Source organism: Erwinia persicina (assembly GCF_019844095.1).
GTDB lineage: Bacteria > Pseudomonadota > Gammaproteobacteria > Enterobacterales > Enterobacteriaceae > Erwinia > Erwinia persicina.
On the sequence record NZ_CP082141.1, the window covers coordinates 4,367,616 to 4,425,286 of the forward strand.

The following is a 57,671-nucleotide window of genomic DNA, read 5'->3' on the forward strand; positions in this document are numbered from 1 at the left end:
TGCCCCTTTCTGTTAATTCTGCGGTCGTAACGAAATCTCCCCGCCTACCCAGGATTTTCTCACGCCACCCTGTTCCAGAATTAACCCGCCCTGTGGGTCTATTCCCCTGGCAATGCCGGTGATCTCTCGATCGCCAATCAACAGTTTCACCGGACGGTCGATAAAGTTGTCTAACCGCGCCCATCGTTCAATAAAGGGCGCCAGACCATCCTGTTCAAACTGCGCAAGTGCCGTTCTCATCTTATTCACGATCAGGGCTGAAAGCGCGTTGCGATCAACCGTTACATCAGCCTCCTGGAGGTTAATCCAGCCCTGATTGATCACCTCGGCTCCTGTGGCACGCATCGCAAGATTTATTCCTGCCCCGATCACGATCTGCGCAGCATCACCGGCTTTCCCGGTCAGTTCAACGAGAATGCCTGCAAGTTTTCGATCATCAAGATAGATGTCGTTTGGCCATTTCACTCTGATCCCGGGGGCACCCTGCGCCTGAAGTGCCTCAGCCAGGACGATGCCGATCACCAGACTGAGCCCCATGGCAGCAGCAGGACCCTGCTCGAGACGCCAGTACATCGAAAGATAGAGGTTTGCACCAAAGGGGGAAAACCACTGACGCCCACGTCTTCCGCGCCCTGCCTGCTGATACTCCGCAACGCAGGCATCCCCTGACTGCAGACTGTCCATGCGATCGAGCAAATACTGATTCGTGGAGTCAATAACCGGGATAACCGCCAGCCTTCCTGCCTCCAGCCGTGCATTAATAGCCTCTTCATTCAGCAACTGCATAGGTGAAGCGAGGCTGTATCCTTTCCCGGTCACAGTAAAAACATCGATTCCCCATTCTTTCAACGTCTGAACATGCTTATTAATCGCTGCCCTGCTCATTCCCAGATGCTCACCCAGATGTTCACCTGAATGAAATTCACCATCTGCCAGAATACTGACCAGTTTCAGAGGTACGGTGTTATCTTTCATGCAATCACCTCAACGGCGTCAGTTTCACCCTGCGCCGCAATAAAGCGCACTTCCGGCTCCAGCCAGACCGTAAATTTCTCTGCTACGCGCTGGCGAACGATACGGGCGAGCTCCACAATATCCTGCCCGCTGGCATTCTCTGCGTTAATCAGCACCAGAGCCTGCTGCTGGTGAACCGCTGCACCACCATGACGGAAGCCTTTCAAAGAGCATTGATCGATTAACCAGCCAGCGGCCAGCTTCACTTCACCCTTTTCCTGTGGGTAGTGAGGAATATCAGGGTAACGCGCCTTGAGATAGGCAGCAGTTTCAGCGCTGACCAGCGGGTTTTTGAAGAAGCTCCCCGCATTTCCCGTCACTTCGGGATCAGGGAGTTTACTGCGGCGCATCGCGCAGACCGCATCGAACACCTGTCGGGGAGTGACCGTTAACGGATCCAGGTTTTTCAGGTCGCCGTAGCTGAGGACTGGCGTCCAGTTTTTTTGCAGATACAGGCCTACTGCGACTATCGCATAACCCTCACGATAGTGATGCTTGAAGATACTGTCCCGATAGCCAAACTGGCATTCTGCGGCCGTCAGGCGCTGGACGGTGCCATCGCAAAGGCGGACAACGTCGACATAGTGACACACCTGTTCCAGTTCAACGCCATAGGCACCTATATTTTGAATGGGTGCCGAACCTGTGCATCCCGGGATTAAAGCAAGATTTTCCAGCCCTGCCAGATTCTGTTCCAGCAGCGTTTCAACCAGCTGATGCCAGTTTTCTCCCGCCCCTACATGTACCAGCCAGGCATCTTCCGCCTCTTCAACGCTGATACCTTTAATGCGATTAATGATCACCTGCCCTGCAAAATCCTCGAGAAACAGCACGTTACTGCCTTCACCCAGCAATAATACGGGCTCTTTCTGGCGAGCACTTTCCTGCCAGCACTGGCAAAGATCCTCTATGGTTTTCACCACGCTAATGTGGCGTGCTCGGGCGTCGAGACTGAAGGTATTCCAGGATTTTAACGATTCTTGCTGGCGGGACATAATACGGCCTTCACAGAGTAAACTGTCAGCTAGTGTACCCGATTAGCCGCAGTGCGTTGAGGGTTTTCTGGGCGAAGCTCGCGACCTGAATCGGCGCTGAAACGCCAAAAACTGCTGATTTCACACTGAGTTTAAATTGTAACAACACGCATCGGATGGACGGGCGGTCTTTCGGAAGGACTTTAAGTCAGGAGGGAGAGATCGATGGGGAATTATCCCCGCTAAACGCAAAAAACCCCGGCCTTTCGGTCGGGGTTATTGCTTTATTTGATGCCTGGCAGTTCCCTACTCTCGCATGGGGAGACCCCACACTACCATCGGCGCTACGGCGTTTCACTTCTGAGTTCGGCATGGGGTCAGGTGGGACCACCGCGCTAAAGCCGCCAGGCAAATTCTTTGTGCTCTGTCCTGTGTCTTTTGTGCTCTGACGGCGTTGCCTGCGCTCGTAAGCTCAGTCACATACTTCTGTATGCTCCTTCTCTCACTTCACTGGCCGCCTTGTCACAGCGCAAAATCCTTCGGACTCAATTCCGGGAACAGGCTGAAAATTGTTTTGCGTCTCTCGAACGCCACGCCAGAACGCTTCTGGCGTTGTAAGGTTAAGCCTCACGGGTCATTAGTACCGGTTAGCTCAACGCATCGCTGCGCTTACACACCCGGCCTATCAACGTCGTAGTCTTCAACGTCCCTTCAGGGGGCTCAGGGCCCCAGGGAGAATTCATCTCGAGGCAAGTTTCGCGCTTAGATGCTTTCAGCGCTTATCTTTTCCGCACTTAGCTACCGGGCAATGCCATTGGCATGACAACCCGAACACCAGCGGTGCGTTCACTCCGGTCCTCTCGTACTAGGAGCAACCCCTCTCAATTCTCCAGCGCCCACGGCAGATAGGGACCGAACTGTCTCACGACGTTCTAAACCCAGCTCGCGTACCACTTTAAACGGCGAACAGCCGTACCCTTGGGACCTACTTCAGCCCCAGGATGTGATGAGCCGACATCGAGGTGCCAAACACCGCCGTCGATATGAACTCTTGGGCGGTATCAGCCTGTTATCCCCGGAGTACCTTTTATCCGTTGAGCGATGGCCCTTCCATTCAGAACCACCGGATCACTATGACCTGCTTTCGCACCTGCTCGAGCCGTCACTCTCGCAGTCAAGCTAGCTTATGCCATTGCACTAACCTCACGATGTCCGACCGTGATTAGCTAACCTTCGTGCTCCTCCGTTACTCTTTAGGAGGAGACCGCCCCAGTCAAACTACCCACCAGACACTGTCCCCACGCCGGATTACGGCGCCAGGTTAGAACATCAAACGTTAAAGGGTGGTATTTCAAGGTTGGCTCCACGCAGACTGGCGTCCACGCTTCAAAGCCTCCCACCTATCCTACACATCAAGGCTCAATGTTCAGTGTCAAGCTGTAGTAAAGGTTCACGGGGTCTTTCCGTCTTGCCGCGGGTACACTGCATCTTCACAGCGAGTTCAATTTCACTGAGTCTCGGGTGGAGACAGCCTGGCCATCATTACGCCATTCGTGCAGGTCGGAACTTACCCGACAAGGAATTTCGCTACCTTAGGACCGTTATAGTTACGGCCGCCGTTTACCGGGGCTTCGATCAAGAGCTTCTCCTTGCGGATAACCCCATCAATTAACCTTCCGGCACCGGGCAGGCGTCACACCGTATACGTCCACTTTCGTGTTTGCACAGTGCTGTGTTTTTAATAAACAGTTGCAGCCAGCTGGTATCTTCGACTGCCTTCAGCTCCGTCCGCGAGGGACTTCACCTGGTGGCAGCGTGCCTTCTCCCGAAGTTACGGCACCATTTTGCCTAGTTCCTTCACCCGAGTTCTCTCAAGCGCCTTGGTATTCTCTACCTGACCACCTGTGTCGGTTTGGGGTACGATTCGATGTTACCTGATGCTTAGAGGCTTTTCCTGGAAGCAGGGCATTTGTTACTTCAGCACCGTAGTGCCTCGTCATCACGCCTCAGCCTTATAGAGTTCCGGATTTGCCTGGAACTCAAGCCTACACGCTTAAACCGGGACAACCGTCGCCCGGCTAACATAGCCTTCTCCGTCCCCCTTCGCAGTAACACCGAGTACAGGAATATTAACCTGTTTCCCATCGACTACGCCTTTCGGCCTCGCCTTAGGGGTCGACTCACCCTGCCCCGATTAACGTTGGACAGGAACCCTTGGTCTTCCGGCGAGCGGGCTTTTCACCCGCTTTATCGTTACTTATGTCAGCATTCGCACTTCTGATACCTCCAGCAGACCTCACAGTCCACCTTCGACGGCTTACAGAACGCTCCCCTACCCAACAACACTTACGTATCGCTGCCGCAGCTTCGGTGCATGGTTTAGCCCCGTTACATCTTCCGCGCAGGCCGACTCGACCAGTGAGCTATTACGCTTTCTTTAAATGATGGCTGCTTCTAAGCCAACATCCTGGCTGTCTGTGCCTTCCCACATCGTTTCCCACTTAACCATGACTTTGGGACCTTAGCTGGCGGTCTGGGTTGTTTCCCTCTTCACGACGGACGTTAGCACCCGCCGTGTGTCTCCCGTGATAACATTCTTCGGTATTCGCAGTTTGCATCGGGTTGGTAAGCCGGGATGGCCCCCTAGCCGAAACAGTGCTCTACCCCCGAAGATGAGTTCACGAGGCGCTACCTAAATAGCTTTCGGGGAGAACCAGCTATCTCCCGGTTTGATTGGCCTTTCACCCCCAGCCACAAGTCATCCGCTAATTTTTCAACATTAGTCGGTTCGGTCCTCCAGTTAGTGTTACCCAACCTTCAACCTGCCCATGGCTAGATCACCGGGTTTCGGGTCTATACCCTGCAACTTAACGCCCAGTTAAGACTCGGTTTCCCTTCGGCTCCCCTATACGGTTAACCTTGCTACAGAATATAAGTCGCTGACCCATTATACAAAAGGTACGCAGTCACCTAACAAGTAGGCTCCCACTGCTTGTACGTACACGGTTTCAGGTTCTGTTTCACTCCCCTCGCCGGGGTTCTTTTCGCCTTTCCCTCACGGTACTGGTTCACTATCGGTCAGTCAGGAGTATTTAGCCTTGGAGGATGGTCCCCCCATATTCAGACAGGATGTCACGTGTCCCGCCCTACTCATCGAACTCACAGCAAGTGCATTTTTGTGTACGGGAGTATCACCCTGTACCCTGCGACTTTCCAGACGCTTCCACTAATGCACAAACTGATTCAGGTTCTGGGCTGTTCCCCGTTCGCTCGCCGCTACTGGGGGAATCTCGGTTGATTTCTTTTCCTCGGGGTACTTAGATGTTTCAGTTCCCCCGGTTCGCCTCATGCCACTATGTATTCATGACATGATAGTGTGACGTATCACACTGGGTTTCCCCATTCGGGTATCGTCGGTTATTGCGGTTCATATCACCTTACCGACGCTTATCGCAGATTAGCACGCCCTTCATCGCCTCTGACTGCCTAGGCATCCACCGTGTACGCTTAGTCGCTTAACCTCACAACCCACAAGCGTCCCATACGGAACACGTGTTGTCGTTGCGAGCATTTGAGAGACTCGAACATATCGTAGATTTCATTCTTATTACGGAGAATGAAAACGACATGTCGTTTCAATTTTCAGCTTGTTCCGGATTGTTAAAGAGCATAATACTTCGCAGCATACTGTTAGCCAGTACACTCTGAAGTATTTTATTAGAAAAACAGTATGGTGGAGCTAAGCGGGATCGAACCGCTGACCTCCTGCGTGCAAGGCAGGCGCTCTCCCAGCTGAGCTATAGCCCCATACAGTCTTACAGAAACCTTTTACTACCACTCGAGAGGAGTCACATTTTTCTTTATAACTGAAAAATGCATTTTCTTTTCAGGCAAGGCATGCGGGAGGGAAGTTTACTTTGGTAAACGACCGAGCGCATAACGCAGCATGAGAAGAAAATTGGTAGGCCTGAGTGGACTTGAACCACCGACCTCACCCTTATCAGGGGTGCGCTCTAACCACCTGAGCTACAAGCCTGTAGAGGTTTTTCTGCTCGTTACTTTTTTATCAGACAATCTGTGTGGACACTACGCGGGAAGGTATCTTCAGGTAAGGAGGTGATCCAACCGCAGGTTCCCCTACGGTTACCTTGTTACGACTTCACCCCAGTCATGAATCACAAAGTGGTAAGCGCCCTCCCGAAGGTTAAGCTACCTACTTCTTTTGCAACCCACTCCCATGGTGTGACGGGCGGTGTGTACAAGGCCCGGGAACGTATTCACCGTAGCATTCTGATCTACGATTACTAGCGATTCCGACTTCACGGAGTCGAGTTGCAGACTCCGATCCGGACTACGACGCACTTTATGAGGTCCGCTTGCTCTCGCGAGGTCGCTTCTCTTTGTATGCGCCATTGTAGCACGTGTGTAGCCCTGGCCGTAAGGGCCATGATGACTTGACGTCATCCCCACCTTCCTCCGGTTTATCACCGGCAGTCTCCTTTGAGTTCCCACCATTACGTGCTGGCAACAAAGGATAAGGGTTGCGCTCGTTGCGGGACTTAACCCAACATTTCACAACACGAGCTGACGACAGCCATGCAGCACCTGTCTCACGGTTCCCGAAGGCACTAAGGCATCTCTGCCGAATTCCGTGGATGTCAAGGCCAGGTAAGGTTCTTCGCGTTGCATCGAATTAAACCACATGCTCCACCGCTTGTGCGGGCCCCCGTCAATTCATTTGAGTTTTAACCTTGCGGCCGTACTCCCCAGGCGGTCGACTTAACGCGTTAGCTCCGGAAGCCACGCCTCAAGGGCACAACCTCCAAGTCGACATCGTTTACGGCGTGGACTACCAGGGTATCTAATCCTGTTTGCTCCCCACGCTTTCGCACCTGAGCGTCAGTCTTTGTCCAGGGGGCCGCCTTCGCCACCGGTATTCCTCCAGATCTCTACGCATTTCACCGCTACACCTGGAATTCTACCCCCCTCTACAAGACTCTAGCCTGCCAGTTTCGAATGCAGTTCCCAGGTTGAGCCCGGGGATTTCACATCCGACTTGACAGACCGCCTGCGTGCGCTTTACGCCCAGTAATTCCGATTAACGCTTGCACCCTCCGTATTACCGCGGCTGCTGGCACGGAGTTAGCCGGTGCTTCTTCTGCGGGTAACGTCAATCGACGAAGTTATTAACTTCATCGCCTTCCTCCCCACTGAAAGTACTTTACAACCCGAAGGCCTTCTTCATACACGCGGCATGGCTGCATCAGGCTTGCGCCCATTGTGCAATATTCCCCACTGCTGCCTCCCGTAGGAGTCTGGACCGTGTCTCAGTTCCAGTGTGGCTGGTCATCCTCTCAGACCAGCTAGGGATCGTCGCCTAGGTGAGCCATTACCCCACCTACTAGCTAATCCCATCTGGGCACATCCGATGGTGTGAGGCCCGAAGGTCCCCCACTTTGGTCCGAAGACGTTATGCGGTATTAGCTACCGTTTCCAGTAGTTATCCCCCTCCATCGGGCAGTTTCCCAGACATTACTCACCCGTCCGCCACTCGTCACCCGAGAGCAAGCTCTCTGTGCTACCGTTCGACTTGCATGTGTTAGGCCTGCCGCCAGCGTTCAATCTGAGCCATGATCAAACTCTTCAATTAAAAGTTCGATTTGCTGCAACAAGTGCAGCGATGCTCAAGTGTAAAACGTCATAATGAATTTCATTATGTGTTCACTCTTAAGACTTGATATTTTTTGTCACCCGGAGGTGACTGATATCAATCCTGCGAGTGCCCACACAGATTGTCTGATAAATTGTTAAAGAGCGTTGCGAACAGTGCCGGAGCTTCCTGCCGCGAGGTGGCGTATATTACGCTTTCCTCCTTCGGAGTCAACTTCTTTTTGAGAAGTTTTTCCGGCGGTTCAGATACTTCCTGAACCTCCTGAGCCGCTGACCTGTAAGCCGTTGTGCCGTCTCAGTGGTTGCGCATTATAGGGAGTTCTGGACGGGTGACAAGGGTTTATTGCAAAAAAATGACTGAGCGCGTTATTTTTCAGCGAAGCGTCTTTTTTTACGACAACTTGCCTGGTAAATCAGCAAATTCATGGGCAAAACGGGTCACCTGCTGCCAGTCTGTGTACTCCACTTCTTTACTGGTGTCCGTCTCACCCTTTGTCATGCGCATAATCAGTTTGATCATGAATTTGTCAAAGAAACCATAACGAGGATAGCGCAGCGCACCGGCGAATACGGCGCAGCAGTCAGGCTCCCAGGGAGACTGCAAAAGAAACTTACGCGTATACGCATTGGTCTGCGGCGTACGCTTCTCAGGTTTACGTGCGGTCAGGTTAACAGAGTAGAAGCCACTGACGCGCTGCTGCAACGCCGTAAGGTGTGTTTTGACAAATTTCGCTACCACTGGCTGAAAGTGCCCATAACGAATAGAGGCACCGATGAGCACCCGATCGTACTGTGACCAGTCAATCTCCTTAACCAGCTGGATATCGAATACATCGCACACCCGCGTCTCCTTCAGCTGGTTAGCGATATAGAACGCAATTTCACGGGTCTGGCCATCACGGCTGGAAAAAAGGATTAACGCTTTCATTGTTCTACTCTCACTCATTCACGCCAGAAAGTTGGCGTGAACAGAACTAATAAGGTGAAGACTTCTAGACGCCCGAACAGCATCGTCAAAATCAGTATCCATTTGGCAGTATCATTCATTGACGTAAAGTTGTCTGCGACCACCCCAAGTCCCGGCCCGAGATTGTTGAGCGTTGCTGCGACTGCTGCAAAAGCGGAGAAGTCGTCCACCCCAGTGGCGATAATCGCCAGCATACTGAGAATAAACACCAGCGCATAGGCGGAAAAGAATCCCCATACCGCTTCAAGAATACGTTCGGGCAAAGCACGGTTGCCCAACTTGATCGTGTAAACCGCATTGGGATGCACCAGTCTCTTCAGCTCACGCGACCCCTGCTTAAATAACAGCAGAATGCGGATGACCTTCAAGCCACCACCGGTTGACCCCGCACAGCCGCCAATAAACGCCGAGCAAAGCAATAATACCGGCAGGAAGAGAGGCCAGCGGGCAATACTGTCCGTCGTAAATCCTGCTGTCGAGGCCATCGAGACCACCTGGAAGAAGGCCTGATTAAGCGTTTCCATTCCAGTCTTATAAACATTATGGAACCACAAAACCAGCGTACAGATGATCACCAGGGTAATCTGTACGCCAATAAACATGCGAAACTCAGGATCACGCCAGTAGACACGCAGACTGCGTCCACTCAGTAGTGAAAAGTGCAGGCCGTAATTACAGCCGGAAATCAGCAGGAAAATCGCGATAATGGTATTGATCGTCGGACTGTTGAAATAGCCAATGCTGGCGTCATGGGTGGAAAAACCGCCAATCGCGATAGTCGAGAAACTATGGCCAATCGCATCAAACATCGGCATTCCTGCCATCCATAGCGCAAGCGCACAAGCGACGGTCAGCAATACATAGATTAACCACAGCGTTTTCGCTGTTTCCGCAATGCGTGGCCGCATCTTATTATCTTTAAGCGGTCCGGGCATTTCAGCACGGTATAGCTGCATCCCGCCGACGCCAAGAATCGGTAAAATCGCTACTGCGAGCACGATGATCCCCATGCCCCCGAGCCATTGCAGCATCTGACGGTAAAACAAAATCGCCTTTGGCAATGAGTCCAGCCCTACCAGCGTGGTCGCTCCGGTCGTTGTCAGGCCAGAGAAGGACTCAAAGAACGCATCCGTAATGGACAAGTTAGGCTGCTCAGCAAAGATAAATGGCATCGCCCCAACGCTGCCCAGCACCGTCCAGAACAAGACGACAATCAGAAAACCTTCCCTTGGCTTCAGTTCACTTTTCTTCTTACGATTCGGCCACCACAACAAGGTGCCGATCATCAGTGCCATGAAAAACGTCTGAGTGAATGCACGCCCTGCCCCATCGCGGTAAATCAATGCCACCAGCCCGGGCACGATCATGGTGCCTGAGAACAAGATGACCAGTAAACCCACTATGCGGGTGATGGCGCGAAAATGCATTCTGCCGTTCCTTTCCTGACATGAAGTGTTATTTGAGCGAGGCTAATTGCAAAGTGCCCCGGCTAAAGTCTGACAGATTTTGTCTGAACCCGGCCACCTGCGCATGAGGTAAAGCAAGGTGAAGCGTTATATTCTGCAAAAAATCCGTATTGAGTACCTGGCCGTCGAAACGGGCCACCATGCGTTCAATATCCCCTAACTGAGCATAATCACAAACGAGACTGAAATGCAGCATAGGAACTTTAATCTTGCGGGGGAGTAAACGCAGCGCCTGCTGCACCCCACCCCCGTAAGCTTTGACCAGCCCGCCGGTACCCAGTTGGATACCCCCATAATAGCGCACGACAACCGCCGTTATTTCGCCAATGTTGTTACCCATCAGCTGCGCCAGCATCGGTTTACCGGCCGTACCCGAAGGTTCACCGTCGTCAGAGAACCCAAGCTGCTGAGAATCATCCGGGGCTCCAGCGACGAAAGCCCAGCAGTGATGCCGGGCTGTGGGGTGCTGTTGTTTCATCTGCTGAACGAAGCCCCGCGCCGCCTCCACGCCCTCGGTATGTGTAAGCAGCGTAATAAAACGACTTTTTTTAATCTCTTCGGTGAAGCTGAAGAGTTCAGCAGGAATATCGTAAGCGTCCATCAGGCCAGATGCAGATCGCGTGTCATATTTTCCACACCATTGGTCTGTATCACCACATTATCTTCAATTCGAATCCCGCCGTAAGGCTTCAGTGCATCAATTTTCGCCCAGTCAAAGTGCTGGCTGAACTTACCAGAACGCCAGGGTGCCAGCAAAGAGTCGATGAAATAGATGCCCGGTTCAATGGTCAGCACCATGCCCGGCTCTAACATCCGGGTACAGCGCAGATACGGATACTGCGTGGGAGCAGCCAGATGGGTTCCCCGATCATCCTGCATAAAGCCTGCGACATCGTGAACCTGAAGCCCCAACGGATGGCCGAGCCCGTGTGGCATAAACGGCCCGGTCAGATCCTCTTTGATCATCGCTTCCGCACTCATTCCCTGCACCAGCTGATGCTTCAGCAGCAGGCTGGCAATACGATAGTGCATCTGCTGATGATACTCGGTATAGCGGACACCCGCTTTCAGGGTGGCGATTAACGCCAGCTCTTCGGCGTTCATATCGTGGATAAGCTGCGCATATTCACTTTTATCACTGGCCGCATAGGTACGGGTCAGGTCGGCAGCATAGCCATTGTATTCAGCGCCCGCATCAATCAGGAAGCTACGGCGCTGCTCGGGAGGCTGTTGGTCAAGCCGGGTGTAGTGCAACACCGCCGCATGTTCATTAAGGGCAACGATATTACCGTAGGGGACATCCGTATCCCGGTGGCCGGTGGCACTGAGATAAGCAACATTAATATCGAACTCGCTCATCCCGGACAGAAAGGCTTCCTTCGCGGCACGGTGGCCAGTTACGGCCGTCTTCTGCGCCTGACGCATACAGTAAAGTTCATAACCGGTTTTATAAGCGCGATGGTAATGCAGGAAGTCGATCACGCCCTGCGGGTTAATCGCTTCGGCCTTTAGCCCAAGCTGAGTCGCTCGCGCAGGAACCGGGCCGATATACGCAACGTTTTGCCGCTGCGCTGGGAGCTGCTGTGCAATATCATCGGCGTTTTTCAGTGGGATAATGTCGATTTCACCGGTCCAGAAGCTGTGTGGCAACGGCTCGACGTTATGCCAGTAATCAACCGGTGAATAGAACCAGAGCTTAGGTTTATTCACGCCGTCGATCCACAGCCAGCAGTTCGGAACCTGAGTCACCGGCACCCAGGCTTTAAACTGCGGGTTTACCTTAAACGGGTAAGTGTGATCGTCGAGAAATACCGTCAGTAATTCCCCGGAATGAATCAGCATGGCATCAAGATTGTGCCGGGCCAGCACCTGCTGTGCTCGCTGCTGTAACGTATTCACATGCTGCTGATAAAGCGTAACCAGTGACTCCATTATCCTGCCTCCGATATCACGAAATTGTCGGCATCTTACCACAGCCAGCAGGGGTATGCCGTTTTGCCGCAGTTGTGATCTCGTTTGCAAATCGACAACGTATAGTTTGCAAATAATTAACACGGATTCCACACTCACGATCATCTGGTACGACCAGATCCCCTTTATCGCGGCTCAGGAGACAGACATGCTCTACCAAGGCGAAACCCTTTCCCTCGACTGGCTGGAAGACGGCATTGCCGAGCTGGTATTTGACGCGCCCGGTTCGGTGAACAAGCTGGATACAAAGACGGTGGCCAGCCTCGGTGAAGCCCTCTCCGTGCTGGAACAGCAGCACGGGCTGCGCGGTGTACTGCTCAGTTCACGTAAGCCCGCCTTTATCGTCGGGGCCGATATTACCGAGTTTCTTTCGCTGTTTACCGCCACTGAGGAAAAGCTGACCCAGTGGCTGACCTATGCCAACAGCATCTTCAACCGCCTGGAAGACCTGCCTGTTCCCACCGTTTCTGCCATCAGCGGCTATGCGCTGGGTGGCGGCTGCGAATGCGTACTGGCAACCGATTTTCGTATTGCGACCCCGGATGCCCGCATTGGTCTGCCAGAGACGAAACTCGGCATTATGCCGGGCTTTGGCGGCTCGGTTCGTCTGCCCCGTCTGTTGGGCGCTGACAGCGCACTGGAAATTATCGCTGCCGGTAAGGATATCGATGGCTCTGAGGCGTTGAAAGTTGGGCTGGTCGATGCCGTGGTGGTGGCAGATAAGCTGCAGGCGGCGGCACTATCCGTTTTGAAAGAGGCCATTTCAGGCAAGCAACCGTGGCGCGAGCGCCGCCAGCCTAAGCTGGAACCGTTAAAACTGAGCAAGATTGAAGCGGCCATGAGCTTCACGACAGCCACGGCGATGGTGATGCAGACCGCAGGAAAACACTATCCTGCCCCCGTTACCGCGGTCAAAACCATTGAAGCCGCTGCCCGTCTGGGCCGCGACGAAGCCCTGAAACTGGAAACGGCAGCCTTCGTGCCACTGGCCCGTTCCAGTGTGGCACGGGCGCTTGTGGGTATTTTCCTTAACGATCAGGCCGTCAAAGCCAGCGCAAAAAAACTCACTCGCGATGTGGAAACACCGAAACGGGCCGCCGTGTTGGGTGCCGGTATCATGGGGGGCGGTATCGCCTACCAGTCAGCCTGGAAAGGCGTGCCGGTTATCCTGAAAGACATCAGTGAGCAATCACTGGCACTGGGAATGGGTGAGGCCGCTAAACTGCTTAACAGGCAGCTGACGCGCGGCAGGATTGACGGAATGAAGCTGGCCAGCGTGATTGGCACTATCCAACCCACCCTGCATTACGCTGGCTTTGACCGTGTCGATGTGGTGGTCGAAGCGGTGGTGGAAAATCCACAGATTAAAGCCGCCGTGCTGGCGGAAGCGGAAAGCCACATCCGCCCGGATGCAATCCTGGCCTCGAATACCTCAACCATTCCCATTACCCAGTTAGCGAAGGCATTAACTCGTCCGGAAAATTTCTGCGGGATGCACTTCTTTAACCCCGTGCCGCGTATGCCGCTGGTTGAGGTGATCCGTGGAGAGAAAACCGCCGGCTCCACCATTGCCAAAGTGGTGGCCTGGGCCAGCAAAATGGGGAAAACGCCTATAGTGGTCAACGACTGCCCGGGATTCTTTGTCAATCGCGTGCTGTTCCCCTACTTCGCCGGCTTCAGTCTGCTGCTGCGCGACGGGGCGGACTTCCGTCAGATTGATAAAGTGATGGAAAAGCAGTTTGGCTGGCCAATGGGCCCTTCCTGGCTGCTGGACGTCGTGGGTATTGATACTGCGCATCATGCTCAGCAAGTGATGGCAGAAGGTTACCCAGATCGTATGCAGAAAGCGTACCGTGATGCTGTCGACGTGCTGTTTGACGCTAAACGTTTCGGCCAGAAAAATCAGCAGGGTTTCTGGCGCTGGGAAACCGATGCCAAAGGCAAGGCGAAAAAAGTCGCCGATGCGGAGACCGACCGCCTGCTGGAAGGCGTCTGCCAGCCCAAACGTATCTTCAGTGACGAGGAAATTATCGCCCGTATGATGGTCCCGATGATTAACGAAGTGGTTCGCTGCCTGGAGGAAGAAGTGATCGCCAGTCCGGCAGAGGCCGATATGGCGCTGGTCTATGGACTGGGTTTCCCGCCGTTCCATGGCGGAGCATTCCGCTATCTCGATACGCTCGGGAGCGCGGCATTTGTCGCCATGACCGAACCTTTTACCTCTCTTGGTGCGCTTTATCAGGTACCGGACACGTTACGCGAAAAAGCAGCACAGGGGGGAAGCTGGTATCCCCTGGCAGCACCGCTCGACGATTTATCTCTGAAAACGGCGTGAGGAATAAAAAATGGAAAAAGTTGTCATCGTTGATGCCATCCGTACGCCGATGGGACGATCAAAAGGCGGCGCGTTTCGCCATGTACGGGCGGAAGATCTCTCTGCCCATTTGATGCGCAGCCTGCTGAGCCGTAACCCGGCACTGAATGCCGCAGCCCTGGATGATATTTATTGGGGTTGTGTACAGCAAACGCTGGAGCAGGGCTTCAATATTGCCCGTAACGCCGCACTGCTGGCAGAAATCCCCCACAGCGTGCCTGCCACCACGGTCAACCGCCTGTGCGGCTCGTCGATGCAGGCACTGCACGACGCTGCCCGTGCGATTATGGTGGGTGATGCCCGTTCCTGCCTGATTGGTGGCGTTGAGCATATGGGACACGTCCCGATGAACCACGGCGTGGACTTTCATCCCGGTCTGAGCCGCAGCGTGGCGAAGGCCGCGGGTATGATGGGCCTGACGGCTGAAATGCTGGCGAAAATTCACGGTATCAGTCGGGAAATGCAGGATCAGTTTGCAGCACGCTCGCATCAGCGGGCCTGGGCTGCGACGGAAGCCGGGCATTTTGCCCGCGAGATCGTGCCGGTTTCAGGCCACGATGCTGACGGCGTGTTGAAACGTTATGACACCGATGAGGTAATCCGTCCGGATACGACGGTCGAGAGCCTGGCAGCACTGCGTCCGGCCTTTGATCCGGTCAGGGGGACCGTGACCGCAGGGACAAGTTCTGCCCTGTCCGACGGTGCCGCAGCGATGCTGGTGATGAGTGAGTCACTGGCGCAGGAGCTGGGCCTGAAGCCCCGCGCACGCATTCGTGCCATGGCCGTCGTGGGCTGCGATCCCTCCATTATGGGATATGGACCGGTTCCGGCTTCACAGCTTGCATTAAAACGTGCCGGTCTGACTGTCAGCGATATCGGTATTTTTGAACTGAATGAAGCTTTTGCCGCGCAGACCCTGCCGTGCATTAAAGATCTGGGGCTGATGGAGAAACTTGACGAGAAGGTCAATCTGAATGGGGGGGCGATAGCGCTCGGTCATCCATTAGGATGTTCAGGGGCACGTATCAGTACCACCCTGCTGAATCTGATGGAAAGAAAGGATGCTCAGTTCGGTCTGGCGACTATGTGTATCGGGCTGGGACAGGGGATCGCCACCGTATTTGAACGGGTTTAATACGTTGATCTGGAAGTATTATTGCAAGTGCTTACCGCCTGTCAGGGGCGGTTTTTTTTTGCTGACGAGAAATGCAGGGGCAGCGGGACTGCCCCTGACGGTCAGATAAAGGCAAACGCATCGCCAAACATGCGGGCTTCCTGCGCACCCCGTTCAGCACAAAAGCGCTCACGGGCAATTTTTGCCATCTCGAAACGACCCGCAATATAGATATCGTGATCGGCCAGAGATCCATAATCCTGCATTACGGCGGTCAGAACCGTACCGTTACGACCGGTGAATCCCTCTTCAGGCTGTTCAACGACCGGAATAACACTCAGATTAGGATGTTTAATCGCCAGCGCGTTCAGCTCTTCCAGATCGTACAGATGCTTCAACTCACGCCCGCCCCAGTAGATCGCAATATGCCGATCGGGCTGCTGCGACAGTGCGGTCAGCAGAATCGAGCGCGCGTAGGAAAAGCCGGTGCCGCCAGCAATCAGAACCAGCGGGCGGTCGTTCTCTTCACGCAGCCAGGCATCACCGTGAGGAATATCGACGGTGATCTCGCGCTGCTGCTGAATACGTTCCATCACCGCCATGGCATAGAGGTTCAGTTCAGAGGCCCCGATGTGCAGCTCAATGATATCTTTTTCCATGGGCGTTGAAGCCAGAGAGAACGGACGCTTGTCACGCTCATCCATCACGACCATCAAATATTGACCCGCTTTAAAGCTGAAATCAGCTTCCGGGATCAGTCTTACGCGGTATACGGTATCGGTAATCGCCTCTACTGAGGTCACTTTACAGCTTAAGGTTGTCATGCGTTCCCTCTGTCGGGTCGTCATTATCATTTGACCACCTGCGCGTCAGCGCGCGGGTGTATCACTCAAGATGCCTAACTCATCCCAAATCGCATCAATGCGTGCGGTAACGGCAGGATCCTTACGGATCGGCGTACCCCACTCGCGCTGGGTTTCACCCGGCCATTTATTGGTGGCATCAAGCCCCATTTTTGAACCAAGGCCAGACACCGGCGATGCAAAATCCAGGTAATCAATCGGCGTATTTTCAATCAGCACCGTATCACGTGCCGGATCCATTCGCGTGGTGATCGCCCAGATAACATCGTTCCAGTCGCGTGCATTAATGTCATCATCGCAAACGATAACAAATTTGGTGTACATAAACTGTCGCAGGAACGACCAGACACCCATCATGACGCGTTTAGCGTGCCCGGCATACTGTTTCTTGATGGTCACAACCGCAAGCCGGTAGGAGCATCCTTCCGGTGGCAGATAGAAATCCACGATTTCCGGGAACTGCTTTTGCAGGATCGGCACAAAGACTTCATTCAGCGCGACGCCCAGGACAGCAGGCTCATCCGGTGGACGTCCGGTGAAGGTCGAGTGATAAATCGCATCACGGCGCTGGGTAATATGCGTGATGGTAAACACCGGAAAGCTGTCCACTTCATTATAGTAGCCGGTGTGGTCACCGTAGGGTCCTTCAGGGGCCATTTCACCGGGTTCAATATACCCTTCCAGCACGATTTCCGCGCTGGCGGGCACTTCCAGGTCGTTGGAAACACACTTCACCACTTCCGTTTTAGTCCCGCGCAGCAGACCGGCGAAAGCATATTCAGACAGCGTATCGGGTACCGGTGTCACTGCCGCCAGAATGGTCGCCGGGTCAGCCCCCAGAGCCACAGAGACGGGGAAACGCTCTCCGGGGTGCTGCTGGCACCACTCCTGGAAATCCAGCGCACCGCCACGATGGGAAAGCCAGCGCATGATTAACTTGTTTTTGCCAATCACCTGCTGACGGTAGATCCCCAGGTTCTGTCGTTCTTTCAGCGGTCCACGGGTGACGGTCAGTCCCCAGGTCACCAGGGGGGCGGCATCATCTGGCCAGCATTTCATGACCGGGATGCGGCTCAAATCAACGTCATCACCCTGCCAGATTTGCTCCTGACAGGGGGCACTGCGCAGCCGTTTCGTCGGCATGTTCAGCACCTGCTTCCACTGCGGCATTTTATCGAAGAAGTCGCGGAAACCACGCGGAGGCTCAGGCTCTTTAAGGAATGCCAGCAGACGGCCCACGTCACGCAGTGCTTTAACATCCTCCTGGCCCATCCCCATCGCAACGCGGTCCGGTGTACCAAAGAGATTACACAGAACCGGCATGCTGTAACCTTTTGGGTTCTCAAACAGCAAGGCAGGGCCGCCGGCTCGCAGCGTGCGGTCGGCAATTTCGGTCATTTCCAGATCGGGATCGATCTCTTGTTTGATGCGTTTTAATTCCCCACGCTGTTCAAGCAGAGAAAGGAAGTCGCGTAAGTCGTGGTATTTCATGACTTTCCATCAGTACGGTCAGTGAGATGGCCATTATAGTGCCGATCTCTGCCAGGGGGGTAGTTTTGTTACCAGGTTTAAGCCACAGTAAAACAATCTGCCTGCTGCCAGACAGCGCAGCCGGTGGATCTCAGCCATCAGAGCCGCCGGTTGCTATGACGCAGATTAGGAAGCACTATTTATTCGTATGAAAAGGTTATTACCCGATCCGATAATTACTGCTAATTTGAAGTTATCCCGACAGCGGCCAGATGAATAAGGCGGCAGGTGAAAACGGACGGATACCACCAATCTCGCTATATCTATCTTAGCGATTTTGATATCCTTATCGGCCAGATAATTGGAAAGCGAAGTTATGGAATCCTGGTATTTACTTTACTGCAAACGAGGTCAGCTGCTACGGGCAAAGGAGCATCTTGAGCGCCAGGCCGTGCACTGCCTGAGCCCGATGATTGCTTTAGAGAAAACCGTGCGTGGCAAACGTACCCGGGTGGATGAGCCGTTATTCCCTAATTATCTGTTCATTGAATTCGACCCTGAATCTATTCATACCACGACAATTAGTGCAACGCGTGGCGTCAGCCATTTTGTCCGCTTCGGTAATCAACCCGCCACTGTGCCTTTAGATGTGATTACCGCCCTGCAGAATGATCCCATTAAAGTCGTTACCGATACTGAACTGCCGCAGCCGGGTGATGCCGTGATTATTACGGAAGGGGCGTTTGAAGGACTGAAAGCGATATTTACCGAGCCCGATGGTGAAGCACGATCAATGCTGCTGCTGAATCTGCTCAATAAGCAGGTGGTTCGCAGCGTAGGTAACCGCCAGTTCCAGAAGCTGTAAGCTGTAACGGGAAGCGATCAGGGAGCAATCATGCCCCCTCTGACCTGCTTAAAGGCGAAACAGTTTTCGCGCATTTAATGCCGTTTGTTCTGCCAGTTCGCCGGCATCCTCCCCACGCAACAGCGCCACCTGCTGTACAATATGCGGTAAAAAGCAGGGTTCATTGCGACGTGAAGCCGGGCGTGGATGCATATCTCTTGGCAGCAACCACGGCGCATCGGTTTCCAGCAGCAGCCGCTCTGCCGGAATTAACGGCATCAGCTCCCGTAAGGCCTGTCCCCGCCGCTCATCACATACCCAGCCGGTAATGCCAATGGATAATCCCATTGCCAGACAGGCCTCCAGCTCCTCGCGTGTTCCGGTAAAACAGTGCAGTACAGAGGCAGGCAACTGAGGCAGCCAGGGCGCCAGGATGGCGATAAACCGTTCATGGGCTTCGCGACAGTGCAGGAACACCGGCAGCGACAGCTCGGCCGCCAGGGCCAACTGGGCATTAAAGGCATATTCCTGCTGCTCTGGCGCAGAGAAATTGCGGTTGAAATCGAGTCCACACTCACCGATGGCGACAACCCGATCGTTTTCAGCCAGCCGGCGCAGCGTGGCGGCAGTTTCCCCCGACCACTCGCTGGCATGATGAGGATGAACACCCGCCGTTGACCAGCAATAATCCGGGTGCTGCTGCGCAAGACTGCGGGCCTGCTGACTTTCCAGCGCATTCGTGCCCGTAATTAACATGCCGGTGACACCCGCCTCGCGCGCACGTTTAACCACCTTCTCACGATCTTTTGCGAACTGCGTGCTGGTCAGGTTTACACCAATATCAAACATAGTCTCTTCCATACAGTAACCGCCCTGACGGGCGGTTAATCAATTCAAACTGTTTTGCCGTGGCAGCCGTTCGCGCAACGTTACTCTGATTCTGCGTCCTGCTCTGCATCTTCATCGCGGCGGTTTTTGCCCACGTAGAAACGGGAAACAAACACTCCCACCTCAAACAGGCAATACATCGGAATGGCCAACAGCGTCTGGGAAAAGATATCCGGCGGTGTCAGCAACATGCCAACCACAAAGGCCCCTACCAGCACATACGGGCGTTTCTCACGCAGATCTTCCGGGGTGGTGACCCCCGTCCAGCACAACAGTACGATAGCAATCGGTACTTCAAACGACACGCCAAACGCCATAAATAACGTCATCACAAAATCGAGATAGTTATTAATGTCGGTGGCAATCTGTACCCCCTGTGGCGCCGTCTTGGAAAAGAAACTAAACGCCAGCGGGAAGACAATAAAGTAGGCGAAAGCCATCCCCAGGTAGAATAGGAATGAACTGGAAAACAGCAGTGGCATAACCAGCTTGCGCTCATGACGATACAGCGCAGGGGCGACAAAGGCCCAGACCTGGTAAAGAATGACTGGCACTGACAGGAACAGTGAAACAATGATCGTCAGCTTAATCGGCGTAAAGAACGGAGAGGCCACATCCGTGGCAATCATGCTGGCACCGGCAGGTAACTGTTTGATCAGTGGGGCCGAGACAAGCTGGTAAATATCGTTAGAGAAATACACCAGACACAAAAAAATGGCCAGAACAGCGATGATGCTGTTCAGCAGGCGCTTACGTAGCTCAATCAGATGACTGATAAGCGGTTGGGTATCATCAACAGCCATGTTTATCGTTCATCGCTTGGTTGTCCAGGGGGTACGGATGCACGCGGAGCGGTGGACGCTGGCGGCTCCTGAGGTTCCGGCGGAGGTGTAGAGGCAGACTGGGTGACCGTTACCGGCGCCTGTGCAGGTGCACTGGCCTGGTGGTCCGCCGCCGCAGGGGTCACACCATCGTGCGATTCCTGCGGATCTTTCACTAACGGATTATGGATAGTGTGCGCTTCATCATCGGCTTTTTCATTTTCGCCCAGGTAAGAGCGTTTCATTGAATCGGCCGTCTGCTTCAATTCCTCTACCGAGGCTTTAAGCTCAGGAGAAAGGCTGTCTTTGCTGGCCTGTTCAATTTTCTTCAGGCCATCCTGCAGCTCCTGAATCTTCAGCTCCTGAGCCAGTTCATTCTGAACGCTGGTTGCCAGGGAACGCAGTGCGCGGATCCAGCCCATCACCGTTCTGACTGCGACGGGTAAACGCTGCGGGCCCAGCACCACCAGGCCAATAACGAAGACCAGTACCAGTTCACTAAAGCCTATGTCGAACACGGTTTATACCTTGTCGTTCTTGACGTCTTCTTTCTTTGCTTCTGTATGCTGTTGATCAGCCAGTTTGGCATTAAAGTCAGCATCGTTAGCGTTCGCTTTGTCTTTCTCTTTGTCGTCTTCATCACTCATCGCTTTTTTAAAGCCTTTGATGGACGAACCGAGATCAGACCCCAGGGAACGGAGCTTTTTGGTGCCGAACAGCAGTACAACGAGTACGGCGATGATTAACAAGTGTGGAAGTGTAATGCCACCCATTATTACCTCTGATATCAATAATTGATGCGAGTTTCGAGTATATAACAGCTTATGTCTTGCTGACGATGCACAAACCACACCCCCCGCGCAATAAGCTGCCTATTTACCTTTCATGACAATCAGTTTGTTCTGCGCCAGCCAACCAACCAGGCAACAACGCCTGCGGCCATCAGTCCGGCAGAGAACACGTCCCATTCAGGACGCGACAGCAGGATTGCCGTCCCACTGAGCAACAATGTTGCGCCGACACCGAAGAGATAACGTGACTGATGCTGCTTAGCCCGCTCCCCTTTCAGATCGTTCGCCAGCCGGTCAACGCTGTGTCGCAAATGCTTGTGCTGACGCAGGCTGTCATAAAACAGCTCAGGCAGCTCAGGCAATTTTTCCGCCCAGAATGGCGCTTTTTCTTTCAGTGCCCGCACAATGGCAGGGATACCGACCTGATCTTTAATCCAGTCTTCAAGGAACGGTTTTGCCGTCTTCCACAAATCCAGCTGTGGATAGAGCTGGCGACCGACGCCCTCAACATACAGCAGCGTTTTTTGCAGCAAAACCAGCTGAGGCTGAACTTCCATATTAAAGCGACGTGCCGTATTGAACAGGTTGAGCAGCACATGCCCGAACGAAATCTCGGCCAGCGGTTTCTCAAAAATAGGTTCACACACGGTGCGTATTGCGAACTCGAAATCCTCCACATTGGTATCCGGCGGCACCCAGCCCGAATCAACGTGAAGCTCGGCGACTTTGCGGTAGTCGCGATTAAAGAAGGCAATGAAGTTTTCAGCCAGGTAGCGTTTATCTTCTTTGTTCAGTGACCCGACAATGCCGCAGTCGATGCCAATATATTGCGGATCTTCCGGGTGTTCATAGCTGACAAAAATGTTACCCGGGTGCATATCCGCATGGAAGAAGCTGTCACGGAACACCTGGGTAAAGAACACCTGCACACCGCGTTCAGCCAGCAGCTTCATATTGACACCGTGCTGTTCCAGCGTCACCACATCGGAAATGGGAATGCCGTAAATACGCTCCATCACCATCATGTTTTCCGTGCAGTAGTCGGAATACACTTCCGGCACGTAGAGCATGCGGCTGCTGTCAAAGTTACGTCGGAGCTGAATCGCATTCGCCGCTTCACGCAGCAGGTTCAGTTCATCAAGCAGTGTCTTTTCGTAATCCGCGACCACTTCCCGTGGGCGCAGACGTCGCCCGTCAGGCAGCAAACGCGGCACCCAGCGTGCCAGCCGATAAATCAGCCGCATATCCGCTTTTATCACCGGTAAAATGTCAGGGCGAATCACTTTGATCACCACTTCACGACCGTTTTCTTTCAGCGTGGCGGTATGAACCTGAGCGATAGAAGCGGAGGCCAGCGGGACGATATTAAAATCGTCGAACTGAGTTTCAATCGGCGCACCCAGTGACTGTTCGATCAGTTTAAGGGCTTTTTTACCGTCAAATGGCGCAACACGATCCTGCAACATGGCCAGTTGATCGGCGATCAGCGGCGGGAAAAGATCGCGCCGGGTCGACATCATCTGGCCAAACTTGATCCACACCGGCCCCAATTGCTCAAGCGCCAGGCGTAAACGCTCACCCAACGGCCTGTCTTTATGACGATTTGGCATCCAGAACAGGCATTTACGGCCGAACCGCAATGGCAGAGTGAGGCGTATTTTCGGGATCAGTTCATCCAGGCCATAGCTGAGGAAAACCCGAATAATCAGATAAAGACGGCGCAGTTCACCAAAGGTCATTTGGCCTCCAGCTGGTTAAGGCGAGCGTCCAGCGCATCCAGTGAACGCGACACGGCGTCCACTTCTTCAGCAAACCAGGCCAGTTCAAGCGAGCCCGGGGCCACACGCCACTCTTCGGTCAGCGTTTGCGACAGGTAGCTCTGTTTGCGCTGCACATCGCGGCGTACGGCATTAAAGCCGCGACGGGCAAACTGAGTGATGCCCTGAGCAGCGATATCACCGAGCCAGGGAGCAAGATACTCGGCAGGGTCGAGTTCCGCCAGGTCAAGAAGCGCGGAAAATTGCTGCACGACCTGGAGATCGCCGTCGACATCAAGCTCACCGCTGCGGATCAGCGAGGTCAGTTGCTGGCGGTCACGCAGTTTTGATAGCGTCGATAAGCGTGTTTTCACCGTACAGTCGGGCGTATCACCCCACTCACCTATCACATCAACCTGGTGTTCACTGAAAATAAAAATCAGGGGCTGCTTCAGCTCAGCCAGCAAAATGGCCAGGCTGCGCCCATTGAGACGTTGACGCGCCGCCTTAAGGCCACGATCGCGGTAGAGCAGATGATTAAGCGCGGTCTCCAGACTGGCAGTTAATAGCGGCGTTAATGTCATGCGTTTCCCTGCTTAAAACTTGAATCCGCGGTGCAAGGCAACGATGCCGCCCGTCAGATTGTGATACGTCGTATTTTCAAAGCCCACATCCATCATCATTTGCTTCAGGGTTTCCTGATCGGGATGCATACGGATGGATTCAGCCAGATAGCGATAGCTGCCGGCGTCTTTTGCTACCATCTCACCAATGCGCGGCAAAATGTGGAAGGAGTAAGCATCATAGGCTTTGCTTAATGGTTCGAACTGCGGCTTAGAGAACTCCAGTACCAGCAGACGGCCGCCTGGCTTAAGTACGCGGAACATCGAGGCCAGCGCTTTCTCTTTTTCAGTGACGTTACGCAGGCCAAAAGCAATGGTGATGCAGTCAAAGTAGTTATCAGGGAATGGCAGAGCTTCCGCATTCGCCTGAACATAATTCACATTACCGATAATGCCTTTGTTACGTAGTTTATCGCGGCCCACCTTCAGCATTGAACTGTTAATATCCGCCAGTACCACTTCACCGGTTTCGCCCACCAGACGCGAAAACTTGGCGGTTAGATCGCCCGTGCCACCCGCCAGGTCCAGAACGCGCTGCCCGCGGCGTACGCCGCTGGAATCAATGGTGAAACGCTTCCAGATGCGGTGAATACCGAATGACATCAGGTCATTCATCAGATCATATTTAGCCGCAACGGAATGGAAAACATCAGCCACCATATCGGCCTTTTCGTCTTTCGCGACCGTGCGATAGCCAAAGTGGGTAGTGTCCTTTGATTCATCTGCCATTTGTTTTGCCTGCTCTACAATCAAATATTAGCCAAGTGTACCAGAGTCACGAAGACCAGGCACTTGCCACACGTTTATTCATTGACGCGGCGAGTAAGTGCCTCCGGCGTCACCCCCGCCTCGTCAGCAGGCGGCGCGTCGTCGTCATCTTCCTCGTCATCAGCTTCAGGCAGCGCCTGCCCGACCAGCCGGGGATTGATCGGCCGTTTCACTTCAACGCCCATCTGACGGAACCCTTCGGTCTGGGCAATCAAATTCCCACGCCCTTCCGACAATTTTTTCATTGCCTGACGATAGCTATCCTGAGCCTTATCAAGGTTCTGACCGATAGCACTCATATCATCGACAAACAGACGCATTTTGTCATACAGTCTTGCGGCGCGATCGGCAATGCGCTGGGCATGGCGGCTCTGATGTTCATAACGCCACAGATTATTAATCGTGCGAAGCGCCACCAGCAGCGTGGTCGGGCTTACCAGCATGATATTCAGATTCAACGCCTCATTGATCAGCTCCGGCTGCCGATCGATGGCCAGCAGAAACGCCGGTTCAACCGGGATAAACATCAACACATAATCCAGTGAACGTAAACCGGGTAATTGTTGGTAATCTTTTCGACTCAGCAACCGTAGGTGCCCGCGTATTGCGGCAATATGCTCGCTAATGGCCAGTTCTCGTGCGGCGTCGTCCTCGCCGTTAAAATAGCGTTCGTAGGCGACCAGCGTCATTTTTGCATCGATCACCACATCCTTGCCCTGGGGCAGCCGCACAATCACATCCGGCTGCATCCGTCCTTTCTGTTCCAGCTGAATATTCACCTGGGTTTCATACTCATGGCCTTCCCGCAGCCCGGACGCTTCCAGTACCCGGCTGAGGATCACCTCCCCCCAGTTCCCCTGGGTTTTGTTATCCCCTTTCAGCGCTTTCGTCAGGTTTATCGCTTCCTGTGCCATCTGAGCATTGAGCTGTTGCAGGTTACGAATTTCATGCGCGAGGGTATGCCGCTCACGCGCCTCCTGACCAAAACCTTCCTGCACCTGGCGGCGGAAACCCTCCAGCTGTTCACGCAGCGGCGTGATCAGGCCGTGCAGGCTTTGCCGGTTTTGTTCATCCACCCGACGGCCGCTGTTTTCAAAGATACGGTTCGCCAGGTTTTCGAATTGCGCATTCAAACGCTGTTCGCTGTTAACTAACAGACGCTGCTTTTCTTCGGCTGCCATCCGCGTCTCTTCCAGCCGGATAGTGACTTCCCGCAGTTCGGCTTCCTGAGACGCATTAATTTCCAGCTGATTTCGCAACTCCCGGGTCAGTTGCTCCGCTTCCCCACGCCAGTGATCGAGCTGATGCAGCTTCTCGCCGGCTGCAGCAAGCGAACCGTGCAGCTGACGCAGCTCCTGTTCATTCTGTTTCTGCGTGTGGAGGTGAGCATCCAGTAACTGCTGCTGGCGCTGAAGCCCGGACTGAGCCTGTTCTGCCGCCTGCTGCTGCAGGCGACGTTCCGTTTCGGCCTTCGCCAGCTGTTGCTGGCTGCGGATCCCGGCGATCAGCCAGCCGGCCAGTAACCCGACCAGGCCAATCCCCGCACCGTAAATGATTGATGCATCCACCCTTCTTCTCCTGCTGAAACCCTGACAGGGGAAAAATAGAGGCGCACTGTATGAATGTCCAGATAAAAAGCAGCGATCTGGTCTGTAAAGGCAAAATTATCGGGGGGGATCGGAATTCAGAGGCAGGAAGATGGGAGAGTAAAGGCCGTGCCACAGCACGGCCAAAGCATAAGCTATCAGATCAGGCGACGTGCGGCCTCGACGACGATTTTAACGGCATCGCTTTCGGTACGTTTCATGGTTTCCGCATCAGGGATTTCCTGCTGGGTACGGTTCACAATCACCCCGGCCACCATCCCCGCACGCAGACCCTGACTGGCGCACATCGTCAGCAGCGTTGCGGATTCCATCTCGTAGTTTAGTACGCCCATCTGCTGCCACTCTTTCATTGAGTTCTGGAAGCGGCTTACCACGCGTCCGGAGAAGGTGTCATAGCGTTCCTGGCCCGGATAGAAGGTATCCGACGAGGCGGTGATACCAATATGGGTGGTGGCACCCGCCGCTTTCGCAGCCTCGACCAGCGCCGTGGTACAGGTAAAGTCGGCGACGGCCGGGAATTCCAGTGGCGCAAAGTGCAGGCTGGCCCCGTCGAGGCGAACGGAACCGGTGGTCACCAGCACGTCACCGACATTAATACCCGGCTGGATCGCACCGGTGGTCCCGACGCGCAGGAAAGTCCGAACGCCCAACTGCGCCAGCTCCTCCACCGCAATGGAGGTCGACGGGCCGCCGATGCCGGTAGAGCAGACGATAACCGGCGTACCAGACAGCTCAGCACGCCACGTGGTGAATTCACGGTGTGAGGCCAGGTGGACAGGATTGTCCATCAGAGCAGCAATTTTCTTCACGCGCTCCGGGTCACCCGGCACGATGGCCAGCGTGGCGCCCTGAAGGTCGGCTTTCGTTAAGCCAAGATGGAAAACGTCAGACTGTGCCATTTGAAACTCCTGTCACGGGAAGAGGGAAGAATGAACTTAAGACTACTGTAAGGAAATCCGTCGCACTTTTATGTGATAAGCGTCGACAATACAAATGAAAATTACATTTATTACATTGCTAATAGTGATCTAAATCACATCGCACAACCCAGCCTGACCGCTTTCACACGCCTGACCCTGTCGTTTCCCGTGATCTGATGATAAGAGATACCAGAGGTGATGTCTGACCCCGGCGCATTTCGGGCTATAGTTAAACCCTTAATGCCGATCGTATTTGTGCACGCATGGAGAGGATAATGAAAACCGACGATAACACGACGCAAGAACAGAACAACAACGGCTTCGCACCAGCCACACTTCCCACTGCCGCCACTACGATTACCACGGACAGCGCAGATATTCTTTCGGGTGAGACGTCAATTCCGACCCAGGGTGAGAACATGCCTGCCTTCCATGCGAAACCGCGTCATGCCGAAGGGCTGCTGCCGGTGGTGTTGGTGATTCAGGAGATCTTTGGGGTTCACGAACATATCCGTGATATCTGCCGTCGTCTGGCGGCTGAAGGTTACCTGGCGGTAGCGCCTGAACTCTATTTTCGTCAGGGCGACCCGGCGGACTATAACGATATTCCGACCTTGTTCAGTGAACTGGTGAGTCAGGTTCCGGATACTCAGGTGCTGGCCGATCTTGACCATGTTGCCAACTGGGCATCCCGCCATGGCGGTGATATGCGCAATATGGCCGCTACCGGCTTTTGCTGGGGGGGACGTATTACCTGGCTATATGCCGCACACAATCCCCAGCTTAAAGCGGCGGTGGCCTGGTACGGCAAGCTGGTGGGTGAAAAAACCATGAAACAGCAGAAACAGCCGGTCGATATCGCAGTGGATTTAAACTCCCCGGTGTTGGGGCTGTACGGCGGTAAAGACGACAGCATTCCGCAGGAGAGCGTGGAAACCATGCGTCAGGCTCTGCGGGCGGCCAATGCCACGGCGGAAATAATTGTTTATCCTGATGCCGGGCATGCCTTTAATGCCGACTATCGCCCGAGCTACCATGCCGAATCCGCTCAGGACGGCTGGCAGCGTATGCTGGCATGGTTTAAACAACATGGCGTTGCGCCAAAAGCGTAAAAAAAGGGGGCCCAAGGCCCCCTTAAAGACGACAATGACAACAACACAGAGAATTATGCGGTTTGCGCGTTGCGCAGGTTATGCGCCGCTTTCACCATGTTTTCCAGCGCCTGACGGGTTTCTTTCCAGCCGCGCGTTTTCAGGCCGCAATCCGGATTCACCCACAGCCGATCAGCAGGGATGCGCAGTGCGGCTTTCCTTAACAGCGCCTCCATCCACGCCACATCCGGCACGTTCGGTGAGTGAATATCGTAGACGCCGGGCCCGATTTCATTCGGATACTCAAATTCTTCAAACGACTCCAGCAGTTCCATATCCGAACGTGAGGTTTCGATGGTGATCACATCCGCATCCAGTGCCGCAATGGACTCCATGATGTCATTGAACTCGCAGTAACACATATGGGTGTGGATCTGGGTGTCATCCTTCGCCACGGCGGCGTTCAGGCGGAAAGCCTCTACTGCCCATGCCAGATAGGCAGCCCAGTCAGAACGGTGCAACGGTAAGCCTTCACGCAGGGCCGGTTCGTCGATCTGAATAATACCAATGCCGGCTTTTTCCAGATCCTGTACTTCATCACGCAACGCCAGCGCAATCTGTTTAGCAATGGTTTCCCGGGACACATCTTCGCGTGGGAACGACCAGCACAGAATGGTGACCGGGCCGGTCAGCATGCCTTTCACCGGTTTATCCGTCAGGGACTGTGCGTATTTCGCCCACTCAACGGTGATCGCGTCAGGACGGCTGATGTCACCAATAATCACCGGCGGTTTCACACAGCGGGAACCGTAACTTTGCACCCAGCCATTCTGGGTGAAGATGAACCCATCGAGGTTTTCACCAAAATACTCCACCATATCGTTACGCTCTGCCTCACCGTGAACCAGCACGTCCAGCCCCAGTCGCTCCTGCTCTGCTATCGCCTGCCTGATGTGTCCGGCGATCCCGGTACGATAGTGGCTGCCGTCCAGTCTTCCCTGTTTAAAATCAAGCCGCAGGCCGCGAATTTCAGTGGTTTGCGGAAAAGAACCAATGGTGGTGGTGGGCCAGGCTGGCAGCTGGAAACGCTGACGCTGGGCATGCGCACGTACCGGATAGGGGCTGTTGCGATGGCTGTCTCTGGCCGTAATCCCGGCCAGGCGCTGCCCCACTGCCACATTGTGTACGCGGGAGGAGTGCTGACGGGCACGGATCGGCGCGCTCCAGGCTTCCAGGGAGGCAGGATCCTTATGATTCAGGGCGTTGCTTAACAGCGACAGCTCGGCACACTTTTGCAGAGCAAACGCGAACCAGCTTTTCACTTCATCATCCAGACGAGTTTCGACGCTAAGATCAATGGGGCTGTGCAGCAGTGAGCAGGATGATCCGATCCACAGCTGTTTGCGCGTAGCCATCAGCGGCTGCAGGCGCTCAAACCAGCGGCTCAGGTCGGCACGCCAGACATTACGGCCGTTAATCACGCCAACGGAGAATACCCAGTCTGCCGGCACCGTGCGGTTCAGTACGGTGATGTCGTCTTGGCCGTGAACCAGATCAACATGCAGGCCCTGTACCGGCAGCGCGGTGATGGTGTCGAGGTTCTGGCCGATACGGTCAAAATAGGTGGTCAGCAGCAGTCGGGTCTGCCCCTGCAGGGCCGTATAAGCCGGTTTAAAGGCCGCCAGCCACTCAGAGGGCAACTCCAGTGCCAGCGCCGGTTCGTCGATCTGCACCCATTCAATCCCCCGTTGAGCCAGTTCGGCCAGCACCTGCTGGTAAACCGGCAGAATGTCTTTCAGCAGGCTCAGACGGTCAAACGCGACACCTTTCACCTTGCCCAGCCACAGGTAGGTCACCGGACCAAGCAAAACAGGTTTCACGTTATGCCCCAGCGCCAGCGCTTCATCGACTTCATCCAGCAACTGAGTCCAGGTCAGTCTGAACTGCTGGCCCTGAACAAACTCCGGAACCATGTAGTGATAGTTCGTGTTAAACCATTTGGTCATTTCTGCCGCCGCCGCCGGTTCGCCCGTCGGCGCACGGCCACGCCCGATCCGGAATAGCGTATCGAGGTCAACGGAGCCATCTTTATTCTGATGACGCGCCGGAACGTTACCCACCAGCAGGCTGGTGGTCAGAACATGATCGTACCAGGCAAAATCGCCCACTGGCAGCAGGTCAACGCCGGCGTCTTTCTGCTGTTGCCAGTGGCGCGCACGCAGTTCGCGGCCGGTGGCCAGCAGGTGTTCCCGGGAGCAGTTACCTGCCCAGTAGCTTTCCTGCGCTTTTTTCAGTTCGCGACGCAGACCAACGCGGGGGAATCCGAGAGTATGGGTAAGAATCGTCATCAGTGGTGCCTCGTTAGTAACCTTTGCTGAACCTGCTGGTGCATTTAGCCATCCAGATGTTTACACCGCTATAATGTGCAGGTACTGTATTATCCACAAGCGCAAAATATTCACCGTCGATGTGAAGGACTCTCATGATCGAACTTAAACACCTGCGGACATTGCAGGCCCTGCGAACGACAGGTTCGCTTGCCGCAGCAGCGGCTCAGCTGCATCAAACGCAGTCAGCGTTATCTCATCAGTTCAGTGACCTGGAGCAGCGTCTCGGTTTCCGGCTGTTTGTGCGTAAAAGCCAGCCTCTGCGTTTTACTCCTCAGGGCGAAATTTTGTTGCAGCTGGCGGAGCAGGTGTTGCCGCAGATCCAGCAGGCGCTGCAGGCCTGCCATGAACCTCACCAGACCACGCTGCGTATCGCGATTGAGTGCCATAGCTGTATCCAGTGGCTGACCCCCGCACTGAACAATTTCCGCCAGAGCTGGCCGCAGGTGGTGATGGATTTCAAATCAGGTGTCACGTTCGATCCGCAGCCTGCCCTTCAGCAGGGTGAACTCGATGTGGTACTGACATCGGATATTTTGCCGCGTAGCGGTCTGTTCTATGCGCCGATGTTTGATTTTGAGGTACGCCTGGTGCTGGCACCTGACCATCCCCTGGCACAGAAAGTCCATATTTCCCCCGAGGATCTGGCCCGTGAAGTGTTGCTAATCTATCCGGTACAGCGACAGCGTCTGGATATCTGGCGGCATTTTCTGCAGCCCGCTGGCGTCAGCCCGACGCTAAAAAGCGTGGATAATACGCTGCTGCTGATCCAGATGGTTTCAGCGCAGATGGGCATTGCCGCGCTGCCACACTGGGTGGTGGAGAGTTTCGAGCATCAGGGACTGGTGGTCACCAAAGCCTTAGGGGAAGGACTCTGGAGCCGACTGTACGCTGCAGTACGCGACGGCGAACAGCGCCAGCCGGTCGTGGAGGCCTTTATTCGTTCTGCCCGTCAGCACGCCTGCGATCATTTACCACGGGTGCGCGATGCCTCGCGTCCGGGTATTCCCCACCCGTACGTCAGCCCTTCGTAAGGCTTTGGCCGTCGGCGAAACGCTGGTGGAGAGGAGCGCCTCAGGTCAGCGCAATCCGCTAACGCAGATGCAGCCTGAGGTATGACGGGTTATACTGCGCGCACTGCAATTGTTTCACTACAGAGAGACCCTATGACCAATAACGATGTCCTGCGCAGCGTGCGTTACATGCTGAATCTGAGCGATGCTAAAGTGGTAAGCATTCTGGCGCTGGCAGAGAGCGAAGTGACCGAAGCCGAAGTACACAGCTTCCTGAAAAAAGAGGATGAAGCCGGCTTCCGCCCCTGCCCCGATGTCATCATGGGTTACTTTCTCAATGGCCTGATTTTTGAGCGTCGCGGTAAAAGCGAAGATGCCCCCGCCCCTTCCATTGAACGTAAAATGACCAACAACATTCTGATGAAGAAGCTGCGTGTGGCCTTTGACCTGAAAACCACTGATATTCTGGAACTGCTGAAAAGTGCTGATTTTGCGGTAGGACAGTCAGAGATTGGTGCTATCTTCCGTAAACCTGGGCATAAAAATTACCGCGAGTGTGGCGACCAGATCCTGCGTAATTTCCTCAAGGGCCTGACCATGAAAATCCGTCCGGCCAAAAAAGCATAACGTCTCCATGGCAGATTAACGTCACCTGATGGCGTTAATCTTTGCACTCACCATCAGTCCTGCCATCTTCCTTTTAGAACATTTTCACTCACCAAACGAAACCCCACTCACGGCATGGAATTACTTTTGTGACTATAATCACATTTTATAGTTTCATGGTGAAAATAAATCACCAATTTGTGATGTAGATATAGCCATTCCGTCATAAAACTGTAACATTTGCGCCTTTCTTCACAGTCAGCTTTTCTGATAACGACTACGCTATGCGCGAAATAGAACATTTACCCCTGATGACTCGGGTTAATGTTTCCTTTATCTGCGCATTCGAAGCCGGATAACAGACTTTCGAGCCATGGGAGGCCAAAATGTTAAGTTTTTTCAAACCCGCTGCACATCAGCCCCGCGTTGATGACAGCCGCGTTGATCCGTTATACCGCAAGCTACGCTGGCAGATATTTCTGGGGATATTCTTCGGTTACGCTGCCTATTATCTGGTGCGTAAAAACTTCGCCCTGGCGATGCCCTACCTGGTAGAACAGGGCTTCTCACGCGGCGATCTGGGCTTTGCGCTGTCCGGTATCTCTATCGCCTACGGTTTTTCAAAATTCATCATGGGTTCGGTGTCTGATCGCTCCAACCCCCGCGTTTTCCTGCCTGCCGGTCTGATCCTGGCTGCTGCTGTGATGCTGTTTATGGGCTTCGTTCCCTGGGCCACGTCCAGCATTATGGTGATGTTTGTTCTGTTATTCCTCTGCGGATGGTTCCAGGGGATGGGCTGGCCGCCGTGCGGTCGTACCATGGTGCACTGGTGGTCACAGAAAGAGCGCGGCGGCATCGTTTCCGTCTGGAACTGTGCGCATAACGTCGGTGGCGGCATCCCCCCTCTGCTTTTCCTGCTGGGTATGGCCTGGTTTAACGACTGGAAAGCCGCGCTGTATATGCCTGCCTTCGGGGCCATTCTCATCGCGCTTATTGCCTTTGCGCTGATGCGCGATACGCCGCAATCCTGTGGCCTGCCGCCGATTGAAGAGTACAAAAATGACTTCCCGCCTGACTACGACGAAAAACATGAAGACGAGCTGACCGCAAAGCAGATCTTTATGCAGTACATTCTGCCGAACAAGCTGCTGTGGTATATCGCTCTGGCCAACGTGTTTGTTTATCTGCTGCGCTACGGCATTCTCGACTGGTCACCGACCTACCTGAAAGAAGTGAAACACTTTACGCTGGATAAATCCTCGTGGGCTTACTTCTTCTACGAATACGCAGGTATTCCCGGCACGCTGCTGTGTGGCTGGATGTCCGACAAGGTCTTCAAAGGCAACCGTGGTGCCACCGGCGTATTCTTTATGGTGCTGGTGACCATCGCCACTGTCGTGTACTGGATGAACCCGGCAGGTAACCCTGGCGTGGATATGGCCTGTATGATGGTGATTGGCTTCCTGATCTATGGTCCGGTAATGCTGATTGGCCTGCATGCCCTTGAGCTGGCACCGAAAAAAGCAGCGGGAACCGCCGCCGGCTTTACCGGTCTGTTTGGCTACCTGGGAGGCTCCGTTGCCGCCAGCGCTATCGTCGGTTACACCGTCGATTACTTCGGCTGGGACGGCGGCTTTATCATCATGATCGGCGGCTGTGTGCTGGCAGTGATCCTGCTGGCGATGACCATGATGAGCGAGAAAAAACACAAACAGCGACTGACCTCACTCTGATCGGGACGGGTAATTATGTTGAAAAACGTTATCGCAACCGTGTTACTGACCACCTCACTCGCGGCGACAGCCGCGAGTACCTCACCGCTGGTGATTGCCCATCGCGGTGCCAGTGGCTACCTGCCTGAGCACAGCCTGCCGGCGAAAGCGATGGCTTACGCGCAGGGGGCTGATTACCTTGAGCAGGATTTGGTGATGACCAAAGACGATCGTCTGGTGGTGCTGCATGACCACTATCTCGATCGCGTGACCGACGTTGCCAGCCGCTTCCCGCACCGTGCGCGGGCCGACGGGCGTTATTACGCCATTGATTTTACCCTTGCCGAGATAAAAAGCCTGGCCTTCACTGAAGGCTTCAGCCTGGAACAGGGTAAAAAAGTCCAGACCTTCCCGGGGCGTTTCCCGATGGGTAAATCAGACTTCCGCGTCCACACCTTCGAGGAGGAACTGGAGTTTATCCAGGGGCTGAACCACTCAACGGGCAGGAATATCGGTATTTATACTGAGATCAAAGCCCCGTGGTTCCACCGTAAAGAAGGAAAGGATATCTCAGCAAAAGTGCTGGATGTGCTGAAACAGTACGGTTACACCGGCAAAAACGATAAGGTCTTTTTACAGTGCTTTGACTTTAACGAAGTGAAGCGTATCAAGACCGAACTGGAGCCGCAGCGCGGTATGAACCTGAAACTGGTTCAGCTGATCGCCTATACCAAATGGGACGAAACGCAGGAGCAGCGAAACGGTCAGTGGGTGAACTACGATTACGACTGGATGTTTAAACCCGGGGCGATGAAAACCCTCGCGCAGTATGCCGACGGTATCGGGCCTGACTACCATATGCTGGTGGCTGAAGGCGCTAAAACAGGCAAGGTCACGCTGACCGGCATGGTGCAGGAGGCACACCAGAATCATCTGGTGGTGCACCCTTATACCGTGCGGGCAGACCAGTTACCGCCTTACGTCAGCAACGTCGACCAGCTCTACGACCTGCTGTACAACAAAGCCGGAGTCGATGGTCTGTTCACTGACTTCCCGGATAAGGCCGTTCACTTCCTGAAACGCTAAACCAAAGGGCCGATCGCAAAACACGATCGGCCCGGAAGAGGGACAAGGAAAAAAGGTCGACCGCTAACGCCCAGTATTGCTGGCTGAACAGCGGAGCGCCCGGCTCCTGCATCCCGTCAGACGTTAAATAACTTACGCAGGTAGTTGGGCACGGCCTGGTCTGCATTCGAACCGATCACTTCCAGTTCAGGCAGGATATCTTTCAGGCGCTGGTGAGAGTTACTCATGATGCAACCTTTGCCTGCCATACTGAGCATCTCTTTATCATTCATGCCATCCCCGAAGGCGATGCACTCCTGCAGTGAATAACCCAGTGATTTAGAGACTGCGTCCAGCGCATGTCCTTTCGATACGCCACCAGCCATCACTTCCAGACAGGTTGGCAGTGAGAAGCTGACGTTCACCCGATCGCCCCAGCGCGCCATCAGCGCCTGCTCAAGCGGGACCAGCAGTTCAGGGATCGCACAGGTAAAGAACACCTTGCTGATGCCGTCGGTCGCCAGTTGCCCGGGCTGATAAACCTGGTAGTTGAAGTCAGACTCGCGGAAAAAATCCATCTCATCCGGGCGGTGACGGTTCAGGAACCACTCTTCATCCCGGTACACGTTGGTATAAATATCCGGGTTGGTGTGCTGCAGAGCAAACAACTCAAGCGCAATATCTTCATCAAGATTATGGCTGAACACCAGCTCACCCGCCGTGTTGTGCACGCGCGCGCCGTTGGAAGTGATCATATAGGCATCAATACCCAGACTGTCGCGCATTTGGGCCACGTCAATATAGTGGCGGCCCGTAGCGAAGACAAAATGTATGCCTTTGCGGGTCAGCAACTGCAATGTCTCGCGAGCATAGGAAGAGAGCGTGTGGTCGGGTGACAGCAGCGTGCCATCCAGGTCTGAAGCAACAATACGGTACATAACACCTCTGGTTAATATGTTCTGACGGGCAGCATCACCCACCGGTATAGCATTCTGCCCGCTCAGGGGTGGCGGGAAAAAAAGGCCAGGATGGCATCCAGCGCTCTGGCGCGCATGCTGTCTTTTTCGAACAGGATCTCATGGCGGGCCCCCTCAATCACCATCGGTCTGCCGCCTTCACAGGGCTGGCCTGCAGCCACCATCGTCTGACAAAACAGATCCTGAGCACGGTTATCAACGACTTTATCGTCAGCGGCCTGCAGCAGCAGCAGGGGCGTCGATATCTGTGCTGCCTGGCTTAAAATACTGTGCCCGGCACGTACCCCTTCGCGCACCCAGTGATAGGTCGGGCCGCCCACCCGCAGTCCCGGGTCGTCGGCATAAAAGCGCAGATTACGGCGATAGCGTTCGCGACTGTGCGTAAGTTCATTGATGGCAAACGGTCGGGCATGCCATTTCCCGGTGCCCAGCGCATAGCCTTCGCGCATAGCCGGGTATTTTTCCGCCCAGTTAAGGATCGAATGGGCCATCCATAAGGGCATGGGCAGAAAAATACCGAACATCGGTGACGCGAGCGCTACGGCATTAAACGCCGCAGGCTGTCGTGCCAGCATCAGGGCCAGTATTGCCCCGCCCATCGAATGGGCCAGCGCATAGCGATGGCGGTAGTGACGGGCCACAATCTCTTTCAGATAGAGCGTTTCCAGATCATCGACATAATCTTCAAACTCGACGACATGACCACGGTGTGAATCCTGCAGCAGACGCCCCGATCGCCCCTGTCCCCGATGATCCATAATGATCACATCGTAGCCACTGTGGAACAGATCATAGGCCAGCTCCGGGTATTTCACATAGCTTTCAATACGCCCCGGGCAAAGCAGGATAACTTTATCGTGTTGCGGCGAGATGAAGCGCACATAGCGGATCGGCACGTTTTCGACACCCGCAAATTCGCCCTCTTCGCGCAGCTTCCAGAAATCCAGCAACGGGCCGGTGGCAAAAGCCGCGAAGGCCTTTTCACGCGTCAGCCAGTTGTGTTTATGATGTTCCATCGGACTTTTTCCAGAAGGGGCATTGCCCTAAAAAAAGGAGCAGGGTTCCCCATAGCGCCATGTTCAACAATAACGTATTGTGTCACAAATGAGCGTTTTTCGGGAGCTTTACCCATGACCATCGAGTGGTGGCTGACCTATCTGTTAACAACCTGTATTTTAAGTTTGTCGCCGGGCTCCGGGGCTATCAATACCATGAGTACCGGGATCAGCCACGGCTACCGTGGCGCCGTCGCGTCAATTTCCGGCCTTCAGGTCGGCCTGTCGCTGCACATTGTGCTGGTGGGTATTGGTCTGGGCGCGCTGTTTTCACAGTCACTCCTGGCCTTTGAGATCCTGAAGTGGGCGGGAGCCGCCTATCTGGTCTGGCTGGGCATCCAGCAGTGGCGCTCCGCCGGGGCTATCGACCTGAACGCCGTGGCAAAAGCGATGCCACGCCGCAGGCTGTTTAAACGCGCAGTGCTGGTGAACCTGACGAACCCGAAAAGCATTGTGTTTCTGGCCGCACTGTTCCCGCAGTTTATCCTGCCACACCAGCCGCAGGCGATGCAGTACCTGGTGCTGGGCATCACCACCGTGGTGGTCGATATTATCGTGATGATTGGTTATGCCACGCTGGCGACGCGCATTGCTGTGTGGATCAAAGGTCCGCATCAGATGAAATTGCTTAACCGGATATTTGGGGGTTTGTTTATTGCGGTGGGGGCACTGCTGGCGTCTGCACGCAGGATCGCCTGACAACACGGGCCGACCGTAAAAGAAGGTCGGCCCCTACGGGATATTATGGCGAACGGTTGAATCGACATCACGGCCGGAAAAATTGGCCCGGGTGAATTATTAATCCTCGTCCACACCGTCGACATGCTCTTTGATCATCACCAGGAATGGCTTACCAAAGCGCTCCAGCTTCTTCTGTCCGACCCCGTTCACACTCAGCATCTCTGATGCCGTCAGCGGCATCTGTTCGGCCATTTCAATCAGTGTTGCATCGTTAAATACCACGTACGGCGGCACGTTCACATCGTCTGCTATCGACTTACGCAGCTTACGCAGCTTTGCAAACAGCTTGCGGTCATAGCTACCGGCGTAGGATTTCTGGCTGCTGTTGCGCGGCTTAATGGTGGCCAGGCGCGGTACGGCCAGCATCAGCGGCACTTCGCCGCGCAGCGTCGGCCGCGCAGCTTCCGTCAGCTGTAAAGCCGAATGCATGGCAATATTTTGCGTCACCAGCCCCAGATGAATCAGCTGCCGCAGCACGCTGGTCCAGTGCTCGTGGCTCTGCTCACGGCCAATGCCATACACCGGTAATTTATCGTGCTGCATGTCACGAATTCGCTGGTTATTCGCCCCGCGCAGGATTTCAACGATATAGCCCATGCCGAAGCGCTGTCCAACACGATAGATACAGGAGAGTGCTTTTTGTGCCTCCACCAGACCATCATAACGGCGCGGCGGATCGAGGCAAATATCGCAGTTGTCACAGGCCTGCTGCCGGCCTTCACCAAAGTAGTTCAGCAACACCAGGCGACGGCAGGTCTGCGCTTCTGCAAAGGCTCCCATCGCATTCAGCTTATGCCGCTCAATATCCTGCAGCGGCCCCGGCGCTTTCTCCTCAAGGCACTTACGCAGCCAGGCCATATCAGCCGGATCGTACAGCAGCAGCGCCTCGGCAGGCAGACCATCACGCCCGGCACGGCCGGTTTCCTGATAGTAGGATTCAATGTTGCGCGGGATATCGAAGTGCACCACAAAACGGACGTTGGGTTTGTTGATCCCCATACCAAAAGCCACGGTCGCGACGACGATTTGCAGGTCATCACGCTGGAAGGCTTCCTGTACGTGGGCGCGATGCGCGTTATCCATACCGGCATGATAAGCCCCGACGCTGAGGCCACGGCTTTGCAGTCGGGCGGCGGTGTCTTCCACCTTTGCCCGGCTGTTACAGTAAATGATGCCGCACTTACCGCGCTGATCCTGCACGTAGCGCAGCAGCTGTTCGGTCGGTTTGAATTTTTCCACCAGTGTGTAACGAATATTCGGCCGGTCAAAGCTGCTGATCTGGATCAGCGGATCGTTCAGCTGTAGCAGCCGGGCGATATCGTTACGGGTGGTTTCATCAGCGGTGGCGGTCAGTGCCATCACCGGCACATCAGGCAGCCGCTGACGCAGCTGGCCCAGCGCACCGTATTCAGGGCGGAAATCATGCCCCCACTGGGAAATGCAGTGGGCTTCATCCACCGCCAGCATGGCCGGGTTCCAGTGCATCAACTGCTCAAGGAAGTTGTCCATCATCAGGCGTTCAGGGGCGATGTAGAGCAGGCGAATTCTGCCAGTTCGGCACCCGGCCATCACCTCTTGCTGCTCTTCACGATTTTGCGTCGAGTTAAGGCACGCAGCCGATACACCGTTGGCCAGCAGTTGATCCACCTGATCTTTCATCAGCGAGATCAGCGGTGACACCACCAGCGTCAGGCCTTCGCGCACCAGCGCAGGGATCTGATAGCAGAGGGATTTTCCTCCGCCGGTTGGCATCACTACCAGACAGTCACGCCCGTTCAGCGATTCCTGAATGATGTTCTGTTGTCCAGGGCGAAACTGCTGATAGCCGAAGGTCTCACGTAATACCTGCTCTGCCAGCGTTTCTTTGTTGATCACTGCTGCCGTAGACACATCGTCCCCAAATCTGTAATGACAAAAATTCTGGCCGGGGCATCTGCACGCCCCGGTCACGACAACCTTAGAACAGGTCGTTGAGCGTCACGCCGACACCGACGCGCGTTTGACGGTGGTTATAGTCGATGAGCGATTCGCCGTAACCACTAAACACCTGCGTGTAAAAACGCACATGATCGGTAAGCGGATAGCTCCACCCCAGTTCAGCGCCACCGTAGCCGCTGTTCCAGTTGTAGTTGCTTCTTACGCTGAAGATGCTGTCACCCATCTGGTAACCTACCGTCAGGCGATAATACCCCATGTACTTAGTGATATCAGGGTTATCATCGTTATTTTCACTCTCTGGAAGGCGGAACCAGGGTTTCGCTTCCACCATCCAGTTTCCATTCTGCGCCATCAGACGGGCATACACCCGGTTCCAGCTTCGTGACGTGGGATCTGAACGCCCATTAGACTGGTGGTTGAGGCCCGTCTCCACATCGCGCAGCGTCCAGCCGGCAAAACTGTAGTCCGTTGCCCAGCCGAGGAAGATCTGTGGCTCATAGTTGGTTTCGCGGAATGGCGATGAGGCACCCCGGTTGGAAAGCTGCCACCAGGATCGCTGAGTATAGGACGCCGCCAGCACAGAGTTATCACCAAGAATGCCGCGCCACAGTGGGAAGGCCAGACTCAGCTGGAACTTCACTTCATCGTGCTTGGCTTTGTTACCCCAGTCGTAAGACTCGATCGCGTCCTTGTTGATATTGCTGGTATCGGTATACAGCAGATAGTTGTTTTCATAAGGAAACAGGATAAAGGGGTTGTCATGCTTCTCCAGTAAGTTGGCGATAATACTGCCACGCACGGCTGGCTGGTCATGCACTTCTTTTACCGTGGCTTCCTGCGCCAGTACTAACGTCGGAAACAGAATTGCTGACGCCAGCAATCCTTTCAGCAGAGCCATAGCGATCTCCCAGAGAGGCAAATTGAATAAGTGAATAAAAAGCACGCCATTCTACACAGAAAAATCCTGAGAGATTAGTGCTGATTTGCGAAAGTGGAAAGCACGGGTAACGAAGCATAATATACACATTCCATTAACCTGATTTTCTTTCATTTTGTTTTACAGGAAGACCCGATAATGTCAGCAGTACCTATGGATCAGACTGCCGCTCGTCGCCTGATCGGTGAGATTTTTGTTTACCACATGCCCTTTAACCGCGCGCTGGGGCTGGCGCTGGATCGTCTGGAGTCGGACTACGCCGAACTGAGCCTGGCAAACCAGACAATGCTGGTCGGTAACGCTGCGCAAAAAATTCTGCACGGAGGCGTGATCGCTTCCGTACTGGATGTTGCCGCCGGTCTGGTCTGCGTCACCGCGGCGCTAACGCGACAGGAGAGCATCACAGAAGAAGAGTTGCGTCAGCGTTTATCGCGTATGGGCACCATCGATCTCCGGGTGGATTACCTGCGTCCCGGCCGTGGAGAACGGTTCATTGCCAGCAGCAGTCTGCTGCGCGGCGGGAATAAAGTGTCAGTGGCGCGCGTGGAACTGCATAATGACGCTGGCGTCCATATTGCCAGTGCCACCGCCACATACATGATTGGATAACGTAATGAATCCACAGCAGACGCGTCAGGGCATTATATTTGCGCTGGGAGCCTATTTTATCTGGGGGATTGCTCCGGTCTATTTCAAACTGATCCAGCAGGTCGCGCCCGGCGAGATCATGACTCACCGGGTGATTTGGTCATTTTTCTTTATGCTGGTACTGATCACCGTCAGCCGTAACTGGCGCAGCGTGCGAACGCTACTTAAGCATCCCAAAAAAGTGTTGTTGCTGGCGCTTTCTGCGGTAGTGGTTTGTAGTAACTGGTTACTGTACATATGGGCGGTCAATAACCACCACATGCTGGAAGCCAGCCTGGGTTATTTTATTAACCCGCTGTTAAATGTGCTGGTGGGGATGCTGTTTCTTGGTGAACGTTTCCGCCGCCTGCAGTGGCTGGCCGTAGCGCTGGCTGGCTGCGGGGTGTTGATTCAGGTGTGGCAGTTTGGTTCGGTGCCAGCGATTGCCCTTGGCCTGGCCACCAGCTTCTCGTTTTATGGCCTGTTGCGCAAAAAAATTGCCGTCGACGCCCAGACAGGGATGCTGATTGAAACCAGCTGGCTTCTTCTTCCTGCGGCCGTTTACCTGTTTGCTCTCACCGACAGCGCGACCAGTCATCTGGGTAACAATCCGATGAGTCTGAACCTGTTACTGGCAGCGGCAGGCGTGATTACCACCGTTCCACTGATGCTGTTTACCGCAGCCTGTACCCGTCTGAAGCTCTCCACCGTCGGCTTTTTCCAGTATCTGGGGCCAACGCTGATGTTCCTGCTGGCGGTGCTGTTCTATGGCGAGAAGATGACGCCGGATAAACTGGTCACCTTTGGCTTTATCTGGGCCGCTCTGGCACTGTTTATTGCTGATGCCCTGTGGTCATTGCGGCGGCAAACTGCACAACGCATCTGAATTCCGCTATAAAAAATCGCCCCCTGGGGCGATTTTTTTGCTCTGATGACGCTTACAGCCAGTTCTTGCGCTTAAAGTAAGCGTAAGGCGCCAGACCGGCCAGAATCATCAGGGTAATCGCGCCAGGATAACCAAAACTCCACTTCAGTTCAGGCATAAACTCAAAGTTCATGCCGTAACTGGACGCCACCAGCGTAGGCGGCAGGAAAACGACCGAAACCACCGAGAAGATTTTGATAATGCGGTTCTGTTCGATGTTGATAAAGCCCATCGCCGCCTGCATCAGGAAGTTGACCTTCTGGAACAGGGATTCGTTATGCGGCAGCAGAGATTCGATATCGCGCAAAATCTCACGCGCCTGCTCCAGCTGATTGCCCGGCAGTCGCGCCTTGCGCACCAGGAAATTCAGGGCGCGCTGAGTATCCATCAGGCACAGGCGTACCTTCCAGCCGATATCCTCCAGCTCTGCCAGCGTCGACAGCGCCTCATCAAAGGCATCACCCTGCTGCCCCTCCATAATCACGCGGCTCAGCTTTTCCAGATCGCTATAGATATTCTCGATCTCATCTGCCAGCTGTTCAATTTTGGTTTCGAACAGATCGAGCAGCAGCTCATAGGCATTACCGTCGGTGAGCACCTGGTTACGGGCTCGCATGCGGTAAAGGCGAAACGCCGGAAGTTCACGTTCGCGCAGCGTGTAGAGGCGCCCTTCACGAATCGTAAACGCCACCGTTGAGTTACCGGCGTGGTCGTCAGCATCTTCATAAAAGAAGAAGGAGTGAATGTGCAGGCCGTCTTCATCTTCAAAGAAACGCGCCGAGGCCTCGATGTCTTCCAGTTCAGGACGAGTAGCCAGGCTCTGACCCAGCTCGGTTTGCACCCGATCTCGTTCAGCGTCTTCCGGTTCGATCAAATCCACCCAGACGGAACCGGTCAGCTCGTCCCTGGCTTCACTCTCATCCAGTTCAAGGCGGGTCAGGCGATTTTGGTCGAGTTTAAATGCGCTCAACATAAGCTGTACTCCCAATTCACAGTAACAAAATGGGACAGAGCGCTTGAACACGGGAAACAGATGTTTCAGTCAGCGATCACCACTGACTCAGAGCGACGGGAAGAACAGTCGCCAACAACCACGAAGGCTATCGGCAGAAGAGGATAGCCTTAGGAGTTGCACCTGGAATGCAGGTCAATGAGCCAGTATGTACTGGGTGTGTCCAAGGCGAATGTCCTCTTAGGGTAATGGTGGGCGCATGTTACGCTGAGACTAAAAAGCCGTCAAGCAGGGCCATGCGCCCTTCCGGCTGTCACATGGCTTCCAGTTTGGCATAGGCCGCCACCAGCCACTTAATGCCCTGCCCCTGGAAGGCCACCTGCAAACGACTGTGTTCGCCGCTGCCTTCCAGGTTGACGATGGTACCCTCACCAAATTTGGCGTGGTGTACCCGCTGGCCAAGGGCGAACCCACTGTCGTTTTTCGCGATCGGTGTACCCATTCGCTGATGATTGACCGGGCGGCTGACGCTGGCACGCAGGCGGACTTCTTCCACGCACGCCTCCGGCAGCTCTCCGATAAACCGCGACGGTCGGTGATACACTTCCTTACCATAAAGCCGGCGGGTTTCAGCATAGGTCAGCGTCAGCTTCTGCATGGCACGCGTCACGCCAACATAGGCCAGACGGCGTTCCTCTTCCAGACGACCGCCTTCGTCCAGCGACATCTGGCTGGGGAACATGCCTTCTTCCATACCGACGATAAAGACCTGCATAAACTCCAGCCCTTTAGCCGCATGCATGGTCATCAGCTGAACCGCGTCCTGCCATTTGTCAGCCTGGCCTTCACCGGCTTCCAGGGCGGCATGGGACAGAAACGCCTGAAGCGGCATCAGGTCCTGATCCTCATCCTGATAGGCGTATTGCCGCGTGGCGTTAACCAGTTCCTCAAGGTTTTCGATACGTGCCTGGCCTTTCTCGCCCTTTTCCTGCTCGTACATCAGCCACAGGCCGGAATCTTTAATGACCCGATCGGTCTGAACGTGCAGGGGCATCTCGGCCGTTTCCTGTGCCAGTGAGTCGACCAGTTCGGTAAAACGCTGCAGCGCAGAGGCAGCACGCCCGGCCAGCGCTTTCTCCTGCAGGAGCACGCGCGCGGTTTGCCACAGTGTCAGCTGGCGTTCGCGTGAGGTCTGCCGGACCACGTCGAGCGTACGATCCCCGATCCCCCGCGTGGGCGTATTCACTACACGTTCGAAGGCGGCATCATCGTTACGGTTGGAGATCAAACGCAGATAGGCCAGGGCATCTTTAATCTCCTGACGTTCGAAGAAGCGCATCCCGCCGTAAATCCTGTAAGGCATACTGGTTTGCAGCAGGGCCTCTTCCAGCACACGCGACTGGGCGTTACTGCGATAGAGAATCGCGCAGTCATTCAGCGCGCCGCCATTCTCCATCCACACCTTAATGCGGTTAACCACGAAACGGGCTTCATCCAGCTCGTTGAACGCACAATAGATGGCAATCTGTTCACCGTCGCTGTCTTCCGTCCACAGCTCTTTACCCAGTCGCCCGCTGTTATTGGCGATCAGGGCATTGGCGGCTTTCAGAATATTGTTGGTCGAGCGATAGTTCTGCTCCAGACGGATCGTCTCCGCCCCGGGGAAGTCTTTGAGGAAACGCTGGATATTTTCCACCTGCGCTCCGCGCCAGCCATAGATAGACTGGTCATCGTCTCCCACGATAATCACTTTACCCGTGTCACCCGCTAACATACGGATCCACGCATACTGGATGTTGTTGGTATCCTGAAATTCGTCGACGAGGATATTGGTAAAACGTTCACGATAGTGATTAAGGATGTGCGGCTTGTTCAGCCACAGCTCATGAGCGCGCAATAACAGTTCGGCAAAATCCACCAGCCCGGCCCGATCGCAGGCTTCCTGATAGGCCTGATAAATACGCAGCCAGGTCTGCTCTATCGGATTCCCGTAGCTTTCAATATGTTTCGGACGCAGGCCTTCGTCTTTTTTGCCGTTGATGTACCACATCCCCTGCCGTGCGGGCCACTGCTTCTCATCCAGATTCATCGCTTTGATCAGCCGCTTGAGCAGCCGCAGCTGATCTTCGCTGTCGAGGATCTGAAAGTCCTGCGGCAGATTCGCATCCAGGTGATGTGCACGCAGAAGACGGTGTGCCAGGCCATGGAAGGTGCCGATCCACATCCCGCCCTGGCTGGTACCGATCAGCTGTTCAATGCGGTGGCGCATCTCTGCCGCCGCTTTGTTAGTGAAGGTCACCGCCATGATCGAATAGGGGGAGCAGTTCTCCACGGCCATCAGCCAGGCAATGCGATGAACCAGTACGCGGGTTTTACCACTCCCTGCGCCGGCCAGCACCAGCAGGTTACTGCGCGGCGCAGCCACGGCTTCGCGTTGTTTGTCATTCAAGCTGTCGAGCAGGTCTGAAACGTCCATAAGGCACCGTCGGGGATCGGGGGCAGCATCAGGCCGCCCACTGGATATTTAACCAGCTTATTATATCAGCGCAGTCAGCGATGCCAACTGCGAAATTTCCAGCGTCGGCAGCAGACGGGAATCTTTGCTCTGCATCAGGTTAGCCCGATGCGGGTTAATCCAGCATGCCTGCATCCCACAGCGTATCGCCCCCGCGACGTCGGTGATAAGGTCATCTCCGACGTGCAGAATGTGCTCAGGTGCCAGGTTTAACCGGCCGGCGGCGGCCTGATACATATCCTGATAGGGCTTGGCACGCCCATCCGGCCCGGCCCGCAGGGTGAAACGGAAGTACTGTTGCAGGCCACACAGGTGTGGTTCCGCGTTACCGTTGGTGATTGCCACCAGGGGAATACGCTGTGCCAGCGCCGCCAGCGTGGCGTGCGTCTCTTCGGGTATGTCGATCTTGCTGCGCCAGCGGGCAAACACGGCCATCACGTCGCGGGAACCTTTCACCGCCTGCGCGGAGGTGAGACCCACATCCAGCATCGACTGTTCTACGGCACGACGCCGCCATTCGCTGACGTCGTGGTAAATGTCGGGTTCAGCCGCCAGCAGGCGATCGCGCACCTGCTGATACTGCAGCACACTGAAGTCGTTCAGAGCAGGATGATACGCCTGTAGTGCACTGTGGGACTCCTCAGTGGTGCGGCGGATCACCGGAAGATTGTCATACAGCGTGTCATCAAGATCGAAGGTCATGGCCGCGACAGGGCGTAAAGGTCGGTAGAAGTGCATCAGGATTTTCCTCGTTTTGCACGGGGATGGGCAGCATCGTAAACCGACGCCAGGTGTTGAAAGTCGAGATGGGTATAGATTTGCGTGGTGGTCAGGTTGGCATGCCCCAGCAGCTCCTGTACCGCACGCAAATCCCCGCTGGATTCGAGCATATGCGTGGCGAAAGAGTGGCGCAGTTTGTGGGGATGAACGTGGCTGGACAGCCCCTGTTTTACTCCCCACTCGGCAAACCTTTTTTGTACGTTCCGTGCCGAGATCCGCTTGCCCTGTTTTGACAGGAATAACGCCTCATCCTCGGGCACAAACAACTCACGCAATACCAGCCAGTGCCCGATCCAGCGTACGGCCGTTCCGCCTATCGGCAGGCGACGCTCTTTGCTTCCCTTGCCGATGACCCACACCTCCCCCGAGTCCAGATCGAGGTGATTAAGGTCAATACCCACCAGCTCCGACAAACGCAAACCCGCCCCGTACATCACCTCAAGCATGGTGCGATCGCGCACGGCCAGCGGATCGTTGAGGTCGATATCCAGCAGTTTATTCACTTCGTCGACATCAATATTTTTGGGTAAGTGCCGCGGGGCTCTGGGCGTGGCAACGCCTTTCGCCGGATTGGCCTGAATAACGCCCTGGCTAATCAACCAGTCAAGGAAGCTGCGTAATGCGGAAAGACGAAGCGCCAGGCTGGCGGGCTTCAGCCCACTGCGGCTGCTGCGGGCGGCCAGGGATCGGACCCGTGCTGCATCCAGCCGGGACCAGTCACTCACGTTTAAGTCGTCCAGCAGGCCAATGACCGCGCTAAGCTGACGGTGATAACTGGTCAGCGTCAGCGGACTGAGCTGGCGCTCAACCTTCAGATAACGCAGGAACCCCTCTACGTAAGGAAGCAGGGGCGATTCGCTGTTCACGCCCGTTCAACCCAGCGTGACAGCAGCTGGGGCAGCATCAGCGAGAGGTGCTGTAACAGCACAGTCCCCATGCCTGACTGATAATGCTGGTTGTCCCGGCTGCTGAAAATCAGCACACCCAGATCGCCCTCTTCACCCAGCAGCGACATGGCAACCGAGCCGATGGCCCTGGCCTGCGGAAGCAGTAACAATAACTCAGGACCATTGAGGCTGCCCAGGTAGTGGGTTTGCTTACCCAGCCGCTGAATGCGTACCGGTTCAAACGCCTGACGCGACAGGGCAAGCTGTGTAAAGTCGGACGGTGCGCCAATGCGCCATTTTTCACTGAACAGGCGGATATTGGCGCCGGCCAGACCAAACTCTCGCGCCCAGCGATGGAGGCGGTTGAGCATGTCGTGCAGGCTGGTGGCCGCCGCCAGTCGCCCCTGCAGGGCAAAGAGACGATCAAACAGCTGCTGATTCGCACTGGCCTGTTCCATCAGCAGGGTAATATCTTCTTCTAACTGCTGAATGTGATTGCGCTGGCGCGCTAACTGCCACTCCACCAGCGACACCGTTCCACGCACCGGATGCGGAACCACCATCTGCTCGACCTGACGGGCATTGCGAATAAAGAAGTCTGGATTTTGCAGCAGGAACTCGCTGACCGTACGATCGTCGAGCAATACCTCACCCGCTTCCTGCTGTTCTCCAACATTTTTCATAGATGAATAAATCCGTCATAGACGTGAGTGGCAGGACCGGTCATATACAGGGGATGTCCGAGCCCTTTCCAGGCAATATTTAACGTGCCACCGGGCAGGTCGACACGAACGTTATCACTTAACAACGTTTGCTGAATGCCCACAGCTACTGCGGCACAGGCACCGCTGCCACAGGCCTGCGTTTCCCCTGCCCCGCGTTCATAAACGCGCAGCCGGATGTGCTCACGGCTGACGACTTCCATAAAGCCAACGTTAACACGCTCGGGAAAGCGTTCGTGGCTCTCAAGCACCGGGCCCAGCGTCTCAACCGTGGCTGTTTTAACGCTTTCAACCTGCAAAACGCAGTGTGGGTTACCCATCGACACGACGCCGCACATAACGGTTTGCTCGGCCGCACGCATCAGATAAATATTTTCTGCTTTATTCGCCCGGAACGGAACCTGCTGCGGTTCAAAATTAGGTTCGCCCATGTTCACCCGCACCAGTTCATCCTGATCGACGCTGAGGATCATACGACCCGTTTGCGTACTGACGCGAATTTCGTTTTTATTTGTCAGCCCTTTCAGACGAACGAAACGGGCAAAACAGCGTGCCCCGTTGCCGCACTGTGACACTTCGCTACCGTCGGCGTTAAAGATACGGTAATGAAAATCAAGATCCGGATCGTAAGGCGGCTCTACGATCAGCAACTGATCAAAGCCGATCCCGAGATGACGATCGGCCAGACGACGGATTAGCTCTGGTGAAAAATAGACATTTTGCGTCACGGCATCAACCACCATAAAGTCGTTACCGAGGCCGTGCATTTTTGAGAACTGCATTTTCTGCTCCGCCGGGTGTGTCATTGTTTTACTGAGCCGGTTGCACACTCTGCCCGCTGGTCGTGGCAGGTGTCTGCTCCGACGTGGCGGGTGGCGTCGTTGGGGTGGTCTGTTGTACCTGCGGTTTAGCCTGCTCATCTTTAGGGAAATAGAGCGGGCCTTTCAGGCCACATCCCGTGAGGCTGACCGCAGTCAACACCAGAGCCAGCTGGATAAGTTTTTTCTTCATGCTTGTTCTACTCGTTAAAAATACCTATTGCCATCTATCATCGCAGGTGAAGTCCGAAAAGCAACAGGAAAAGCGCAATCCCTGCTGGTACGTTCTCATTCAGCCGTCTGAAGGCAGGCAGGGGATCGGGAAGGTCGGCAGGCCCGTGATCGTGTCACGATTACCCCCGATAAGGCGGTCAGGTAAACGCCATGCTGTTATTCAGACAATAAAATTATTGCGATGAGGATTGAATCGTAAAAATCTTAATGCATCTGATAGCGTCGGGCATATTCGTCGCTGGCAGCGTCATCCGGAAGAGCAGCACAAAGCTGCGTCAAAGCCTGGCTGCGGAAGGGGATCACCTGGAAACGCTCATCGGCCTGCACAATCTGGTAGAACTGTGGCAGATTGAAATTGATGAAGCTCGAACCGTAGGTAAAGCGGTCGTGAGAAGAGGAGTAAAAACGGCTGACATCCCGTACCAGTTCTTCTTTACTGCCTTCGCAATGGTGATACACCTCAACGCGGTTGGTTTCGTCGAGGATATAAATATTAAAACCGTGATCGTCCAGCGTATCTTCAAAGAAGAACTGAATAATACCTTCACTGGCATAGCCATTCACTACGGCAGGCAGGCGAACCTGGTCCGTTTCGACCTTCAGCGACAAACCATGCAGTTTGTTATTAGAAATCGCCCCGTAAAACTCAACAGCGTTTTCCAGCTTCTGTACCGATACGCTCAGGCGTTCGAAGAACAGGCCCCACGTCTGACCGGCTACCCGCAGTGCTTTGAACCGCCCTGGTTCCTGACGGGTGCTGGAGAGGCGCAGCTCCACACATTCAGACACCAGTTGCTGAACGCGAGTGCGAATCAGCCCGCGCAGGTGCTGACTGTAGCAAAACACCTCTACGGAATCCGGCGGTGATGCGTCCTGATGCATTTTGCCAAGAATGGTTTTCAGCGCCTCAATCATCGACTGTTCGCCGTTAAAATGCAGCGTTCGCACTTCATTCCACGAATTACGATACAGCAGGTCAATACTGCCTACCAGGCACTGCTGCTGCTGGCCAAAGCTGAACACGTCGAGCTTGCGGAAGTCAAAATGCACGACCTGATTTCGGAATGCAGCGGTGGGATCGTATTCGAGGTTAACAATGATCGCCAGGTGACGTATCTCACACGGACTGTAGAGCGCCTTGGGCGTAGGCGAAGGCAAACGCAGCGGGAAATGATGCGAGACATCAGCGACCAGTTCCTGCAAGCGCGCCAGATCGCAAATTTCATTCCCTTTAATATGCAACCGCGTTTTGCTGGTCAGCAGGCCGTTAAACCATGCCCACGCGACCAGTTTATTCAGATATCGGTTATATTCCAGTGGCTGGTGACTAATGATCGAGCTCATATCCGGCGACTGGTTATAGAGATACCAACCCGCGCGATTAGCACGGCCATTAGGAACATGGATAAAGGTGAGGTGAGACTCTGAAAGATCGGGCGATATCTGCGGGTTCAACAGCGTCACTTTCCCGGGCAACGCTTCAAAGGCAGCGTACAGTTTACGCGTCAGTACCCCGATATCCTGCGGGCTGGCACTCACGCTTAAATTGTTACGGCGGGCAAAGCGGATCAGGTTGCGATAGCTCTGCATCATCGCATCCAGCAGTTCATTATGGGCTTCACGTACCTGGCTGATTTTCCAGTCTGCGCGACTGTCCAGCATCGTCAGACGGTCATCATCCCATCCCCATTCTTTCACCTGCTGGCTGAGGATCTCCCGACGCCAGCCCGACGCTTCCGTGCTGACCGACAATTTTTCACACACTTTCAGATAGAAGCAGCGACGTACCAGGTCAAGACGTGCATGGTCATCAATGCTGGTCAGATAATGCGTCACGCGCTCCAGCATCATGCAATAGGGATCGAGACCATAAGAAACGATCTCACCATCATGCAGGCGCTGCTTAATATCCATCGCCAGCAGCCGTGTCGCCGGGTACTCCCAGGAATAGGCTTCCAGCAGCAGCGTTTTTAATACGGCTTTATAGGGGGAGTCGATACTTTTATACAACTGCCACAAGCTGGCACCGAAATACTCTTCTGCTGACAACGTACCAAGGCCGCCAAGGTCAAGCCATTCATTAGGTGTCAGCACGCCCTGCTGATAAAGCGACATCACGTAATCATCGTAATGCTCTTCTTCTTCGCGTGGCACCATGTTCCAGAGAAGACGTTTACCGGCCATGCGAACGGCGGTGCGGTAAAACTCATCCAGTAGCAGGATGTGCTGGGTGGAACCACAGTCCTCCCCGCCTAAACTGCCGCTTTCATTGTGCCGGAAGCGGTTTTCGTCAATCAGGAAGAAGCTCACCTCAACGCCCATCGAGGCACACCACTTTTGCAACAGGGTGCATTTTTTTTGCAGGCTCAGGCGTTCATCATTATCCAGCCATGACTGATGGCAGACCCAGATATCAAGGTCAGAGGTAAAATTCTGGCCGATGGAGGAGGTGCTGCCCATGGAGTAAACACCGGTAACCGGCATTTCTCCCCGTGGAGGGATAGCAGCAAAAGATCCCGACTTATCTTCTAAATCAGTGAGATAGGATAATTGGCTATCATCAGGCGTGTAGAAGCTAATGCCATGGGGAACGTTACCTTCAAAGTAACCCGGCATCAAAGGGTGATGATAATGTAATAAGGTTGGCAGCAGACTGTAAACCTGTTGGAAAGCAGGTCCCATGGCAGCCAGTGCGCGGTCAACGCGCAGCTGGTTAATCGCATCCAGTCTCTGTTTCAGTGTCTCAATGTAGAGGTACAAGACGTCTCGCCTGATTATCCCAGTGCCTACACCCTTCTGTGACTGATAAGGGTATATAAAAGTTCGCTATCCAGCCTCTGCCGCTTGCTTTAAAAATAGTCGTGCAGATTATTGCCGGAAACGTGATCAATCTAACACCTGGCAGATTGACCGTAAAGAAAGTTGCGCCAGTTAACAGTTTAGCACATTTTACGACCAACTCACTGCATTACGTCCGTGTACCGCCGTTTAACTGACAGCCTTCCCGGTTCAATGATAGGATAATCAGTGAACGATCAAAACGGTATCAAGCATGTTAGACAAAATTTTAAGAATTGCCACCCGTCAAAGTCCACTGGCTTTATGGCAGGCGGAGTATGTACAACAGCGTTTAATCAGCTGTCATCCTGGCCTGCGTGTTGAACTGGTTCCCATGGTGACACGAGGTGATGTGATCCTCGATACGCCCCTGGCAAAGGTGGGCGGTAAGGGCCTGTTCGTTAAAGAACTGGAACAGGCGATGCTCTCAGACCGCGCCGATATTGCCGTGCACTCCATGAAAGACGTGCCGGTTGCCTTCCCACATGGGCTGGGCTTAGTCACCATTTGTGAGCGCGAAGATCCGCACGATGCGTTTGTCTCCCCTCATTACGCGTCAGTAGATGCCCTGCCACAGGGGGCCATTGTCGGCACTTCAAGCCTGCGTCGCCAGTGCCAGATCAGCGCCCGCCGACCGGACCTGATCATTCGATCGCTGCGCGGTAACGTTGGTACCCGCTTAGGGAAACTGGATGCGGGAGAATATGATGCCATTATTCTCGCCGTTGCAGGGCTGAAGCGCCTGGGGCTTGGGGAACGTATCCGCCAGATTATGCCCGCAGAGGAGTCGCTGCCTGCCGTAGGACAGGGCGCAGTTGGCATTGAATGCCGCCTGGATGACAATTGGGTCATCGGATTACTGGCGGCGTTGAACGATGAGGACACCGCCTGCCGCGTAAGGGCAGAGCGGGCGATGAATACCCGCCTGGAAGGTGGATGTCAGGTGCCAATCGGCAGCTATGCCGTGCTGGAAGGCGATCAGCTTTGGTTACGTGGCCTGGTGGGTTCACCGGACGGCAGCCAGATGGTGAAAGGTGAACGACGCGGCCCGCGTGCTGATGCTGAAAAAATGGGCATTTCGCTGGCTGAAGAGTTACTGGATAACGGCGCACGTGAAATTCTGGCTGACGTTTATCAGGGGAATCCCCCCGCATGAGTATTCTGGTAACCCGTCCATCACCGGCTGCAGATGAGCTGGTTAGCCGTCTGTGCGCGCGTGGACAGGTTGCCTGGGCGCTCCCGTTGATTGAATTCACACCGGGAACCCAGCTAGACATCCTGCCCGAACGACTTGGCGCACTGCGAGCAGGAGACCTGGTCTTTATCCTGTCTCAGCATGCCATTCACTATGCTCACCCGGCGTTATCTCACGCCGGTATGACATGGCCCGATGGCCTGAACTATTATGCTATAGGTCGCAGCACGGCGCTGGCTTTGCACGCCGTCAGTGGTCATGACGTCGTGTGGCCCCACGAGCAGGAAACCAGTGAGATCCTGATCCAGATACCGGCTTTGCAGTCCGTCGCCGGTAAACGTGCCCTTATTCTACGTGGTAACGGTGGACGGGAGTTACTGGCAGAAACTATGCTTGCCCGGGGGGCTCAGGTAGAGTTTATCGAGTGCTATCAGCGCTGTGAAAAAAATTATCATGGTGCGGAAGAAGGCCGGCGCTGGCGTAACTACGGTATACAGACTCTGGTTGTCACCAGTGGCGAAATGCTGCAGCAGCTTTACAGCCTGTTCCCCGATGTCGATCGGGATGAATGGCTCTTACACTGTCGGCTGGTTGTCGTCAGTCAACGTTTGGCTACTCTGGCCCGAAACCTGGGCTGGGCGGACATTTGTGTCGCCGGGGGTGCCGATAATGATGCGTTACTACGCGCACTTAATATGGGATGAACCATTATGACGGAACACAAAGATTCCTCCGCCATGGTTGAAGAGACTACCCCAGTGGTTGATACCTCAACTCGTGAACCACAACCGCCGCGTAAAGCGAAGAATAGCGGTACGGTACTGGGTGTGGTGGCAATCGCCATTGCGCTGGCCGTGGGTGCTGGCCTCTATATGTATGGAAAACATCAGGCACAACAACAGGCTGCGGCCAGTGAGGCCCTCGCCTCTCAGCTTTCGGATCTGCAGCAATCGGCAGTCAGCGACAACCAGTCCCTGGTGAAGCAACTGGCGACGCAAACCTCTGCGCTGGAGACCGCTCGCCAGCAACAGGCAGCGATGAGTCAACAGCTGGATGAACTGAAGCAGAAAATCGCGACCATTTCCGGCAGCGACGCACAAACCTGGATGCTGGCGCAGGCTGATTACCTGGTGAAAATGGCCGGTCGTAAGCTGTGGAGCGATCAGGATGTGACCACCGCCGCCGCCTTGTTGAAAAGTGCGGATGCCAGCCTGGCCGATATGAACGATCCCAGTCTGATCGATGCCCGCAGGGCGCTGACTCAGGACATCAGTACGCTGTCAGCGCTCAGTCAGGTCGACTATGACGGTATTATTCTGAAACTGAACCAGCTGTCCAACGACGTTGATAATTTGCGTATTGCCGATAACGACAGTGACAATGCGCCGATGGATTCCGACAGCGGGGAGCTCTCTTCCTCTTTACGGGAATGGCGTCAGAACCTGGTGAAAAGCTGGCATAACTTTATGGACGATTTCATCACTATCCGTCGCCGTGATGCCACCGCAGAACCAATGATGGCGCCCGATCAGGATATTTACCTGCGTGAAAATATCCGTTCGCGTCTGCTGATTGCCGCACAGGCGGTACCCCGCCATCAGAATGAAATTTATAAACAGTCTATCGATACCGTTTCCGCATGGACACGCGCCTGGTTTGACAGCAATGATGCCAGTACCAAAGCGTTTCTCAGCCAGCTGGACGAATTGAGCCAGCAGAGCGTATCGATGGATGTTCCCGAAGCACTGCAGAGTCAGCCGCTGCTGGATAAGCTGATGGAAACTCGCGTACGTAATCTGCTGGCCCAGCCAGCGGCACCGTCAGCCACATCCCAGCAACAGGGAGAATAATAATGCTTAAAGTTCTTCTTCTGTTTCTGCTGTGTATGGCGGGTATTGTCCTTGGCCCTATGATGGCAGGCCATCAGGGTTACGTGCTGATCCGCACCGATAACTGGGATATTAAAACCAGCGTGACGGCGATGGTGATCATGCTGGTGCTCGCCCTGATCGTCATTCTGGCCATTGAGTGGCTGCTTCGCCGCCTTTTCCGGACCGGAGCACGGACTCGCGGCTGGTTTAGCGGTCGTAAGCGCCGCAGCGCACACAAACAGACCAATGCCGCCCTTATCAAGCTGGCCGAAGGTGACTATCAGCAGGTCGAGAAACTGCTGTCGCGCCATGCGGATCATGCTGAACAGCCTGTCGTTAACTATCTGCTGGCCGCAGAAGCCGCACAGCAGCGTGGTGATGAGATACGTGCCAATCAGCACCTCGAGCGCGCGTCTGAGCTAAACAAGGGCGATCCGCTTCCGGTAGAGATCACCCGCGTGCGCATTCAGCTGGCCCGCAATGAGGATCATGCGGCACGCCACGGTATCGATCGTCTGCTGGAGATCGCACCGCGTCACCCCGAAGTCCTGCGCCTTGCAGAACAGGCCTATCTGCGTACACATGCGTGGAGTGCCTTGCTGGATATTCTTCCTGCGATGGAAAAAATCAGGCTTGGTGATGACGCCCATCGCCTCGATTTGCAACAGCAGGCCTGGCTGGGTCTGATGAGCCAGGCGATGGCCGATCAGGGTAGCGACGGCCTGAAGCGCTGGTGGCAAAATCAGAGCAGGAAAACCCGACAGGAACCGGCTTTACAGGTGGCCATGGCGGATCATCTAATCGTCTGCGACGATCACGACACCGCACAGCAAATTGTGCTGGAAGGTCTGAAGCGCCAGTACGATGAACGCCTGGTACTGTTGATGCCCCGTCTGAAAACCGGTAATCCGGAGCAGCTGGAAAAAGCATTGCGCCAGCAGATCAAACAGCATGGTGCGACACCGCTGTTGCACAGCACTCTGGGGCAACTGCTGATGCAGCATGGTGAATGGGAGCAGGCAGCGGAAGCCTTTCGTGCGGCGCTGCAGCAGCGTCCGGATGCCTTTGACTACGCCTGGCTGGCAGATACGCTGGATCGGCAGCACAAGCCGGAAGAAGCCGCATCAATGCGACGTGACGGTTTGCTGCTGACGCTGAAAAACAATCCCTGAATCCTGAACCTGTGTAAAAGCCGGGCCTGGTGCCCGGTTTTTTTATGCCTGCTTTTCACGAAGCCAACGCATCTGCGGCGCGAAAGATGACGCTTGTGATGCCCTAAAGCTTTCGTGTTGCAGGAAGGCGGCAAGCGCGAGGATCCCCGGGAGCTGACATGAGTCAGTGACCGGGGTGAGCCCGTGCAGCCAACGCATCTGCGGCGCGAAAGATGACGCTTATGATGCCCTAAAGATTTCGTGTTGCAGGAAGGCGGCAAGCGCGAGAATCCCCGGGAGCTGACATGAGTCAGTGACCGGGGTGAGCCCGCGAAGCCAACGCATCTGCGGCGCGAAAGATGACGCTTATGATGCCCTAAAGATTTCGTGTTGCAGGAAGGCGGCAAGCGCGAGAATCACCGGGAGCTGACATGAGTCAGTGACCGGGGTGAGCCCGTGCAGCCAACGCATCTGCGGCGCGAAAGATGACGGGCATCGGGGCAAAAAAAAACACCTGCCATAAGACAGGTGTAAATTTTCAGGTCGGCTAAGACAACCGGGTGGTACCTGACTCAACGTATTGCCCGGTATCCAATAAGGCGTTGGCGATATTGGCTGGATGGACAACAGGTACCGTAAAATGGCTCTGCGTCATTCCCAGGTTTATGAAGCTTGCGCAAACATAAGAGGTGGAATGAGCATCTACAGTGTTATTCTTGCATAAGGCATGCCAGAACGCCAATAAACCAGAGCATTTAACGCTATCCCACTATTTTTTATACCATTAATCTTTTTTTAATATCAGCACACAAGGCAGATCACTGTTGCTTCAACCCGACATCAAGGGAAAAGATCCGTCTCCTGATGGAGACAGATTAATGATAATTAAAAAATATCATTACTGAACAAGGGATTGGATGTCGCCAGATGACGACATCTGGCTATAATCTTCGCCTGCTGCGCTCAACTAATGCCATAATCACCGAAAACAGTTCGTCCTGCGCCTGCCGGATGGTAATTTCGTCACGCGTGGCGGCATAGGATAACGACTCCGCTGCACCCAGCATCGCCCAGAGTCCGGCATTCGTCAGCTCCCCGCCCTCACTGAAAGGCGACAATATTCCACGGCACTTCTCGATAAACGCCACTTCATAAGCCCGTTTGATCTGCTCCAGTTCTGGCGAACCTATCAGTGCAGCGATAATCCCGGGGATCTCCCGTCCCTGAAGCTGCACGCATTCCACGAAGGACTGAGCAATCACCGCCGCTCTGGCTGAGAGCGTCGCTTCACTTTTTGCTAAGGCCGCATCAAACAGGGCGTTCTGCCGCGCATCGAATTCCTGATATAACACCGCAAACAGTCCCGATCTCGTGCCGAAATGATCGTAGACCACCGGTTTGGTGACACCGGACTGTGCCGCCAGCCTGCCCAGGGTTAATGCTTCCGTTCCCTCATCGCGAATGAGCTGCCACGCGGTATCAATAAGCTGCTGATAGCGTGCTTCACGTGACAAACGCCGACGGGGAAGCGGGGAAGAGTCGTTGTCGATTGACATGCTTATATACCAAAGGTAACTTACTAATAGTATATTAGCGTAACGTTTCTCTCTCTAACCCGCAAGTCGGAGTCTTGACCATGCACACACTTATTGTTGTTTCTCATCCTGACCGCCAGTCACTGACCCACCAGATTGCCGGGCAGCTGGCAGAGGGTATTACGGCCGCAGGCAAT

The 57,671-nt window shown here is 54.5% G+C and carries 47 protein-coding genes, 2 tRNA genes and 3 rRNA genes (1 of these 52 only partly in view); 16 read left to right on the top strand and 36 right to left on the bottom strand.

Annotated features, from left to right (window positions below):
* Positions 1-12: 12 nt before the first annotated feature.
* The 11 genes from birA to pepQ form a co-directional block, all read right to left on the bottom strand.
* Positions 13-975: a bifunctional biotin--[acetyl-CoA-carboxylase] ligase/biotin operon repressor BirA gene (gene birA, locus K6L24_RS20155; protein WP_222681783.1), complete on the bottom strand. Its 963-nt coding sequence runs from the start codon at positions 973-975 to the stop codon at positions 13-15.
* Positions 972-2,009 (bottom strand): UDP-N-acetylmuramate dehydrogenase, encoded by a 1,038-nt coding sequence (gene murB / locus K6L24_RS20160; protein ID WP_062749629.1) that lies wholly within the window; start codon positions 2,007-2,009, stop codon positions 972-974. Before murB ends, birA begins: the two co-directional genes overlap by 4 nt.
* 272 nt (positions 2,010-2,281) lie before the next feature.
* Positions 2,282-2,397: ribosomal RNA gene (gene rrf / locus K6L24_RS20165) — 5S ribosomal RNA — on the bottom strand.
* Positions 2,398-2,604: 207 nt separating this feature from the next.
* Positions 2,605-5,509, bottom strand: a 23S ribosomal RNA gene (locus K6L24_RS20170).
* Positions 5,510-5,719: 210 nt separating this feature from the next.
* Positions 5,720-5,795, bottom strand: a tRNA-Ala gene (locus K6L24_RS20175).
* A 152-nt stretch (positions 5,796-5,947) separates the two neighbouring features.
* Positions 5,948-6,024 (bottom strand) — tRNA-Ile (locus K6L24_RS20180).
* A 73-nt stretch (positions 6,025-6,097) separates the two neighbouring features.
* Positions 6,098-7,638, bottom strand: a 16S ribosomal RNA gene (locus tag K6L24_RS20185).
* The 16S, 23S and 5S rRNA genes sit together here with 2 tRNA genes alongside, the layout of an rRNA operon.
* Positions 7,639-8,049: 411 nt before the next feature.
* Positions 8,050-8,586, bottom strand: coding sequence for a menaquinone-dependent protoporphyrinogen IX dehydrogenase (hemG, locus tag K6L24_RS20190; protein ID WP_062748683.1), 537 nt, complete (start codon positions 8,584-8,586; stop codon positions 8,050-8,052).
* Between the two features lie 14 nt (positions 8,587-8,600).
* The gene (trkH, locus tag K6L24_RS20195) at positions 8,601-10,052 is read right to left on the bottom strand and encodes a Trk system potassium transporter TrkH (RefSeq protein ID WP_062748681.1); all 1,452 of its coding nucleotides are present in this window, start codon (positions 10,050-10,052) and stop codon (positions 8,601-8,603) included.
* Between the two features lie 28 nt (positions 10,053-10,080).
* Complete coding sequence (locus K6L24_RS20200; protein ID WP_062748679.1) at positions 10,081-10,692, bottom strand: IMPACT family protein; 612 nt, start codon at positions 10,690-10,692, stop codon at positions 10,081-10,083.
* Positions 10,692-12,023, bottom strand: coding sequence for a Xaa-Pro dipeptidase (gene pepQ / locus K6L24_RS20205; protein WP_118664992.1), 1,332 nt, complete (start codon positions 12,021-12,023; stop codon positions 10,692-10,694). The genes K6L24_RS20200 and pepQ overlap by 1 nt, the downstream gene beginning before the upstream one ends.
* 187 nt (positions 12,024-12,210) lie before the next feature.
* Here pepQ and fadB point away from each other — a divergent pair, with 187 nt between their 5' ends.
* Positions 12,211-14,397 carry a fatty acid oxidation complex subunit alpha FadB gene (fadB, locus tag K6L24_RS20210; RefSeq protein WP_222681784.1) on the top strand — a complete coding sequence of 729 codons (2,187 nt, stop codon included), beginning with the start codon at positions 12,211-12,213 and terminating at the stop codon, positions 14,395-14,397.
* A gap of 10 nt (positions 14,398-14,407) precedes the next feature.
* Entirely contained in the window at positions 14,408-15,571 is a 1,164-nt protein-coding gene (gene fadA / locus K6L24_RS20215; RefSeq protein WP_222681785.1) for an acetyl-CoA C-acyltransferase FadA, read from the top strand.
* A 101-nt stretch (positions 15,572-15,672) separates the two neighbouring features.
* On the opposite strand, the gene fre is transcribed toward fadA, so the two are convergent.
* Positions 15,673-16,374, bottom strand: a complete 702-nt coding sequence (gene fre, locus K6L24_RS20220) for an NAD(P)H-flavin reductase (RefSeq protein WP_187510494.1) — start codon at positions 16,372-16,374, stop codon at positions 15,673-15,675.
* 45 nt (positions 16,375-16,419) lie between these two features.
* On the bottom strand, positions 16,420-17,904 hold the full coding sequence (gene ubiD, locus K6L24_RS20225; protein WP_062748669.1) for a 4-hydroxy-3-polyprenylbenzoate decarboxylase: 1,485 nt from the start codon (positions 17,902-17,904) through the stop codon (positions 16,420-16,422).
* Positions 17,905-18,259: 355 nt separating this feature from the next.
* Here ubiD and rfaH point away from each other — a divergent pair, with 355 nt between their 5' ends.
* The gene (gene rfaH, locus K6L24_RS20230; RefSeq protein WP_062748666.1) at positions 18,260-18,748 is read left to right on the top strand and encodes a transcription/translation regulatory transformer protein RfaH; all 489 of its coding nucleotides are present in this window, start codon (positions 18,260-18,262) and stop codon (positions 18,746-18,748) included.
* A 48-nt stretch (positions 18,749-18,796) separates the two neighbouring features.
* Here the strand turns inward: rfaH and tatD are convergent, their stop codons facing one another.
* From tatD to udp, 9 genes are all read right to left on the bottom strand, one after another.
* The gene (gene tatD, locus K6L24_RS20235; RefSeq protein ID WP_118664998.1) at positions 18,797-19,576 is read right to left on the bottom strand and encodes a 3'-5' ssDNA/RNA exonuclease TatD; all 780 of its coding nucleotides are present in this window, start codon (positions 19,574-19,576) and stop codon (positions 18,797-18,799) included.
* Between the two features lie 80 nt (positions 19,577-19,656).
* Positions 19,657-20,418: a Sec-independent protein translocase subunit TatC gene (gene tatC, locus K6L24_RS20240; RefSeq protein ID WP_062748661.1), complete on the bottom strand. Its 762-nt coding sequence runs from the start codon at positions 20,416-20,418 to the stop codon at positions 19,657-19,659.
* A 2-nt stretch (positions 20,419-20,420) separates the two neighbouring features.
* Complete coding sequence (tatB, locus tag K6L24_RS20245; protein WP_062748659.1) at positions 20,421-20,954, bottom strand: Sec-independent protein translocase protein TatB; 534 nt, start codon at positions 20,952-20,954, stop codon at positions 20,421-20,423.
* 3 nt (positions 20,955-20,957) lie between these two features.
* The gene (gene tatA / locus K6L24_RS20250; protein WP_062748656.1) at positions 20,958-21,209 is read right to left on the bottom strand and encodes a twin-arginine translocase TatA/TatE family subunit; all 252 of its coding nucleotides are present in this window, start codon (positions 21,207-21,209) and stop codon (positions 20,958-20,960) included.
* A 119-nt stretch (positions 21,210-21,328) separates the two neighbouring features.
* Positions 21,329-22,966 (bottom strand): ubiquinone biosynthesis regulatory protein kinase UbiB, encoded by a 1,638-nt coding sequence (ubiB, locus tag K6L24_RS20255; RefSeq protein WP_062748654.1) that lies wholly within the window; start codon positions 22,964-22,966, stop codon positions 21,329-21,331.
* Positions 22,963-23,568 (bottom strand): ubiquinone biosynthesis protein UbiJ, encoded by a 606-nt coding sequence (gene ubiJ / locus K6L24_RS20260; protein ID WP_062748651.1) that lies wholly within the window; start codon positions 23,566-23,568, stop codon positions 22,963-22,965. The genes ubiB and ubiJ overlap by 4 nt, the downstream gene beginning before the upstream one ends.
* 12 nt (positions 23,569-23,580) lie before the next feature.
* Positions 23,581-24,336, bottom strand: coding sequence for a bifunctional demethylmenaquinone methyltransferase/2-methoxy-6-polyprenyl-1,4-benzoquinol methylase UbiE (gene ubiE, locus K6L24_RS20265; protein ID WP_062748649.1), 756 nt, complete (start codon positions 24,334-24,336; stop codon positions 23,581-23,583).
* A 74-nt stretch (positions 24,337-24,410) separates the two neighbouring features.
* Positions 24,411-25,943 carry a DNA recombination protein RmuC gene (gene rmuC / locus K6L24_RS20270; protein WP_118665000.1) on the bottom strand — a complete coding sequence of 511 codons (1,533 nt, stop codon included), beginning with the start codon at positions 25,941-25,943 and terminating at the stop codon, positions 24,411-24,413.
* A 176-nt stretch (positions 25,944-26,119) separates the two neighbouring features.
* Positions 26,120-26,881 (bottom strand): uridine phosphorylase, encoded by a 762-nt coding sequence (gene udp, locus K6L24_RS20275; protein ID WP_062748645.1) that lies wholly within the window; start codon positions 26,879-26,881, stop codon positions 26,120-26,122.
* Positions 26,882-27,177: 296 nt separating this feature from the next.
* On the opposite strand from udp, the gene K6L24_RS20280 reads away from it, so the two are divergent.
* Positions 27,178-28,014 carry a dienelactone hydrolase family protein gene (locus K6L24_RS20280; protein ID WP_062748643.1) on the top strand — a complete coding sequence of 279 codons (837 nt, stop codon included), beginning with the start codon at positions 27,178-27,180 and terminating at the stop codon, positions 28,012-28,014.
* Positions 28,015-28,067: 53 nt separating this feature from the next.
* Here the strand turns inward: K6L24_RS20280 and metE are convergent, their stop codons facing one another.
* Positions 28,068-30,341 (bottom strand): 5-methyltetrahydropteroyltriglutamate--homocysteine S-methyltransferase, encoded by a 2,274-nt coding sequence (gene metE / locus K6L24_RS20285; protein ID WP_222681786.1) that lies wholly within the window; start codon positions 30,339-30,341, stop codon positions 28,068-28,070.
* A 134-nt stretch (positions 30,342-30,475) separates the two neighbouring features.
* Between metE and metR the strand changes: the two genes are divergently transcribed.
* From metR to glpQ, 4 genes are all read left to right on the top strand, one after another.
* Positions 30,476-31,414: an HTH-type transcriptional regulator MetR gene (metR, locus tag K6L24_RS20290; RefSeq protein WP_222681787.1), complete on the top strand. Its 939-nt coding sequence runs from the start codon at positions 30,476-30,478 to the stop codon at positions 31,412-31,414.
* Positions 31,415-31,546: 132 nt separating this feature from the next.
* On the top strand, positions 31,547-32,020 hold the full coding sequence (locus K6L24_RS20295; RefSeq protein ID WP_062748637.1) for a YehS family protein: 474 nt from the start codon (positions 31,547-31,549) through the stop codon (positions 32,018-32,020).
* A 365-nt stretch (positions 32,021-32,385) separates the two neighbouring features.
* On the top strand, positions 32,386-33,732 hold the full coding sequence (gene glpT, locus K6L24_RS20300; RefSeq protein WP_062748633.1) for a glycerol-3-phosphate transporter: 1,347 nt from the start codon (positions 32,386-32,388) through the stop codon (positions 33,730-33,732).
* A 15-nt stretch (positions 33,733-33,747) separates the two neighbouring features.
* Positions 33,748-34,797, top strand: a complete 1,050-nt coding sequence (glpQ, locus tag K6L24_RS20305) for a glycerophosphodiester phosphodiesterase (protein ID WP_062748631.1) — start codon at positions 33,748-33,750, stop codon at positions 34,795-34,797.
* Between the two features lie 116 nt (positions 34,798-34,913).
* Here the strand turns inward: glpQ and yigL are convergent, their stop codons facing one another.
* Together yigL and pldB are read right to left on the bottom strand one after the other, a co-directional pair.
* Entirely contained in the window at positions 34,914-35,714 is an 801-nt protein-coding gene (gene yigL, locus K6L24_RS20310; RefSeq protein WP_118665006.1) for a sugar/pyridoxal phosphate phosphatase YigL, read from the bottom strand.
* 62 nt (positions 35,715-35,776) lie between these two features.
* Complete coding sequence (gene pldB, locus K6L24_RS20315; protein WP_062748627.1) at positions 35,777-36,769, bottom strand: lysophospholipase L2; 993 nt, start codon at positions 36,767-36,769, stop codon at positions 35,777-35,779.
* Between the two features lie 114 nt (positions 36,770-36,883).
* On the opposite strand from pldB, the gene rhtB reads away from it, so the two are divergent.
* Positions 36,884-37,507 (top strand): homoserine/homoserine lactone efflux protein, encoded by a 624-nt coding sequence (gene rhtB / locus K6L24_RS20320; RefSeq protein ID WP_062748625.1) that lies wholly within the window; start codon positions 36,884-36,886, stop codon positions 37,505-37,507.
* A gap of 99 nt (positions 37,508-37,606) precedes the next feature.
* Here rhtB and recQ read toward each other — a convergent pair whose 3' ends face one another.
* Positions 37,607-39,439, bottom strand: a complete 1,833-nt coding sequence (recQ, locus tag K6L24_RS20325) for an ATP-dependent DNA helicase RecQ (protein ID WP_222681788.1) — start codon at positions 39,437-39,439, stop codon at positions 37,607-37,609.
* A gap of 67 nt (positions 39,440-39,506) precedes the next feature.
* Positions 39,507-40,385 (bottom strand): phospholipase A, encoded by an 879-nt coding sequence (pldA, locus tag K6L24_RS20330; RefSeq protein WP_062748621.1) that lies wholly within the window; start codon positions 40,383-40,385, stop codon positions 39,507-39,509.
* 177 nt (positions 40,386-40,562) lie between these two features.
* On the opposite strand from pldA, the gene K6L24_RS20335 reads away from it, so the two are divergent.
* On the top strand, positions 40,563-41,033 hold the full coding sequence (locus K6L24_RS20335; RefSeq protein WP_062748619.1) for a thioesterase family protein: 471 nt from the start codon (positions 40,563-40,565) through the stop codon (positions 41,031-41,033).
* A 4-nt stretch (positions 41,034-41,037) separates the two neighbouring features.
* A complete protein-coding gene (rarD, locus tag K6L24_RS20340) occupies positions 41,038-41,937 on the top strand; it encodes an EamA family transporter RarD (RefSeq protein WP_222681789.1) in 900 nt (299 codons plus the stop codon).
* Between the two features lie 52 nt (positions 41,938-41,989).
* On the opposite strand, the gene corA is transcribed toward rarD, so the two are convergent.
* From corA to K6L24_RS20380, 8 genes are all read right to left on the bottom strand, one after another.
* Positions 41,990-42,949 (bottom strand): magnesium/cobalt transporter CorA, encoded by a 960-nt coding sequence (gene corA / locus K6L24_RS20345; RefSeq protein ID WP_062748614.1) that lies wholly within the window; start codon positions 42,947-42,949, stop codon positions 41,990-41,992.
* Between the two features lie 292 nt (positions 42,950-43,241).
* The gene (gene uvrD / locus K6L24_RS20350) at positions 43,242-45,404 is read right to left on the bottom strand and encodes a DNA helicase II (RefSeq protein ID WP_062748612.1); all 2,163 of its coding nucleotides are present in this window, start codon (positions 45,402-45,404) and stop codon (positions 43,242-43,244) included.
* A gap of 60 nt (positions 45,405-45,464) precedes the next feature.
* Positions 45,465-46,181, bottom strand: a complete 717-nt coding sequence (gene yigB / locus K6L24_RS20355) for a 5-amino-6-(5-phospho-D-ribitylamino)uracil phosphatase YigB (RefSeq protein WP_062748610.1) — start codon at positions 46,179-46,181, stop codon at positions 45,465-45,467.
* A complete protein-coding gene (xerC, locus tag K6L24_RS20360; RefSeq protein ID WP_187510498.1) occupies positions 46,181-47,089 on the bottom strand; it encodes a tyrosine recombinase XerC in 909 nt (302 codons plus the stop codon). Before xerC ends, yigB begins: the two co-directional genes overlap by 1 nt.
* Entirely contained in the window at positions 47,086-47,793 is a 708-nt protein-coding gene (locus K6L24_RS20365; RefSeq protein WP_062748606.1) for a DUF484 domain-containing protein, read from the bottom strand. Before K6L24_RS20365 ends, xerC begins: the two co-directional genes overlap by 4 nt.
* Positions 47,790-48,614, bottom strand: coding sequence for a diaminopimelate epimerase (gene dapF / locus K6L24_RS20370; RefSeq protein WP_118665012.1), 825 nt, complete (start codon positions 48,612-48,614; stop codon positions 47,790-47,792). The genes K6L24_RS20365 and dapF overlap by 4 nt, the downstream gene beginning before the upstream one ends.
* Positions 48,615-48,642: 28 nt before the next feature.
* On the bottom strand, positions 48,643-48,843 hold the full coding sequence (gene lptM, locus K6L24_RS20375; RefSeq protein ID WP_222681790.1) for an LPS translocon maturation chaperone LptM: 201 nt from the start codon (positions 48,841-48,843) through the stop codon (positions 48,643-48,645).
* Between the two features lie 245 nt (positions 48,844-49,088).
* The gene (locus tag K6L24_RS20380) at positions 49,089-51,644 is read right to left on the bottom strand and encodes a class I adenylate cyclase (protein ID WP_062748599.1); all 2,556 of its coding nucleotides are present in this window, start codon (positions 51,642-51,644) and stop codon (positions 49,089-49,091) included.
* Positions 51,645-51,936: 292 nt separating this feature from the next.
* Here K6L24_RS20380 and hemC point away from each other — a divergent pair, with 292 nt between their 5' ends.
* Genes hemC through hemY form a run of 4 tightly spaced genes read left to right on the top strand, consistent with a single transcriptional unit; the run spans position 51,937 to position 55,960 of the window.
* Complete coding sequence (hemC, locus tag K6L24_RS20385) at positions 51,937-52,878, top strand: hydroxymethylbilane synthase (RefSeq protein WP_062748597.1); 942 nt, start codon at positions 51,937-51,939, stop codon at positions 52,876-52,878.
* Entirely contained in the window at positions 52,875-53,621 is a 747-nt protein-coding gene (gene hemD, locus K6L24_RS20390) for a uroporphyrinogen-III synthase (protein ID WP_062748595.1), read from the top strand. The genes hemC and hemD overlap by 4 nt, the downstream gene beginning before the upstream one ends.
* 6 nt (positions 53,622-53,627) lie before the next feature.
* Positions 53,628-54,767, top strand: a complete 1,140-nt coding sequence (hemX, locus tag K6L24_RS20395; RefSeq protein ID WP_062748593.1) for a uroporphyrinogen-III C-methyltransferase — start codon at positions 53,628-53,630, stop codon at positions 54,765-54,767.
* A 2-nt stretch (positions 54,768-54,769) separates the two neighbouring features.
* Positions 54,770-55,960, top strand: coding sequence for a protoheme IX biogenesis protein HemY (gene hemY / locus K6L24_RS20400; protein WP_062748591.1), 1,191 nt, complete (start codon positions 54,770-54,772; stop codon positions 55,958-55,960).
* A gap of 920 nt (positions 55,961-56,880) precedes the next feature.
* On the opposite strand, the gene K6L24_RS20405 is transcribed toward hemY, so the two are convergent.
* Positions 56,881-57,495, bottom strand: a complete 615-nt coding sequence (locus tag K6L24_RS20405; protein WP_137270318.1) for a TetR/AcrR family transcriptional regulator — start codon at positions 57,493-57,495, stop codon at positions 56,881-56,883.
* A gap of 80 nt (positions 57,496-57,575) precedes the next feature.
* On the opposite strand from K6L24_RS20405, the gene K6L24_RS20410 reads away from it, so the two are divergent.
* A protein-coding gene (locus tag K6L24_RS20410) for an NAD(P)H-dependent oxidoreductase (RefSeq protein WP_062748587.1) crosses the window boundary here: on the top strand, positions 57,576-57,671 show its 5' portion. Its footprint extends 480 nt past the window's final position; only the first 96 of its 576 coding nucleotides appear in the window; the start codon lies at positions 57,576-57,578; the stop codon falls past the right edge of the window.

What these genes read in the sequence shown, in the direction of transcription:
- birA (WP_222681783.1), bottom strand. Translation starts at nt 975, where the DNA reads ATGAAAGATAACACCGTACCTCTGAAACTGGTCAGTATTCTGGCAGAT.
- murB (WP_062749629.1), bottom strand. Translation starts at nt 2,009, where the DNA reads ATGTCCCGCCAGCAAGAATCGTTAAAATCCTGGAATACCTTCAGTCTC.
- hemG (WP_062748683.1), bottom strand. Translation starts at nt 8,586, where the DNA reads ATGAAAGCGTTAATCCTTTTTTCCAGCCGTGATGGCCAGACCCGTGAA.
- trkH (WP_062748681.1), bottom strand. Translation starts at nt 10,052, where the DNA reads ATGCATTTTCGCGCCATCACCCGCATAGTGGGTTTACTGGTCATCTTG.
- K6L24_RS20200 (WP_062748679.1), bottom strand. Translation starts at nt 10,692, where the DNA reads ATGGACGCTTACGATATTCCTGCTGAACTCTTCAGCTTCACCGAAGAG.
- pepQ (WP_118664992.1), bottom strand. Translation starts at nt 12,023, where the DNA reads ATGGAGTCACTGGTTACGCTTTATCAGCAGCATGTGAATACGTTACAG.
- fadB (WP_222681784.1), top strand. Translation starts at nt 12,211, where the DNA reads ATGCTCTACCAAGGCGAAACCCTTTCCCTCGACTGGCTGGAAGACGGC.
- fadA (WP_222681785.1), top strand. Translation starts at nt 14,408, where the DNA reads ATGGAAAAAGTTGTCATCGTTGATGCCATCCGTACGCCGATGGGACGA.
- fre (WP_187510494.1), bottom strand. Translation starts at nt 16,374, where the DNA reads ATGACAACCTTAAGCTGTAAAGTGACCTCAGTAGAGGCGATTACCGAT.
- ubiD (WP_062748669.1), bottom strand. Translation starts at nt 17,904, where the DNA reads ATGAAATACCACGACTTACGCGACTTCCTTTCTCTGCTTGAACAGCGT.
- rfaH (WP_062748666.1), top strand. Translation starts at nt 18,260, where the DNA reads ATGGAATCCTGGTATTTACTTTACTGCAAACGAGGTCAGCTGCTACGG.
- tatD (WP_118664998.1), bottom strand. Translation starts at nt 19,576, where the DNA reads ATGTTTGATATTGGTGTAAACCTGACCAGCACGCAGTTCGCAAAAGAT.
- tatC (WP_062748661.1), bottom strand. Translation starts at nt 20,418, where the DNA reads ATGGCTGTTGATGATACCCAACCGCTTATCAGTCATCTGATTGAGCTA.
- tatA (WP_062748656.1), bottom strand. Translation starts at nt 21,209, where the DNA reads ATGGGTGGCATTACACTTCCACACTTGTTAATCATCGCCGTACTCGTT.
- ubiB (WP_062748654.1), bottom strand. Translation starts at nt 22,966, where the DNA reads ATGACCTTTGGTGAACTGCGCCGTCTTTATCTGATTATTCGGGTTTTC.
- ubiJ (WP_062748651.1), bottom strand. Translation starts at nt 23,568, where the DNA reads ATGACATTAACGCCGCTATTAACTGCCAGTCTGGAGACCGCGCTTAAT.
- ubiE (WP_062748649.1), bottom strand. Translation starts at nt 24,336, where the DNA reads ATGGCAGATGAATCAAAGGACACTACCCACTTTGGCTATCGCACGGTC.
- udp (WP_062748645.1), bottom strand. Translation starts at nt 26,881, where the DNA reads ATGGCACAGTCTGACGTTTTCCATCTTGGCTTAACGAAAGCCGACCTT.
- K6L24_RS20280 (WP_062748643.1), top strand. Translation starts at nt 27,178, where the DNA reads ATGAAAACCGACGATAACACGACGCAAGAACAGAACAACAACGGCTTC.
- metE (WP_222681786.1), bottom strand. Translation starts at nt 30,341, where the DNA reads ATGACGATTCTTACCCATACTCTCGGATTCCCCCGCGTTGGTCTGCGT.
- metR (WP_222681787.1), top strand. Translation starts at nt 30,476, where the DNA reads ATGATCGAACTTAAACACCTGCGGACATTGCAGGCCCTGCGAACGACA.
- K6L24_RS20295 (WP_062748637.1), top strand. Translation starts at nt 31,547, where the DNA reads ATGACCAATAACGATGTCCTGCGCAGCGTGCGTTACATGCTGAATCTG.
- glpT (WP_062748633.1), top strand. Translation starts at nt 32,386, where the DNA reads ATGTTAAGTTTTTTCAAACCCGCTGCACATCAGCCCCGCGTTGATGAC.
- glpQ (WP_062748631.1), top strand. Translation starts at nt 33,748, where the DNA reads ATGTTGAAAAACGTTATCGCAACCGTGTTACTGACCACCTCACTCGCG.
- yigL (WP_118665006.1), bottom strand. Translation starts at nt 35,714, where the DNA reads ATGTACCGTATTGTTGCTTCAGACCTGGATGGCACGCTGCTGTCACCC.
- pldB (WP_062748627.1), bottom strand. Translation starts at nt 36,769, where the DNA reads ATGGAACATCATAAACACAACTGGCTGACGCGTGAAAAGGCCTTCGCG.
- rhtB (WP_062748625.1), top strand. Translation starts at nt 36,884, where the DNA reads ATGACCATCGAGTGGTGGCTGACCTATCTGTTAACAACCTGTATTTTA.
- pldA (WP_062748621.1), bottom strand. Translation starts at nt 40,385, where the DNA reads ATGGCTCTGCTGAAAGGATTGCTGGCGTCAGCAATTCTGTTTCCGACG.
- K6L24_RS20335 (WP_062748619.1), top strand. Translation starts at nt 40,563, where the DNA reads ATGTCAGCAGTACCTATGGATCAGACTGCCGCTCGTCGCCTGATCGGT.
- rarD (WP_222681789.1), top strand. Translation starts at nt 41,038, where the DNA reads ATGAATCCACAGCAGACGCGTCAGGGCATTATATTTGCGCTGGGAGCC.
- corA (WP_062748614.1), bottom strand. Translation starts at nt 42,949, where the DNA reads ATGTTGAGCGCATTTAAACTCGACCAAAATCGCCTGACCCGCCTTGAA.
- uvrD (WP_062748612.1), bottom strand. Translation starts at nt 45,404, where the DNA reads ATGGACGTTTCAGACCTGCTCGACAGCTTGAATGACAAACAACGCGAA.
- yigB (WP_062748610.1), bottom strand. Translation starts at nt 46,181, where the DNA reads ATGCACTTCTACCGACCTTTACGCCCTGTCGCGGCCATGACCTTCGAT.
- K6L24_RS20365 (WP_062748606.1), bottom strand. Translation starts at nt 47,793, where the DNA reads ATGAAAAATGTTGGAGAACAGCAGGAAGCGGGTGAGGTATTGCTCGAC.
- dapF (WP_118665012.1), bottom strand. Translation starts at nt 48,614, where the DNA reads ATGCAGTTCTCAAAAATGCACGGCCTCGGTAACGACTTTATGGTGGTT.
- lptM (WP_222681790.1), bottom strand. Translation starts at nt 48,843, where the DNA reads ATGAAGAAAAAACTTATCCAGCTGGCTCTGGTGTTGACTGCGGTCAGC.
- hemC (WP_062748597.1), top strand. Translation starts at nt 51,937, where the DNA reads ATGTTAGACAAAATTTTAAGAATTGCCACCCGTCAAAGTCCACTGGCT.
- hemD (WP_062748595.1), top strand. Translation starts at nt 52,875, where the DNA reads ATGAGTATTCTGGTAACCCGTCCATCACCGGCTGCAGATGAGCTGGTT.
- hemX (WP_062748593.1), top strand. Translation starts at nt 53,628, where the DNA reads ATGACGGAACACAAAGATTCCTCCGCCATGGTTGAAGAGACTACCCCA.
- hemY (WP_062748591.1), top strand. Translation starts at nt 54,770, where the DNA reads ATGCTTAAAGTTCTTCTTCTGTTTCTGCTGTGTATGGCGGGTATTGTC.
- K6L24_RS20405 (WP_137270318.1), bottom strand. Translation starts at nt 57,495, where the DNA reads ATGTCAATCGACAACGACTCTTCCCCGCTTCCCCGTCGGCGTTTGTCA.